General features: G+C 67.9%; 39 protein-coding genes and 10 pseudogenes. 24 read left to right on the top strand and 25 right to left on the bottom strand.

Annotated features, from left to right (window positions below; all coding sequences use genetic code 11):
• The first annotated feature begins 356 nt into the window (after nt 1-356).
• Nucleotides 357-2285, top strand: coding sequence for a pentapeptide repeat-containing protein (locus ACTWQR_RS46830; RefSeq protein WP_443233427.1), 1929 nt, complete (start codon nt 357-359; stop codon nt 2283-2285).
• Nucleotides 2286-2442: 157 nt separating this feature from the next.
• Nucleotides 2443-2700 (top strand): HNH endonuclease, encoded by a 258-nt coding sequence (locus ACTWQR_RS46825; protein ID WP_443233426.1) that lies wholly within the window; start codon nt 2443-2445, stop codon nt 2698-2700.
• Nucleotides 2701-3089: 389 nt separating this feature from the next.
• Here ACTWQR_RS46825 and ACTWQR_RS46820 read toward each other — a convergent pair whose 3' ends face one another.
• Nucleotides 3090-3536 carry an anthrone oxygenase family protein gene (locus ACTWQR_RS46820; protein WP_443233425.1) on the bottom strand — a complete coding sequence of 149 codons (447 nt, stop codon included), beginning with the start codon at nt 3534-3536 and terminating at the stop codon, nt 3090-3092.
• Between the two features lie 89 nt (nt 3537-3625).
• On the opposite strand from ACTWQR_RS46820, the gene ACTWQR_RS46815 reads away from it, so the two are divergent.
• On the top strand, nt 3626-4204 hold the full coding sequence (locus ACTWQR_RS46815) for a TetR/AcrR family transcriptional regulator (RefSeq protein WP_095749631.1): 579 nt from the start codon (nt 3626-3628) through the stop codon (nt 4202-4204).
• A gap of 178 nt (nt 4205-4382) precedes the next feature.
• Here ACTWQR_RS46815 and ACTWQR_RS46810 read toward each other — a convergent pair whose 3' ends face one another.
• A complete protein-coding gene (locus tag ACTWQR_RS46810; protein WP_443233424.1) occupies nt 4383-8387 on the bottom strand; it encodes a P-loop NTPase fold protein in 4005 nt (1334 codons plus the stop codon).
• Between the two features lie 357 nt (nt 8388-8744).
• Here ACTWQR_RS46810 and ACTWQR_RS46805 point away from each other — a divergent pair, with 357 nt between their 5' ends.
• A complete protein-coding gene (locus ACTWQR_RS46805) occupies nt 8745-8912 on the top strand; it encodes a hypothetical protein (protein ID WP_443233423.1) in 168 nt (55 codons plus the stop codon).
• A 515-nt stretch (nt 8913-9427) separates the two neighbouring features.
• Entirely contained in the window at nt 9428-9694 is a 267-nt protein-coding gene (locus ACTWQR_RS46800; RefSeq protein WP_443233422.1) for a transposase family protein, read from the top strand.
• 385 nt (nt 9695-10079) lie between these two features.
• On the opposite strand, the pseudogene ACTWQR_RS46795 reads toward ACTWQR_RS46800, so the two are convergent.
• Nucleotides 10080-10175: pseudogene (locus ACTWQR_RS46795) on the bottom strand (IS5/IS1182 family transposase); the annotation flags it as partial.
• A 228-nt stretch (nt 10176-10403) separates the two neighbouring features.
• Here ACTWQR_RS46795 and ACTWQR_RS46790 point away from each other — a divergent pair.
• Nucleotides 10404-10640 (top strand): hypothetical protein, encoded by a 237-nt coding sequence (locus tag ACTWQR_RS46790; RefSeq protein ID WP_443233421.1) that lies wholly within the window; start codon nt 10404-10406, stop codon nt 10638-10640.
• A gap of 547 nt (nt 10641-11187) precedes the next feature.
• Here ACTWQR_RS46790 and ACTWQR_RS46785 read toward each other — a convergent pair.
• The gene (locus tag ACTWQR_RS46785; protein WP_443233420.1) at nt 11188-11556 is read right to left on the bottom strand and encodes a VOC family protein; all 369 of its coding nucleotides are present in this window, start codon (nt 11554-11556) and stop codon (nt 11188-11190) included.
• Nucleotides 11557-11619: 63 nt separating this feature from the next.
• On the opposite strand from ACTWQR_RS46785, the gene ACTWQR_RS46780 reads away from it, so the two are divergent.
• Nucleotides 11620-12078: a MarR family winged helix-turn-helix transcriptional regulator gene (locus ACTWQR_RS46780; RefSeq protein ID WP_443233419.1), complete on the top strand. Its 459-nt coding sequence runs from the start codon at nt 11620-11622 to the stop codon at nt 12076-12078.
• Nucleotides 12079-12262: 184 nt separating this feature from the next.
• Here ACTWQR_RS46780 and ACTWQR_RS46775 read toward each other — a convergent pair whose 3' ends face one another.
• Entirely contained in the window at nt 12263-12697 is a 435-nt protein-coding gene (locus ACTWQR_RS46775) for an Rrf2 family transcriptional regulator (RefSeq protein ID WP_443233418.1), read from the bottom strand.
• A gap of 128 nt (nt 12698-12825) precedes the next feature.
• On the opposite strand from ACTWQR_RS46775, the gene ACTWQR_RS46770 reads away from it, so the two are divergent.
• Together ACTWQR_RS46770 and ACTWQR_RS46765 are read left to right on the top strand one after the other, a co-directional pair.
• Nucleotides 12826-13575, top strand: a complete 750-nt coding sequence (locus ACTWQR_RS46770) for an SDR family NAD(P)-dependent oxidoreductase (protein ID WP_443233417.1) — start codon at nt 12826-12828, stop codon at nt 13573-13575.
• Nucleotides 13576-13579: 4 nt separating this feature from the next.
• Nucleotides 13580-14150, top strand: a pseudogene (locus ACTWQR_RS46765) (RICIN domain-containing protein); the annotation flags it as partial.
• A gap of 200 nt (nt 14151-14350) precedes the next feature.
• Here ACTWQR_RS46765 and ACTWQR_RS46760 read toward each other — a convergent pair.
• Nucleotides 14351-14539, bottom strand: a pseudogene (locus ACTWQR_RS46760) (transposase); the annotation flags it as partial.
• A gap of 7 nt (nt 14540-14546) precedes the next feature.
• Between ACTWQR_RS46760 and ACTWQR_RS46755 the strand changes: the two are divergent.
• Nucleotides 14547-17864 carry a 3-hydroxyacyl-CoA dehydrogenase NAD-binding domain-containing protein gene (locus ACTWQR_RS46755; protein WP_443233416.1) on the top strand — a complete coding sequence of 1106 codons (3318 nt, stop codon included), beginning with the start codon at nt 14547-14549 and terminating at the stop codon, nt 17862-17864.
• 473 nt (nt 17865-18337) lie between these two features.
• On the opposite strand, the gene ACTWQR_RS46750 is transcribed toward ACTWQR_RS46755, so the two are convergent.
• Together ACTWQR_RS46750 and ACTWQR_RS46745 are read right to left on the bottom strand one after the other, a co-directional pair.
• Nucleotides 18338-18691, bottom strand: coding sequence for a hypothetical protein (locus ACTWQR_RS46750; protein ID WP_443233415.1), 354 nt, complete (start codon nt 18689-18691; stop codon nt 18338-18340).
• Nucleotides 18692-18998: 307 nt separating this feature from the next.
• Nucleotides 18999-19418: an ester cyclase gene (locus ACTWQR_RS46745; RefSeq protein WP_443233414.1), complete on the bottom strand. Its 420-nt coding sequence runs from the start codon at nt 19416-19418 to the stop codon at nt 18999-19001.
• 99 nt (nt 19419-19517) lie between these two features.
• On the opposite strand from ACTWQR_RS46745, the gene ACTWQR_RS46740 reads away from it, so the two are divergent.
• The 3 genes and pseudogenes from ACTWQR_RS46740 to ACTWQR_RS46730 all read left to right on the top strand — a co-directional run bounded on the left by ACTWQR_RS46740 (nt 19518) and on the right by ACTWQR_RS46730 (nt 21033).
• On the top strand, nt 19518-20096 hold the full coding sequence (locus ACTWQR_RS46740; RefSeq protein WP_443233413.1) for a PadR family transcriptional regulator: 579 nt from the start codon (nt 19518-19520) through the stop codon (nt 20094-20096).
• Between the two features lie 21 nt (nt 20097-20117).
• Nucleotides 20118-20463: pseudogene (locus tag ACTWQR_RS46735) on the top strand (alcohol dehydrogenase catalytic domain-containing protein); the annotation flags it as partial.
• A 294-nt stretch (nt 20464-20757) separates the two neighbouring features.
• Complete coding sequence (locus ACTWQR_RS46730) at nt 20758-21033, top strand: hypothetical protein (RefSeq protein ID WP_443233412.1); 276 nt, start codon at nt 20758-20760, stop codon at nt 21031-21033.
• A gap of 529 nt (nt 21034-21562) precedes the next feature.
• Here the strand turns inward: ACTWQR_RS46730 and ACTWQR_RS46725 are convergent.
• From ACTWQR_RS46725 to ACTWQR_RS46715, 3 genes and pseudogenes are all read right to left on the bottom strand, one after another.
• Nucleotides 21563-22012: pseudogene (locus ACTWQR_RS46725) on the bottom strand (DNA polymerase III subunit alpha); the annotation flags it as partial.
• Between the two features lie 188 nt (nt 22013-22200).
• The gene (locus ACTWQR_RS46720) at nt 22201-22878 is read right to left on the bottom strand and encodes a TetR/AcrR family transcriptional regulator (RefSeq protein WP_443233411.1); all 678 of its coding nucleotides are present in this window, start codon (nt 22876-22878) and stop codon (nt 22201-22203) included.
• Complete coding sequence (locus ACTWQR_RS46715; RefSeq protein WP_443233410.1) at nt 22871-23275, bottom strand: PaaI family thioesterase; 405 nt, start codon at nt 23273-23275, stop codon at nt 22871-22873. The genes ACTWQR_RS46720 and ACTWQR_RS46715 overlap by 8 nt, the downstream gene beginning before the upstream one ends.
• 413 nt (nt 23276-23688) lie before the next feature.
• Between ACTWQR_RS46715 and ACTWQR_RS46710 the strand changes: the two genes are divergently transcribed.
• Together ACTWQR_RS46710 and ACTWQR_RS46705 are read left to right on the top strand one after the other, a co-directional pair.
• The gene (locus ACTWQR_RS46710; protein WP_443233409.1) at nt 23689-25428 is read left to right on the top strand and encodes a hypothetical protein; all 1740 of its coding nucleotides are present in this window, start codon (nt 23689-23691) and stop codon (nt 25426-25428) included.
• Between the two features lie 151 nt (nt 25429-25579).
• The gene (locus ACTWQR_RS46705) at nt 25580-26449 is read left to right on the top strand and encodes a DUF817 domain-containing protein (protein WP_443233408.1); all 870 of its coding nucleotides are present in this window, start codon (nt 25580-25582) and stop codon (nt 26447-26449) included.
• Here ACTWQR_RS46705 and ACTWQR_RS46700 read toward each other — a convergent pair.
• The 6 genes and pseudogenes from ACTWQR_RS46700 to ACTWQR_RS46675 all read right to left on the bottom strand — a co-directional run.
• On the bottom strand, nt 26446-26994 hold the full coding sequence (locus ACTWQR_RS46700) for a hypothetical protein (protein WP_443233407.1): 549 nt from the start codon (nt 26992-26994) through the stop codon (nt 26446-26448). The two genes, ACTWQR_RS46705 and ACTWQR_RS46700, sit on opposite strands and share 4 nt — an antisense overlap.
• The gene (locus tag ACTWQR_RS46695) at nt 26991-27236 is read right to left on the bottom strand and encodes a hypothetical protein (RefSeq protein ID WP_443233406.1); all 246 of its coding nucleotides are present in this window, start codon (nt 27234-27236) and stop codon (nt 26991-26993) included. Before ACTWQR_RS46695 ends, ACTWQR_RS46700 begins: the two co-directional genes overlap by 4 nt.
• A gap of 394 nt (nt 27237-27630) precedes the next feature.
• Entirely contained in the window at nt 27631-28638 is a 1008-nt protein-coding gene (locus tag ACTWQR_RS46690; protein WP_443233405.1) for a transporter, read from the bottom strand.
• The gene (locus tag ACTWQR_RS46685; protein WP_443233404.1) at nt 28635-29531 is read right to left on the bottom strand and encodes an ABC transporter ATP-binding protein; all 897 of its coding nucleotides are present in this window, start codon (nt 29529-29531) and stop codon (nt 28635-28637) included. Before ACTWQR_RS46685 ends, ACTWQR_RS46690 begins: the two co-directional genes overlap by 4 nt.
• The gene (locus ACTWQR_RS46680; RefSeq protein ID WP_443233403.1) at nt 29528-29932 is read right to left on the bottom strand and encodes a GntR family transcriptional regulator; all 405 of its coding nucleotides are present in this window, start codon (nt 29930-29932) and stop codon (nt 29528-29530) included. Before ACTWQR_RS46680 ends, ACTWQR_RS46685 begins: the two co-directional genes overlap by 4 nt.
• Nucleotides 29933-30072: 140 nt before the next feature.
• Nucleotides 30073-30330: pseudogene (locus tag ACTWQR_RS46675) on the bottom strand (IS5-like element IS4811 family transposase); the annotation flags it as partial.
• Nucleotides 30331-30586: 256 nt separating this feature from the next.
• Between ACTWQR_RS46675 and ACTWQR_RS46670 the strand changes: the two are divergent.
• From ACTWQR_RS46670 to ACTWQR_RS46660, 3 genes and pseudogenes are all read left to right on the top strand, one after another.
• Nucleotides 30587-31168: a helix-hairpin-helix domain-containing protein gene (locus ACTWQR_RS46670; RefSeq protein WP_443233402.1), complete on the top strand. Its 582-nt coding sequence runs from the start codon at nt 30587-30589 to the stop codon at nt 31166-31168.
• Between the two features lie 273 nt (nt 31169-31441).
• Nucleotides 31442-32233 (top strand): hypothetical protein, encoded by a 792-nt coding sequence (locus ACTWQR_RS46665; RefSeq protein ID WP_443233401.1) that lies wholly within the window; start codon nt 31442-31444, stop codon nt 32231-32233.
• A 97-nt stretch (nt 32234-32330) separates the two neighbouring features.
• A pseudogene (locus ACTWQR_RS46660) lies at nt 32331-32663 on the top strand (LLM class flavin-dependent oxidoreductase); the annotation flags it as partial.
• Between the two features lie 62 nt (nt 32664-32725).
• Here the strand turns inward: ACTWQR_RS46660 and ACTWQR_RS46655 are convergent.
• A complete protein-coding gene (locus tag ACTWQR_RS46655) occupies nt 32726-33259 on the bottom strand; it encodes a helix-turn-helix domain-containing protein (protein WP_443233400.1) in 534 nt (177 codons plus the stop codon).
• A gap of 99 nt (nt 33260-33358) precedes the next feature.
• On the opposite strand from ACTWQR_RS46655, the gene ACTWQR_RS46650 reads away from it, so the two are divergent.
• Together ACTWQR_RS46650 and ACTWQR_RS46645 are read left to right on the top strand one after the other, a co-directional pair.
• Nucleotides 33359-33535, top strand: a complete 177-nt coding sequence (locus ACTWQR_RS46650) for a hypothetical protein (RefSeq protein WP_443233399.1) — start codon at nt 33359-33361, stop codon at nt 33533-33535.
• Between the two features lie 47 nt (nt 33536-33582).
• Nucleotides 33583-33939 (top strand): annotated as a pseudogene (locus ACTWQR_RS46645) (helix-turn-helix domain-containing protein); the annotation flags it as partial.
• 69 nt (nt 33940-34008) lie between these two features.
• On the opposite strand, the gene ACTWQR_RS46640 reads toward ACTWQR_RS46645, so the two are convergent.
• The gene (locus ACTWQR_RS46640; protein ID WP_443233398.1) at nt 34009-34836 is read right to left on the bottom strand and encodes an SDR family oxidoreductase; all 828 of its coding nucleotides are present in this window, start codon (nt 34834-34836) and stop codon (nt 34009-34011) included.
• A gap of 93 nt (nt 34837-34929) precedes the next feature.
• On the opposite strand from ACTWQR_RS46640, the pseudogene ACTWQR_RS46635 reads away from it, so the two are divergent.
• A pseudogene (locus ACTWQR_RS46635) lies at nt 34930-35217 on the top strand (ATP-binding protein); the annotation flags it as partial.
• Nucleotides 35218-35237: 20 nt separating this feature from the next.
• Here the strand turns inward: ACTWQR_RS46635 and ACTWQR_RS46630 are convergent.
• The 4 genes from ACTWQR_RS46630 to ACTWQR_RS46615 form a co-directional block, all read right to left on the bottom strand.
• On the bottom strand, nt 35238-36101 hold the full coding sequence (locus tag ACTWQR_RS46630) for an LLM class flavin-dependent oxidoreductase (protein WP_443233397.1): 864 nt from the start codon (nt 36099-36101) through the stop codon (nt 35238-35240).
• Nucleotides 36102-36527: 426 nt separating this feature from the next.
• Nucleotides 36528-36908 carry a RidA family protein gene (locus ACTWQR_RS46625; protein ID WP_443233396.1) on the bottom strand — a complete coding sequence of 127 codons (381 nt, stop codon included), beginning with the start codon at nt 36906-36908 and terminating at the stop codon, nt 36528-36530.
• Nucleotides 36909-37510: 602 nt separating this feature from the next.
• Nucleotides 37511-41275 carry a hypothetical protein gene (locus tag ACTWQR_RS46620; protein ID WP_443233395.1) on the bottom strand — a complete coding sequence of 1255 codons (3765 nt, stop codon included), beginning with the start codon at nt 41273-41275 and terminating at the stop codon, nt 37511-37513.
• 2 nt (nt 41276-41277) lie between these two features.
• Nucleotides 41278-42141, bottom strand: coding sequence for a hypothetical protein (locus ACTWQR_RS46615; protein ID WP_443233394.1), 864 nt, complete (start codon nt 42139-42141; stop codon nt 41278-41280).
• Nucleotides 42142-42377: 236 nt separating this feature from the next.
• Here ACTWQR_RS46615 and ACTWQR_RS46610 point away from each other — a divergent pair, with 236 nt between their 5' ends.
• Nucleotides 42378-42875 carry a pentapeptide repeat-containing protein gene (locus ACTWQR_RS46610; RefSeq protein ID WP_443233393.1) on the top strand — a complete coding sequence of 166 codons (498 nt, stop codon included), beginning with the start codon at nt 42378-42380 and terminating at the stop codon, nt 42873-42875.
• Between the two features lie 115 nt (nt 42876-42990).
• On the opposite strand, the gene ACTWQR_RS46605 is transcribed toward ACTWQR_RS46610, so the two are convergent.
• On the bottom strand, nt 42991-43356 hold the full coding sequence (locus tag ACTWQR_RS46605) for a hypothetical protein (protein ID WP_443233392.1): 366 nt from the start codon (nt 43354-43356) through the stop codon (nt 42991-42993).
• A gap of 436 nt (nt 43357-43792) precedes the next feature.
• Nucleotides 43793-44377 (bottom strand): tetratricopeptide repeat protein, encoded by a 585-nt coding sequence (locus ACTWQR_RS46600; RefSeq protein ID WP_443233391.1) that lies wholly within the window; start codon nt 44375-44377, stop codon nt 43793-43795.
• A gap of 147 nt (nt 44378-44524) precedes the next feature.
• On the opposite strand from ACTWQR_RS46600, the gene ACTWQR_RS46595 reads away from it, so the two are divergent.
• Together ACTWQR_RS46595 and ACTWQR_RS46590 are read left to right on the top strand one after the other, a co-directional pair.
• Nucleotides 44525-44965 carry a hypothetical protein gene (locus ACTWQR_RS46595; RefSeq protein ID WP_443233390.1) on the top strand — a complete coding sequence of 147 codons (441 nt, stop codon included), beginning with the start codon at nt 44525-44527 and terminating at the stop codon, nt 44963-44965.
• Nucleotides 44962-46649, top strand: a pseudogene (locus tag ACTWQR_RS46590) (hypothetical protein); the annotation flags it as partial. The gene ACTWQR_RS46595 and the pseudogene ACTWQR_RS46590, both read left to right, overlap by 4 nt.

Genomic DNA, 46649 nt, shown 5'->3' with positions numbered 1-46649 from the left:
CCCGATCCATCCTGGCGGGCGTGGCCGGGCACGACCGGGCCATCCGGAGCTCAAACCAGCAGCTTGAGCTAGCGCATCAACTCGGAGTGGTTCCCCCTTCTTGAACAGCCATCGCTGCCGGCTGCTCCTCTTGGCGGACACACGAGGAAAGCAGTGGCACAACCACGCTCGAGACTGCTTGGCGGGGCAAGCGCAACCAACCTGACATCCTGCGTGTCCTTCACAGCATGGTTCGACCACCCCGGCGTAACGCCTGTAACTACAGCCAGCCAGATCAGCCCGCTTGCCCCGGCCGTCGACTGACACCATTCGCTCTCTGCCTGGCACATCTATCTGAGCAGGACAGGCTTGATTACTTGGCTTCCCTCTCTTACGGCATGGACGTCGATTTTAGCGGTACTACATTCACCAGTGAGCTGCTGAGCCAGTTGCTGGATTCCGTGCGAGATCCCGGTACCGGAAGAGCTGGCTTCAATCTCGTCACATTCTCGGGGGCCAGTTTTATCGGTCCCGCTAATTTCAACTCCGTCGACTTCCTAAGAAACGCCACTTTCCTCAGAACTCACTTCCACGATGATGCGCGTTTCACGGGAGCGATGTTTCACGCAGGCGTCCTATTTGGAGACTCTGAGCTGGAAAAAGAGTGCCGATTCGAAGGGACAAATTTTCACGATGCCGCCATCTTTTCAAACACGTTATTCAAAGGAACCACCTCCTTTGCCGACTGCACTTTCACAAGACTTGCAGAGTTTCGATCAGGAAACTTCTCCACCGTTTCATTCATGCGAACAAAATTCCACGATCGGTGCATTTTCGTCGGGTCGACGTTCAACAGCAGGTCGCGATTCACGTCTGCCCAATTCTTTCGGAATGCAGATTTCACCTCCAGCACATTCAATTACAATGCACAGTTTCAATCGGCTCGATTTAACCTGGACGCCCTGTTCGCTGACTCATCGATCCACGCCGCTTCCTTCAATGAAGTCACTTTCGAACGCGAGGCAGATTTCCGTAATGTAGCCTTCGGTAGAGGTAGCTTCAATAAGGCCGCCTTCTCCGCCGATGCAAACTTCGATAAGGCAACTTTTGACGGGAAGTCTTACTTCACGGATGCAGTCTTTTCCAAGGCGGCCCTATTTCGGGAAACTCGCTTCAATCAAGATGCACACTTTGTCCGAACGACGTTCGAACGATCCAAGCGCATCGGGCCTATGATTTCCAGTGGAGACATCGTATTCAATGGAGCATCGTTCGAGAGTTCAATTATCATCGAAGCCTCCGCCGCGAATCTCACATTCAAGCAGGCAGAGTGGTCCTCCACAGGTGCATTGCGGGTTAGGCACGCGAAAGCAGACTTGAGCGGCGCCACTTTCGCTGCAGCCCTGATCGTCGCAACCACGTTGACACCTTTTCTAGGTGTAGATGGCAACACTCTGGATGACTCACACATCGGCGATTCCGCCCTAGCCAAGATCACTTCATTGCAGGGTGCAGACGTCTCAAAGCTTCTACTCGTAGACGTCGACCTTCGGGAATGCCGGTTCGCGGGAGCGATGCACTTGGATCAAATTCGCCTTGAAGGAGAATGTCAGTTTAGTAACTCTCCTCGCGGAATTCACTATTCTGGTTGGAGGATAACTCGATGGAGTCAGCGGCGAGTGCTGGCAGAAGAAGCTGAATGGCGAGCCAGTAGGCCATCACCTCGCGGTTGGAATGCGCCGTCTACGACAGCAAGCATCTCACCTGCGGCACTATCTGCTACTTACAGACATCTCAGGAAATCCTTTGAGGATTCGAAGAACGAGCCGGATGCAGCCGACTTCTACTACGGCGAAATGGAGATGCGCCGGAGTGACGAAAATCGGCCACGCTCAGAACGCTACCTACTCGCCCTCTACTGCCTCGTGTCCGGGTACGGTCTCCGTGCTGGCCGCGCACTGATTTGGCTGGGCGTATCAATCATTGCAACTCTGGCTTCCTTGGTCTTCTGGGGGCTGCCGTCCCAGGCACCGACGACCATTTCCAATGGTGTGATACGTGGTCACACCTTTCAGGAAGTAACAAGTACATCGAAGCCGATAAATCCGACTGGTCCGCTACAGGGCCGCGTAACTGCGCAGCGCTTCGAGAAGGGCTTCCGCGTAGTTGTCAACTCGGTCGTATTTAGGTCATCCGGCCAAGTTTTGACGACCTCTGGAACATATGTCGAGATGTCCTCCAGGATAGTTGAGCCAGTATTTCTAGGTTTGGCATTGCTGGCTATCCGAAGTCGTCTTAAGCGGTAGGTCGAGCAAGGTACCCGACCGTGTAGTCAGGTGCGCACGAGGACACCACCTGCAACCATTATGCTTCGAAGCCGGCGTCCCCCGTAGCGCAGGTAGGAAGCCACTGGTCGCACGGTTCGGCGGAATCTCACTGACGCGACAGAAGGCAGCGGTCCTTGTGGACCGTCAAGTGGCCAACCCCCGCTCCAGAAAAGAGCTGATTACCCGGCTCTTGAAGGGGAAGTGCGAGCTATGCGGGACGTCGGAAAACGTGCGAGTGCACCACATCCGAAAACTCGCAGATCTCGACCAGGGAAAGCTGCCTACTGATTGGCACAAGGTCATGATGAAGAAACGGCGCAAGACTCTGGTTGTCTGCACTGCCTGTCATGACATAATCCACTCAGGAAAGCCAACCAACAGCGTCACGAAATAGGTCACTGGAGAGCCCGTTACGGGGAAACTCGTACTCGGAGGGGGGCCGTGCGGAAAAGGGCCTGCGCTTAGCAGGCACCTCGTCGCGCGGCCTACCCAACCAATAAACTGAAGGCGTGGCGTGGCGGGGCATCGCGACGCGCTACGACATGACCCCGGAAAGCTACCTCGCCGGGCTTCACCTGCGTGCCTCGGTGATCTGGATCAAAGACCTCACCCGAACCAGAGCCGAGAGCCGCGCAGGTGATCGAGGGGCGTAGCTTGTCGGGATCGCAGGTGTGGACTCGCAGCGGCAGCTGCATGCCCGGACGTCGGGATTTCGGTGGCTGGCCCGCTGCCGCCCGGGGGAGTGGGGATTGTGCGCCACCGGCGCCGCGCCGGCCCGCGGGCTCAGGTGAGGGCGGCCGCCAGGCAGGCGAAGGCGGCGATGATGACGGCGACGCGGACGTAGTGCCAGCGGTCCCAGCGCTTCATCTGCTCCTTCCAGTCGGCCGGCCGACTGCCGGCGGTCCACGTCTTGACCCGGTTGTTGATCGGGACGAGCACCAGGATCGACATGAGCACGCTGGCGATCAGCAGTGCGGCGGCGGTCACGACGAGGCCGGTGCCGTCGTCGTCCCATCCGGCGACGGCCCAGGCCCCGACGAGGACGAGCGAGCCGATGTACCAGAACGGCATCACGGCGCCGCCCAGTCGGGCCCCGTGGACGCGGCCGCGCAGGCCGTTGTCGCCGGGGAGTGCGTTGAGGATCGGGTTGCTGAAGAAGGGGACGGAGAACTCCACCCCCACCATCACGCCGACGACCACGATGGTGACGACCTCGAGTGCATTGACCATGATGACCCTTCCAGATCTAGCGTTGCTAGCTGATGAGGCAACGCTAGTACTGCTGCCGCTCCGTTGTCTAGCGGTGCTAGGGTCGAGTCATGTCGGTACAGGAACGCAAGCAGCGCGAACGGGTCAGCCGCGAGCGCCTCATCGTGGCCACGGCCCGCGAACTCGCCGAGCAGCAGGGCTGGGACGCGGTCACCACCCGGCGGCTCGCCGAACGCATCGAATACAGCCAGCCCGTCCTCTACAGCCACTTCCGCGGCAAGCGCGAGATCATCGGCGCCGTCGCTCTGCAGGGCGCTTCCGAGATGGCCGTGGCGATGCGGGCCGCGACCGCCGCCGCCGATGGCCCCCGCGCCCGGGTCACCGCGCTGGCCCGTGCCTACCTCGCCTTCGCCGAACGCCATCCGGCGGTCTACGACGCCCTGTTCCAGCTCGACGGCGGCCTGGCGTACGCGCAGGAGGACACCCCCGAACCGTTGAAGGACGCCTTCGCCGCGCTGCTGGAGTGCCTCAGCGAGGTCGCCGGGGACGGCGTGCGCCCGGAGCTGTTCACCGAGACGTTCTGGGCGTCCCTGCACGGACTGGCCACCCTGACCCGAGCGGGACGGCTCCCGCCGGAGGACACCGAGCGCAGGACGGAGCTGCTGGTGGACCGGCTCGCCATGCTCTGACGCACCGTCCCGGATGGCACACGGCCGGGGTCCGCGGGCCCGCTGCCTGCCTGCGGCATCGCTTCCGGTCCCTCGTGCCCACACGGCGCAGCCGCAGATCGCCGGCCCCGTACCCCCGACGGGGCACCCGGCCCGGAAGCTGCGGTGCTCATTGATCACGCCTCGATACGCGCCCTAGCTAGCTGCGCTCCCCGCCGTCGGCTCTCGGCTGGAGGTGCCCCGTACGGAAAGAGAAGCGGGCGACGTAAGGAGCCCAGTGTTGATATTCGGACGCGGCGTCCGAAGCGCCGGTCTCCGCGACGACTCGCTCGGTGACCGATGCCAGGCGGCTCCAGTTGTACTGAGAGTGCTCGGACGACGGCGCCTGTCGCGCGGGCTGTTCGCGCGTGGGCACCCTCTGGAGCAGAGCCGTGAAGTCTCCCGGCATTGCCCTGGCCCCGGCATCGAGCAAGGTTTCCAGGACCACCGCGCCCTGAGCCGGATGGCCGATGAGGACCGCGAGCAGGAGGATCAGCGGTTTGTGGTCGCCCGCGCGGACGCGCTCGATGTCGGGTTCGTTGAGACAGGTGCGCAGGAGACGGTAGGTGTTCACCAGCTTTCTCGCCGTCCGCGGAGTGGCTATGAGCGGCCCGACGGACGTGATCATGTCGTGCTCGGCACGCGTCAGCCGAAGTGCTTCGAGCTTCAGCGCGGCCTCGGGGTCGGGATTCTCGATCGCCCAGACCTGCACGGTGCCGTCCTGCGCGCCCGTGGCGAGTCGACGGCCGCTGGGCGAGAAGGCCAGCGCCGTCACGGCCGAAGCCGCTTCCAGCTGTGCGCGGAGCGCTCCGGAGGTGACCTCCCACACTCGGACCCGGGTGTCCTCGGCGACGGCGATCAGACCGTCCGCACTCAGCGCGATCCGGGCGGTGGCCGGCACCGGTGGCAGTGCCTGTGAAGGCGTGATGGGCCCGGGCGTCCCCGCCGTGTCCCACAGTCCCAGGAGTGTCTCGGTACCGATGAGTGCCAGTCGGCGGCCCAACGGATCCATGACGGTTTGCTCGATCCGGTCGGGGGCGTGGGACACCTCGAAGGAGCCACCGGCGGTGCGGCTCAGCCGTACACCGTCGGCGTCCGCGAGCAGTCGCCATGAGCCGGTCCAGGCCAGCAACGCACCCGCCTGCGGGGCAGTGGTGTCCAGTTCGACGACCTCGCCCATGAGCCTGTCCTGAACATGGCCCGCGGGCGTTCCGCCAGCCTTGTGCCAGGTCAGCGCCACTTCGGAGCCGTCCTCGGAGAACAGCACGGAAGGGGTGGTGGGGAGGGGCGGATCCGGTGCGCTGACTCTGCTGAGGATGGTGCCGCGCTCGTCCGCCATCAGTGCCACGGCGTCTTCGAACTCGCCGGTGAGCAGCACATTCCCCTCAGGTGTGAACGTGGCGGTCATGAGTTCGCCGCCGGTGATCTTCTGTGTCAGGTGAGGAACGCCGTTCGCGCGAAGGTTCCGGTGGGTAAGGACGGCCGCGGAGTCGACGGACACGATCAGGGGACGGTCGTCGGTGAGGCCGAGGGCTGCGACGGGACCGGTGTCCTGGTACCGGTGCAGCTCGCGGGCGACGACTCGGGGCGTTCCGGGAGCGGCGACCGTCGCGGAGGGGCGTGCCGTCGGCGGCGGCTGTGAGGGTGGGGGAGCCTGGGGTGCCGTCTGCCGAGTGGTCACGGGCTGCTGCTCAGTGGCGATGGCGGCCGCCTCCTCAGGGGCGGAGGGCAGGGGCTCGTGCAGGTCGGCACCGACCAGACGCGTGTATCCCGCTGAGGACATGGGTGGCAGGCACAGCGGGATCTGGAAGATTTTTTCCAGGTAGTTCTGGGGCGTGGAGGCCCAGTGCTGGGTGTCCTCCACAGCTGTGGGCACGCTGTCGGAACCCAGAACGTCACGGTAGTGAGCGTGTACCGACCGCAGCAGCCATTGCGCGTCCACGCCGACCACCACGACGAATAGGGGGAAAGCGAGCAGCAGTTGGATCGCCTGCAGAACCTCGACCACGCGAGGGGGCGGGCATCTGTCGAGGTCGTCGATGTAGAGGACGATGCGTTCGAGGTCGGTGGTGGCGGAGAGGGGCGCGGTGTTCTGGGCGGTGAGCCGGCGACTGAGTTCTTGCAGGTCACGTCGGAGCAGGGCCATCAGGCCTTCGTGCCGCCGGTAGTCGTCATCGTCGAGGCGTTTGAGCGCGTAGGCGCGGATGCTGCTCTCCTGATCCAGGTCCCGGATACTGGCGTCGATCGCTGCGGTCTGCTCCTCGATCAGGGCGATACGGCGTTGCAGGGCCTCCTGGCGGGCTTGCATCGGTATGCGGCGCTGCCGGTCGACTTCGTTCACCGCGTCCTCGGCTACCTTGAGCGCCTGCTTCAGTCGGCGCAGATAGGGGGTGACGATCGCGGTCGCCAGGATGGCGGTGCCGAGCATGGACGAGATCGCGGCGATACTCGTGCCCAGGACGTTCCGCAACATGTAGATCAGCGCGGGCCCGAGCAGTACGAACACGGCAATGGCGGCCCCGAGTGCCAGGCGGACAGGCCAGTTGCCTCTGCTGAGTAGCAGCCACAGCCTCTGCAGGCTGTCGGCGGATTCCATCGCCTGAAGCTTCACCTTGCCGACCTGGGTAGCCGAGATTCCCGCATCGGTCAGTGCCTTGTCGGCCTGTTCGAGCACAGACGGCGCAACGGCGTCCTGCACCTGCTTGAGGCTGTCGACGGTGAGGAGGCTACGGAGGTCCACCGGTTCGTTCCGGGCCAGGTCCTCAGTCGTCTTGCCGAGCTGCGCCTCAAGACTCCTCTTCTTGTCCTTGAGTTCCTGGCCCAGCACCCGGGCGGAAGGCAGGTCCCGCAGGGTCGCGCGCGTATCGGTGCCGGTGAGGGCGAGCCGGTCGAAGATGGCGGAAGCCACGCTGGCCCACAGATTGGCGTCGAGATAGTGCCAGGCGTTGAACTCGACCTCGCACACTCCGCTGCACAAGCCCGAGCCGACCTGTTCCAGCTCGGCCTGCTTCGATCTGCGCGCCAACTCCTTGATGCGTTGCCGCATCTGGGCCATGAAAAACGATTTCCCGGTACCCCAGTCGCCGAAGAGCCCGATCGACATCGGCGGTCTCACTTCGCGGGCCATGATCAACTGGCAGAGCGTGTCCACCTCCCGGGATATGCCCAGGCGGTCCTCGCCTTCGGCGACATCGGCGGCGTATCCCGCGTGGAACGCGGCGGGTGCGTCCGTATGGGGAGCTGTCGGGGTCGGGGTCGGGGTCTGGGGCTGAGTCGCCGTCTGTGGAACGGAGTTGAAGTCCTCCAGAGGCCGGCGACGCACGCCCTGGGTGTCCCCGATGAGCAGAAGGTTCTGGCCGTTCATCACCGCGAAGGCCAGCGAGCAGACGTCCGGGCCGCTGCTGGTCACCTCCAGCAGCTTCGTGCCCGCCCCCACGTCCCAGATGTCCATGGTTCCCCCGGGACCACCGACTGCCACGAGCGGGCGTCCCGGCAGTACGGACAGGGCTCGGGTCGGCGTCGGCCGGGCCGAGAGGGTTCGGAGGAGAGTCCCGTCGGCCGTGTCCCAGACACGTAGGGTCCCGTCCTCGCCGGCGCTGACGACCACCTCGCGACTGCCGACAGCTGTCACGGCCAGCTTGTGGACAGGGCCGGTATGCATGGACTGACGCCACTTCTGCTCACCGGTGGCGTAGTCCCACGCCGCCACGTCTCCATCGGCACCCGCCGAGATGACCAGTGGACCGGCGACGACGACCGCATTGGCGAAACCCTGGTGTGCCATGGGGATGTCGATCTGGATGACGCCCTCGGTGTCCCCTCCCCGGATCGAGCCGTCATCGGAGGCGGAGCACACCACCCAGCGTCCCTCCACGGAGCCGACGGCCAGGTCGTTGACCTGCGCGGCATGTCTCCAGAGGACTCTCTCGACCGAGAGATCGACGCTTGACCGGACCTCTACGGCGTTGCTCTTTCCCGCACACGCCAGCGAGTCACCGCCCGGTACCGGCGCTACGGCGAAGACGCTGTCCGTGCGGACCGTGGCTCGCGGAAGCCCGGTTTGCAGGTCGAAGACGCGCAGTGAGTCGTCGCCGCCCAGGGCGACACTCGGTACTCCTTGCGTGTCGTAGACGGAGAGGCACCAGGCCCGGCCGGCATCCTCCATGGCCGGGATCGGTGAGGTCGTCGGCTGGTATCGAGGGTTGGGGAAGAAGGGGAATTCCGGCTGGTTCAGGGGGTTGATCAGGCTGGTGACCAGCGTTTGAGGCAGATCTTTCTGCAGGGTTCCGAGTTGGTGCTGGATCTCTCGGGCGACAAATGTCAGGGGTACGTATCTGACGCTCGGGTGCACATTATGGGCGTCTGTGAAAATGGATCTCAGGGTCCGTGCTGTCGCTTGTGTGAACAATCCGTCGAACGCCGTTTCGTCAGCATCGGACGCGCCTATGATCCAGACGTGCTCAATGTCCGCTTCGCCGGTTGCTCTCAGGAACTGCGTCGAGCGCCGCGTGACGCTTCCCGCGTGGCTGAGATCCAAGAGGAACAGGACCCGCGGGCCTGCGGCCCCGTTGGCCGCCTCCGCGATCCAGTCCTCGACTGCGGCCGCTTCTGCTTCGTCCCCCTCGGCACCTATGACAAGCAGGCGGCCTGTGCGATCCAAGGCGCTGTGGCTGATCACGTGCACGACTAGAACGTCTTCGGGCTCGGCATCACGAATCGCCTTCCGGACCGTTGTATCCATCTCGCGGGACGTTCTATCAGTCAATAGCGAACAGTCGAAATCGAATTCGCTGAGCCTGTCGGCGAGTTCCGCCGCACGCTTTGGAGCGAACGGCAACGGCGGATAACTGCCGGAGTTCTCTTCGCCCGAACCACCGAAATGTGAGCCGGCGATGAGAATGGCCCGCCGTGGCATCCGTTGCTCCATGGACATGCCCCCTGCCCTGCCGTCTACGCGGCGTCACAAACCTTCAGCGTCGCAGATCCGCTGTGCCTCCGCACCGGAGTCGGCAATGCTCGTCGTCAGCGCCGGGGCGACAGTCGCCGTCCGACAGCACGTCGGCAAGGTGCCGGGCCAGGGCTTGGCGTAGTCACGTGACGCCCGGTTCGTGGCGATCTGCCAGCTCAGCGGTGTTCTCGGATCGTGACAGGCACGGCTTCCAAGATCATGGAGTTCTCAACGCCCCATGATCCAAGTGGAAGACCGTGCCTGCCGACGCATCATCTCTGATCCCGCCTGCCCTTGACCAACTGCGCGAGAATCTGCAGGTCGGATCCGAGGAGGCCCCGGGCCTGCTGGAGCGGCTGGCCGAGGCACCGGACCCGCGTGACCCACGCGGAGTGCGCCACCGCCTGGTCGTCGTGCTCGCTCTCACCGCGTGCGCAGTGCTGGCCGGAGCGACCTTGCTGCTGGCGGTCGGCGAATGGATCGCCGATGCCCCGGGATATGTACTGGAAGCTTCACGTCCGTGATGCGGCCTTCATTGACTCCGGAGTTGTAGGTGGTGGCGATGCCCTGGGCGACCGCGCGCTGGTCTTCGCGTAGCGGTAGCGACGCTGGCGAGCGGAGCCAGTCCGCTGGTGCTGAGCTGGTCGAGCCAGTCCGGCAAGGGGGCGACAACGCGGGCGTCGAGCATCGTGGCGAACTGGCGAACCAGCCCGTGGGTTCGGCGGAGTTCGGGACAGTGGTCGAGCAGATGCCACAGGCGTTGTGCGGTCTGTGGGCCCGTGTCGGCCGGCAGCCATGGTGATCCAGCGTGCGGCTTCGCGCAGGGAGGGCGGCCGCTCGCGTGGCTCGTCCAGGGGCAGGCCACGCCGCAGGGGGCGACGGCCATCTTCACGCGCTGGTAGTGGCCCGCACCCGATGCAGTTCCTCCCACACCCCGGCCTCCTGCCACTCGGCCAGTCGACGCCAGCAGGTCGGACCGGACCCGAACCTGTGTTGTGTCGGCAGAGGCCGTGTCCCTCGCAGGTCGTGTCGCTTTACACCAGGTCTGGGCCTTCGACTCGTGTCGCGTTGCGGTGACCCATCGTGTCCCTTTTCCGTTGTGGGCTGCGTGACTGAGACGCCATCTACTCTCCGAACGTGATCGTTTAGTTCGGGTGGGTGGGAATGAACTCCCGCTCGTGACGGGAGAGATGGGTGTGGTTCTTCCGCTCACCTGGCTCGTGGAGGTCGCTGGTGGCGTCGGTGTTCGGCCTGCTGGAGGCCAGGGAGAGGGGGAGCCGGGAGGAGATCACGCGGTTGCGGGGGGAGGCCGAGCGTGTGCGGGCCACGCTGGGTGAGGCGGAACGCGAGCTTCAGCGGCTGGTGGATGGCCGGGTGGCAGTGACCGAGGTGCTGGCCGGGCCGTCTTTGGTGGTCATGGAGCCGACGGAAAGCGCGGTGGCGGACTCGACGGTGGCCCGGCGGGAGTAGGGCGTGGCGGCGAGAACCCTCGCGCCGGACTACCAGCGGATCTTGTCGGTGCTGGAGTCTGAAGCGGCCCGGGAGGGCATGCGCTGCCGGCAACTGGCTGTCGCGCTGGGACTGCTGGCCGTCCCGGCGAAGACTGGGCCGCCGCAGGTGGGCGATCGAACGCCCGGCCCTTCTGCCGTTTGCCGCACCGCTGTTGCCCGACCTCGGCGGCAGCTCACCGGTGGCGCGATGCAGTGCCTGCTCGGCTGGCTTCCCAAGGTACACCGGGCCCGCTGATGGCAGATCACAGACCGCCCGGGCCTCCCCTCGGCGGCCTGGGCTACGAGAAGAAGAGAAGCAAGGAAGTGTCACCTGCTGACCACCACCCGCCGGGCCCTTTGTCAGATCCCAGGAAACGATGGGAGACGTCACCGCTCGCAACTAGCCGCCGAAGCGCCGCGTGAACACCCGAACCGCGCTGGAAGGACGTGAAAATAAGTGTTTTTCAACCTTGCGCTGCAACCGGCGGTCTTCGGGGGAACGGTGCTCGTCGGTGGCGTTTGGCTCGTCAGGCGCGGTCGTGGAGAGTGATTTGGTAGCCGTCGGGGTCGGCGAAGGTGAATGTCCGGCCGAAGGGGCCGTCGATCGGTGTGGAGACGATGGTGTGACCGTCGGCGACGAGAGCATCGTGGATGGCCTGGACGTCGGTGGCGTGGAGCCAGATCGCGGCACCAATGCCGGGCTGGGCAACGGATGCGAGATCGGTGCCGGGGACGACGTCGCGGAGTGCGAACGCGATCGGCTTCGTCTCGAAGACGACGGCGTGCGGAGGCCCGGCCTGCGAGCGGACGAGGCCGAGGTACTGCTCGTAGAACGCCTGCGAAGCGTCGAGGTCGCGCGACTGGAGCGAGATGAAGTCGGGGCCGGTGGCGGGCATGATGATGCTCCTTCTCTTCGTGTCAGATTCCTGACACGGATCAAGGTATGTCAGAATCCTGACATGAGTCAAAACGGTGTCGGAGTCGACCTGGACAAATCACTGGGCTATCTGCTGAAAGAGGCCTCGAGCGCCCTGCGCGCAGCCATGGAGGAGGTGCTGCGGCCACTCGGGATGAGCGTGACGCACTACTCCTGCCTCGAACTGCTGGCTCAACGGCCGGGCTTGTCGAACTCCGAGCTCGCGCGTGGCGCGTTCGTGACACGGCAGACGATGAACGTGCTGCTTCAGACCCTGGAACGAGAGGGCTACGTGACCAGGCCCGCGGAGGCGCCCGTCGGGAAGGTTCTTCCTGCGCGGCTCACGCCGCGCGGCCGACGGAGCCTGGAGAAGGCGACCGTAGCGGTCCGGTCCGTCGAGGTCAGAATGCTGGCAGGCATGACCGAGACCGAGCAGTCAGCCGCGTTCCGGATCCTGCAGAACATGATTCATTCCCTGCGCGATGCCACCGGCGGTGCATAGTCCGTTCCTCGGCGCACGTCTCGCAGCGCCCGGACGGGAGTGCAGCCGAGCGTGGGAATCCGTGCAGGCGACTTCGAAAACCGACGGCCCCCGACTACACCCTCTTCTGCGATGAGCCCACATACCTCGTGTGACTCGCACGTCCGTAGCCGCCGCACCGGGTGCAAAGCTTGACAGCACTGGGCTAGCGAGGTGCCGCGAGTACGTCCCGGAGTACGTTCTCGAGCGTGACGCGGGCCAGCTCGTGTCTCAGGGTCTCCTCGATGCCCTCGTAGATGCTCCGCATTGCCGGCTGGATGCCGTGACCCACCACGCATCCCTGGTCCGGGGTGGTGCGGTGCATTGCGAACAGTGGGCCGGGTTCCACTGCCTCGTACACGTCGAGCAGGGTCATCGACTCCAGCTCGCGTGCCAGCGACCAGCCCGCGCCCACGCCCCGCCGGGACTCCACGAGCCCGGCCCTGCGCAGCTCGCCGAGCAGCCGTCTGATCACCACGGGGTTGGTGTTCGCGCTGGTCGCGATCTGTTCGGAGGTGGCGACCTCATGGCCCTGGCGCTGGTAGAGGCCGATCCAGGCCAGCGCGTGGGCGGCGATGGTCAGCCTGCTGTTGGCGCCCATGGACTCCTCCTCTCGGCCGCAACGCTTCATGTTACGACAGCTCAGTCGTAACAGCGAAGGTTGCAACAGCCTGTCGTAACAATTAACGTTGCGACTGCCGGGAAGGGTCAATCAACGAGGTGAGAAGAATGAGCAAGCCACTCACGGGCAAGGTCGCCCTGGTCACCGGGGGGTCGCGCGGACTGGGAGCCGCGACCGTACGGCTGCTGGCCGAACAGGGCGCCGACGTCGCTTTCACCTACGTCAGCTCCGAGAAGCAGGCGCAGGCCGTCGTCGACGAGGTGCACGGCAAGGGAGCCAAGGCCGTCGCCTTCCAGTCCGACCAGGCGGACACATGCCGGGCGCCGGCGCTGATCGACGACGTGGTCGCGCACTTCGGCGGCCTGGACGTCCTCGTCAACAACGCGGCGATCTCCGTGGCTGGCACGGTGGACGACCCGGACGCCGACACCGCCGCACTGGACCGGATGCACGCCACCAACTACCTCGGCGTGATCGCCGTCATCCGGGCCGCCTCCCGAGTGCTGCGCACGGGCGGCCGCATCATCACGGTGAGTTCCGGACTGGGCTCCCGGGTCGGCGCCCCCGGCCTTGCCGACTACTCGGCGACCAAGTCCGGGATCGAGAGGTACACCATGGGCGTCGCACGCGACCTCGGGCCCCGGAACATCACGGCCAACGTCGTGGAGGCCGGACTGATGGAGGGCGGCATGCAACCGCCGGACCCCGAGACCCTCAAGGCCCTGGTCAGCTCGCTGTCCCTGCAACGCACGGGGCACCCCGACGAAATCGCCGCGGCGATCGCCTTCCTGGCGAGCCCCGCCGCGTCGTACGTCACGGGCGCGGTGCTGGACGCCCACGGCGGCTACAACGCCTGAACCGGACCGCACCGGCACCACCAGCACGAGCCAGGTGCAGGTGTCCGTGTTCAACGCACAGGCACGGTACGTGCGGGTGACGGTGACCGGACTGCCCTCCGGTGCATGCCTCCATCCGCAGCCTCGAGGTCTACGATCGGCCCTTCGCCGCGGACCTGGGGAGCTACCGGCTGGTGAACCGCAAGAGCGGCAAGGTGCTGGAGGTCAGCGGCGCCTCCGGCGCCGACGGCGCGGCCGTCGTCCAGTGGCCGTGGTCCGGTGGTACCAACCAGCAGTGGAAGCTGGTGCCGAACACCGACGGCTCCTACCGGCTGTCCAACGTCCGCAGCGGCAAGGTCCTGGACAGCCCCAACGGATCCGCCCAGGGTGTGGGCCTCGACCAGTGGACCGACACCGACAGCAGCAACCAGTGGTGGAAACTGGTCCCCGCGACCAGCGGCTACTACCGGCTCGTCAGCGTCGGCAACGGATGGTGCGCCGACGTCAAGGACGCCTCCACCGCGGACGGAGCGAGGGTCATCCAGTGGCCCAGCACCGGCGGGACCAACCAGGAGTGGCAGGTGACCGCCCTGTAGTGGGCGACATGTGAAAGGGCCGGTGCCGTGGGCGGTTTTAGGGATCGTCGCACCACCTGGTCGGTTTGATCAGGCCGCGAGCAGTTTGTGCAGGCGCTCGGCTGGGGTGTCCCAGCCGAGCGTTCTGCGTGGGCGGCCGTTGAGAGGTCGTTTTCTCCTAATGTTTTATCCCGAATCTGCTGTTTGGCCTGCGGTGTCGGTTCGCGCCAGGAGATGGTGTTCTCGCCGGTGAGGCGGCGGGCCATGAGGCCGGTCATTGCGAGGTGGATCATGGCCTCGGAACGGGCGGGCAGGGTTGCGTAGTCGCGGGTCAGGCGGCGGTGGAACATGAGCCAGCCGTAAGTCCGCTCGACCGCCCACCGCTTCGGGATTGGGGTGAAGCCTCTGGTCCCGGCGGTGAGAGCGGCCGAGCGCGGCGCACTCGCAGAGCCTGCGGAGGAGGTGCTGGCCCGGGTGACGACGGTTCCGTCCGTCGACGCCCTGCCCTCGCACGCCGACCTGGTCGTCGAGGCCGTCCCCGAGGACGCCGCGCTCAAGGCCCGGCTCCTCGCCGCCGCTGAGCAGACGGTGAGCCCCGGAACGGTACTGGCCAGCAACACCAGTTCCCTGTCGGTCAGCGATCTCGCCGCCGCCCTCACCCGGCCCGATTTTGGACACCCCACGCCTGTATCGCGCTTCCGCGCGCGGGTTGCGGAACACCCTGCGCTCCGCGTGGCATATCGGCCAAGCGGAAACAGGGACGAGACACGAGCAATGTGGTGGGTTGGGGAAGCGCAGCGCGTGCGCAGGTTGTGGTGGGCAGCCGCATTGGCGGTAACCGGCCTGATCCAAGTGGCCGTGGTCGTCTTCGTCGACGGCAAGGCCGTGGCTGAGCGGTGGACGCCTGCTCTCGGAATCGTGGTTTCGGTGCTGGGACTGTTGTCCACCTTGGTACAGAGCCAGTCCGGCACCGGGGAGGGCTCCGGATCGGAGTGGCTGAAGGGCCGCGCGGACGCCCTGGCCGGAGCGGTGGAGGAGATGTGGGCGGCCGAGGCGCGGCTACGCCGACTGCAAGATCCCGAACCTCTGTCTGTCCGATGGCGGGCGGTTGAGGCCCCGCTCGCCGATCACGACGAAAACGTGCGGCAGGGCGCAGATCTCAACCCTGATTTGCGAGCGGGACAGTTGAGTGACATCCGCGCAGCCTTCCTTGCCGCGCCGTCCCGCCGCGTGGTGGTTCTTGGCCCGCCCGGGTCCGGGAAGACAGTCCTGGCGTTGAAGCTCGTCCTGGATTTGCTGGCGACCCGGGAACCGGGGCATGCCGTGCCAGTCATGCTGCCCGCCGGCACGTGGGACGCCGCTCGGGAACCCTTGCGTGCCTGGATGGCTGCCCGGCTCGCAGCCGACTTCCCCGCCCTGGCCGCCGGGCTGCCGGGTGGTGGCACCTTGGCCGACGCCTTGGTTGCCGCGCGTCTGGTGCTGCCGGTCCTCGATGGTTTCGACGAACTGCCTGCGGCACAGCGGGTACCGGCGATGCGTCGTCTCAACGCCGAGCTGGATGCAAATTCGGCGCTGTTGCTTACGAGCAGGACCGATGCCTACGCCGCCACTGTGGAAGCCTGCGACGTCCTCACCGCTGCTGTAGTCGTTGAACTCTCCCCGTTGTTCATGACGGATGCCGCCGAGTATCTGACCCGAACGTCGCGCCCCGTGCGTAGGGCGGACGGGGGGATCGGCACGGCCTGGAGCCCGACGCTCGAGCGCCTGGCCGCATCTGGCGGGCTGCCAGAACAGGCCCTGCGGATAGTGCTGAGCAGACCTCTCATGGTTGCTATGGCGCGTGCCGTGTACAACGACGGCCATCGCGACCCTGGAGAACTGCTGGGCGGCCGGTTCACTACGGCAGTTCAGATCGAGGAGCATCTGCTGAAGGCGTTCGTGCCAGCGGTGTTCGACGACATGAACGACCCGCGTCACACGTCCTCGGAGCCTCAAGGGTGGCTCGGATTCCTGGCCCGTCACCTGCGCCGACGGGGCACCGGGCAACTCGCCTGGTGGGAGTTGCAGAGTGCGATCCCCCGGGTGGTGCAGTTGTTGGCGCCGGGCGCTCTGGCGGCATGTCTGTCCACTGTCGTGACGGGCGCGGTCATGATGCTCGTGGCGCCTGAGAAGCTGCGCGACCTGTGGGCCAGCGGCGAGCTGATCGCATTGGCCAGCAACGGCGGAGGGGTCGTCACCGGATGCACGGTGGGGCTCGCTGTGTTCTCCAACCGCGCCGGCGCGACCCCGCTGCGCGGTTTGGTCACGAGGGCTGCACTGGCGGCCGCAGTTTTCGGCATCCTCATCGGTGTCACGGCCCAGCCGCTTTACGGAGCGTCCATCGCCAACCTGGGGGACGCATGGCTCTTCCGCTTCCTGTCAGGCGTCCTCTTCGGCACGGCGGTGTCGGCCGTGTTCGCGGTGGCGGGGGTCACGACGAATCCCGCCCCGCTGGGTCTACCCTGGGCCGGTCCCAGGGTCGCCCGCCAGATCGGTGCGGCCGCCGTCATCGTTCTGTTCGGCGCGGCGATTCTGGTCATGGCCCCGTCATCCCTGGCCGGCACGGTATGGCGGGCGAGCGCGCTGGCCGTTGTCATGGGCGCGGCAGGGCTGGCAGCCTTCCGCGCCCAGCGAGGCGGACCACGCAGGGCTCCATACCGCGGTCCGGGCCGACGGCAGATCCGGCATTTCTGTCAGGGCCTCATTCGTGGGACGGCCACGTGCCTGCTGATCGGCTTGGCACTCGGACCCGCCATCGGCGCCGTCATGGGCGCCATCATCGAATGGCGAGTCACTCGCTCAGGGACCGTACCCGCTGATGCCGACGATGTATGGAACACACCCGCCGGCATCCGGCGCGCGATCACCCCCGCATGGACCTTTGCCGTCTACCCCGACGGTACCAAGACAGCCGAACCCGCCAGGCCGGTCAGGCTGATCCTGATGGAGAACACCAGCAACCAGGCGGAGGCATGGGTCTACGCGCCACCCGGCCCCGGCGCGTCGGCCTGCCACGAACGCCATCGGCGGTGCACCACACACGTCGACCCGGTGCGGTTCACAACCCAGGACGGGATTTGGCACGTCCGGGTCGCTGGCCACAAAGCGCGGGACCTCACCCTGCTGTCCTCGCTGCGCCCACCGGCTGCCTGGTGGTTCTGGCAGATCGGCCACTGGGGCTTGGTGAAGAACTGCATCAAGGGCGGTATTGCCTCCGGCCTCGTACTGGGCCTCATCGGGGGTTGCGTCTGCGGCGTCTACCGCTGGCTCGACACACCTGCAGACCCGACCCGTGCTGCAAGCCCGTCCGCGAGCTTGCGGGGGGACCGGCTCGCCGTGGCGACCCGGGGCGCCGCTGCCACCATCGCAGGGTCCGCTGCCAGCGCGGTTCTGCTTCTGACCACGCAGGACCGGTACGGGATGCACGGCATGGCACTTCAAATGGCCCTTGTCATGGGTCCGTTGGCGCTGATCCTGAGCGCATACGGGCGACTGATCGTCGCGCGGCTCTGGCTCGGCGCCACGGGCCGACTGCCCTGGCGGCTCATGACCTTCTTGGAAGAGGCGCACACACGAGGTGCGCTTCGGCAGACTGGTGCAGGCTACGAGTTCCGGCACCTCCGGCTCCAGGAATGCCTTGAGGCGAGCAGCCCATCCAGTGAGCCGGAGACCACGGACACTTCCGCTGTACGCTGATGGAGGAGCATGTACGGCTGTCCCCACTCCCAGTACGACAGTCTCGCCGCCGAAGTTGGCCACGAGTACGAGACACGGCAGTTGTGCGTAAACAACCCCCGCCTTCGAGGATCTGGCTCCAGAACTCGTAATCCATCAGATGGGTCAGCGGCCAGCGCTCATTACGTCGACCCACGTCAAGGGCTCTTCGCGCGCCGGCCATTCTCCGGGCGGCACGGGAGCCAGCCCTGCCGCGCCCCGCACAGCCTCATCGATCCCACAGCGTCGGCAGATCCGCACGTCGCGGGTGAGGACGACCCGGGAGCCGGCGCCAAGGTCGCCGTCGAGCTCACTGAGCGGACCCCAACACTGCGGCCACGGGGGCGCGGTGGGGCTCTCATCCATGGGTGCGGGCCTCGCGGGGTAGTTGATCCGACTTCTTCGCCAAACCTACGATCAGCCCACCGGTCAGGCACGGGGACCGGAAGCAGCTTCTACTCCAGGAGCGGCAGGTCCTCGACGGTCAGGTCGGGGCGCAGGCGCACCAGCCGCACGGAGTGGCGCCATCGGTCTTGGTCGATGGCGGTGTCACCGGAGAACTCCGACACCAGGTGCGGGGCGATAGGTGTGAACTCCAGTGGATCCCGGCTGCCCCAGTGTGACGTCACGTGCATGCCGTGCCACGGGTGGCCGGGGCCGACGGGGGTGAGTCGGTTGGACAGGGCCGTTCGCACCGGCGCGGCCAGAGGTGTACTGCGGGCGACCAGCAGCAGGTCTCCGTCCGGTGTGTAGCGGCCCAGGAGAACGGTTGCCGGACGGGGCGTGCTGCCGGTGACGGCACCGATCACGGCCTCCGCGGTGTCCCGGGTGCACTGGTGGACTGTCGGTATTCGAGGGTTGCGGTATTCGCCGTAGAGCGAGCAGTTCCGTGCCCGGCTCGGTCACGTCAGCGGTGACGAGGTGTAAAGCGCTCGCCGAAACGGGCGCTGTCTGCGCGAGGACGCCGGATCAAGAAGAAGACCGGCCTCTTGCGGTGAACCCGCGCCGGCCGCCCGCGCTCCGGTGCGGCCCTTCGCCGTCTGCCACCGTGCCATACGGCCCCCTCCCGGCAGCGGCAATCCCGTGCGGCAGAAGGCTCACCCGGCGCTACGAGGTTCACGGCGCCGGTACAGCACCGATCTGCTGCAGCACCCCGAGGAGATCGGGCTGGCCCCGTTCGCCGGTGATCCGGCCGTCGGCCAGGTAGTAGAAGTTCATGGCCTGCACCGAGATCTTGTTGCCGCTCGCCGGGATCCCGAAGAATTCACCCTCGTGGGTTCCCCGCATGGTGAACCGCGCGGCCACGGTGTCGCCTTCGGTGACCGTCTCCTCCAGCGTCCACTGGACGTCGGGGAAGGCGCTGCGCATCATCCCGATGACTTCCAAGTACCCATCGGGCCCCCGCAGTGGTTCCGGGTGGCTTGGCGCGTGGAACACCGCGTCCGGGGAAATGACCTCGCGGGCGAGATCCTCGTTGCCCGTGTTGATGAACTCGACGAAACGGTTCATCACTGACTCGGTGGACTGCGATGGCATCTTGCTGTTCCTCTCCAGAGACGTTTGGGCGGGTACCTGAGAGCCTAACATCGAATCGATGTTTACATCGATTCGATGTTCTCGTGCGAAGATGGACTCATGCTGGAACTCGCGATACTCGGCTTCCTCGCCGAGGGACCCCTGCCTGGACACGAGCTGCGCCGCCGCGTCTCACAGCTGACCGGCTATACGCGGCCGGTCAGTGACGGCAGCCTGTATCCGGCGATCAATCGTCTGACCAGGGCGGGCTTGATCGAGCGGCGCGCAGACCCGGCCACGGGGGCGGCCCGGTACGTGCTCAGCCTGACCGCGGACGGGCGCGCCGAAATGCTTCAGCGCCTGCGCAAGCCCGCCGACCACGAGATCACCGACTTCACCCGGTTCTACATCGTCCTGGCCTTCCTCTCCCACCTGCCCGACGTGGCCGAACAGCACGCGGTGCTGCGCAGACGGCTGGAGTTCCTGGAAGAACCGGCAAGCTTCTTCTACGACAACGAGCGGCCCCTGCGTGCCGAGGAGATCGCCGACCCCTACCGGCGGGGCATGCTGCTCACCGCCCGCGCCACCAGCCGCGCCGAACGGACCTGGCTGCGCGAGACCCTCGGGGAGAAGCCGCCCGCATTCGACACCGGATGCATCGACAGCGATCCGCATGCGCCCGCCGCTCCCGCGAGCTGACTGCCCACGGAGGTACCCCCCATGCTTGCATCCTGGTACGACGCCCAGGGCCCCGCCGCCGATGTCCTGCACGTCGGTGAACTACCTGATCCCGTCCCCGGCCCCGGCGAGGTCCGCGTCCGTGTCACCGTCTCGGGCGTCAACCCCGGCGACACCAAGAAAACGGCGCGGCCGGCTCGGCTCGGCCATGCCCTATCCACGGGTGATCCCGCACAGCGACGCCGCCGGAGTCATCGACTCCGTGGGCGCCCAAGTCGACGCCCGCCGCGTCGGACAGCGGGTCTGGGTACACGGCGCCCAGTCCTACCGCCCCTTCGGCACCGCCGCCCAGTACACCGTCGTACCTGACCACCAAGCCGTACCTATGGGCGGGGCTGGGCGAACAGGCCGGGATCGAGCTCGGCGAGGATGCCTCGGCTGACGAGGCGTATGAGCTTGGAGCGGATGCCTTCGGTGTTCTTTGGTGCGATTGGCAGGTCGAGGGCCAGGCACAGGTCTCGGGCTCGCAATGCTCGTCTCGGTCGGCAAAGACGGTCATGATCTGTTGGTAGGCGGGGTGCTCAGGCAGCCCGGGGGCTGGTGAAGTGTCCTTGATCTGCCCGGTGTTGGATTCGTCGGCGATGGTGAGAAGCGTCGTGCGGGTGATCCGCAGGTGCTCCAGGTGCCAGTCGAGTTCTCCGAACTGCGCGGTGAGCTCGTCGATCTGTGCCTGCACCAGCGCGGCCTGGTCGGTCACGGCCTGCTCGCGGTCATCGATCCGTTCGAGGATCGGCTTCACGGAGTCCGTGCTCATGTATCCCGCCAGGTGAGCGCGGTGGCGGACGTGAGCCGACGTGTCATGACGTCGGTCATGGCCCAGTACACGCGGGACTCCGCGCTCTGGGGTCGGTGGTCGTATTCACGTACGAGGCGTCGGTACATCAACAAGATCCCGTAGGCGCGCTCCACGATCCACCGCTTGGCCTGCGGGACGAAGCCCTTATCGGCCGGATTGCGCTGGACGCCTTCGACGCCGATGCCCAGCCGTGTTTCGTGGTCGACGACTGCGGTCTTGAACCCCTGGCCCACCAGCGCCTTCTTGATCGTGCCGGTCTGATCGGCGACCTTGTCCAGTAAACGGATCCCGACCTGGTTGTCGTGGGCCGAGGCAGCGGTGACGTCGCCCCAATCACCAACCTCGACAGGTCAACGGCGAGTCCCAGCTTGCGGCCCGGCACTCGCTTCGCCGCGTCCTTCCCGGTCGTGGTGGCCGGCAGTCCCGCGGCCGCGCGTTTGCTCTGAGTGTCGAGCACGACAAGGCTCGGGTCGGCCAATCTGCGCCTGTGTTCACGCGAATACCAGCGAAGCAGATCGTGGATCTTCTGGTCGGTGCCGTCGTCACGCCAGGCGGCGAAGTAGTAGTACGCGGCCCCCTTCGGGGGCAGGTCGTGCGGCATGAAGTCCCACTGGCAGCCGGTGCGATTCCGCATCTCGTCGACGTAGTCGAAGACCTCGTCGTAGGACTCGATGCGTTCAGCGATCAGCAGGGTGTTATCGCAGGCTTCCGGGAGCTCCGAGAACAGCTCGCGCATGTCCGCGGCACTCTTGAGGTAGTAGCCGGAGTCGTTGAAACGGAAGCGGCCCGGATCGTCCTTATTCTTGCCGACACCGATGCAGAGCAGGCTGTCGTGGGCGTCGGCCTGGTCTTCGGTGACATAGTGAGCGTCGTTCGTGGCCAGGAGCGGGATCCGCAGGTCCCGCGCGAGTCGCAACAGGCCGTCGCGGACGTCGCGTTCGATGCCCAGGCCGTGGTCCATCAGCTCGAGGAAGTAGTTCTCGCGGCCGAAGATCTCCTGGTACGCAGCGGCCGCTTTCTTGGCCTCCTCGTACTGGTCGAGACGCAGCCGGGTCTGGATCTCGCCGGATGGCTCGCCGAGGCCCGCCACCGCCTGGCCCGGCGGATCTGCTTCGGCCAGAGCGGTGAACTGCGCCAGCACTACCGCAAGGGCATGGAGGACCAGCCCTTTGTCCGCCCCGCGCAGGCCGGCCGCCGCCCGTTGTGCCAACCGTCGGCCGATGAGGACGCCAGCGAGGCGTAGTGGAGCGTTGCCCAGGGCAGAAAAGGTCACGTTCCGTAGCGGCCATGGTGCGCGCGTGAGAGGGCGGTGGCGCCCTGGCAGGCGACGGTGGCGGCATCGTCTGCGTACTGGGGGATGTCGGCGGGCCATTTCGAGGTCGGCAGGAGGATCAGCAGCGAGACGGCACCGTGCAGGCACGCGCAGATGGCCCGGGTCAGCGCCGTCACATCGCCGTGGAGCACGCCGGCGTCGGCGCATCGCTGCACCGTTTCCCGTAGGAATCGGAAGCAGGCGTCGGCGACCTGCTCAGTGGCGGCTGTCGCGGGTCCGGTCGCGACCAGGCGGTAGCGCAGGGGATGGTCGAGCCCGAACCTGATGTAGGCGACACTGCGCTGGTGGAGTTCGGCGAACGGGTCGGTGGTCTGGGCGCTGATGCTCAGCATCCGTCGGCCGAGCTCGTCCCAGACCTCGAGGCACACGGTGTGCAGCAGTTCCAGTCGGTTGTCGAAGTGCAGATACACCGAGGGGGTGCTGACCCCGACAGCCTGTGCCACCGCGCGGATGGTCACGCCGTCCTCGCCGGCGTCGTCGAGCAGCGTGCCGGCCGCTTCGATGAGCTCGTCCCTCAGTCGGCCGCCGTGGCCTCGCTTGGCGCGGCTGCGCCGACGGCCTTCGGTTGTGCTGGCGCGGCCGTCGGCCGTGGTCTGGCCGGGTCCTTTAGGCATGGTGCCTCCGGAGGGCGACGAGTTGAGTGACGCGGGTACAGAGCCGGTCCTTGTCATCCCTGATGTCGATTTCCACGGCGACCGTTGCCTTGCCGACGTGCAGCGGGCGGGAGGTCGCGAAGGCGCCGGTGCCGTGTACGGGCCGCAGGAAGTGGGTGGTGGATTCCATGGTCGCGGGGACGGTGTCGGCGGTCCCGTTGAGCGTGGCGCACACGGCGCCGGCTACATCGGCCAGCCCCATCAGTGCCCCGCCGTGTATCGCGGCGCCGACGGTGGACTGCTCGGGCGTGTAGGCGAGTTGCGCGGTGACAGCGTCGGCGTTGAGGGCTCCGAAGCGTATCCCGAGCGTCCTGGCGAACGGCGCCAAGGTGTAGACGTCTTGCTCGGTGATGGTCATCGCGGCCCCTCAGGTTGTCGCCGTTAAGTTAACGGTGACATGTTATGTGGGCGTCACGGTTCATGTCCGCGCCTGTGGCGCGAGGCTGCAGGCTGTGCAGCCTTCCGGTGCGCGCGAGCGAAGCCGAGCGTGGGGGAGTGCTCGATCGGAGGCGTACTGAGAGACGCCGAGCTGTCACTCGGATGAGACAACTTCAAGCGTCTGGAGAACCGTCGTATTTCGGTTCGAACATGGTGCCCCCGGGAAGCGCGCGGGGTCCGGGCGGGCGGGGGACTGCCCGGGCCGGCATCGGCTCCACCGGAGACACCAGCACAAAACCATCCTCGGAACTGCGGGCAGTCGCTGACGAGACCGCTGATGGCAGGTACCGCGCGGCGGGAGGGAGAAACGGAGGGGCAGAAGGTGCAGGAGAAGTGAAGGCCGCAACCCTTCCCGCTGCCAGACCGCTCTACCTGAACATGCACAGGATCATGTACAACGCCGGAATGAACAGCCGGCAGACGGAGGGGGCGCCTGCCGTGCCCGGCGGATCCTCAGGCACCCCCCTGGCACAACGGGCGGTGCGGCATACTGCGGCGATGGTCACCCTGCGGGAGCGTCGGCACGCAGTCGTCGTCCGGTGTGTGTTGGCCGCCGTCCTGGTCTTGGTGGTCGCGCTCACCGGTGTGGGACAGCACGCTGCGGCGGCGGAGAACGGTCCTCGTGACACCACGCAGAAGTTTTTCTACATGCCGCTGCACTTGACGAAGAAGACGGGGCCCGACATGTGGCTGCCCCTGTCCTTCGCACACAACGGACCATCACGGGATGCCGAACTCACGGTGGACGCGTCGGGAATCGACAACGTCGCGGTCCTCGCACCGGACAGCCAACAGGTGAACCACTGCACGACAGGGACGCCGTCGTTCACCTGTTCCGTGCGGCTGAACTCCGACACCGAGGAGCTGCTGAATTTCCGCCCCGCAGAGGGGGCGCAGGCCGGGGACACCGGCATCCTGCACTACGCCCTCAAGCCGGAGGGCCTGCCCGCCGTCCGGGGCAGCGTGACGATGATCGCCGGGTGGCCCGAACTGCGGGTGAGCAAGAGCCCCATCTCCGGCGACCTGCCGGTCGGGCAGACGACGAACGTGCCCATCCTCATCCGCAACACCGGTGATGTTCCCGCCCGTGGCGTCGTCGTGCGCTTCGACGACACCGAGGATCTGTCCACGGCCGTCCAGCACAGCAACTGCCGATACCCCAGGGACGACGAGACCGGCCGCGCCGTCCAATGCATGCTGCCCGACGCCGTCATCGCTCCCGGTGAGACGTGGCGGGTGACCCCCGCACTGCGCGTGAAGCCCGGCCGCGACGCGTCGGGCGAATTCCTGTCCTATGGGGCATGGCCCTTCCACACCGCCGGGAGGGGATCGAGCGGCGCATGCTGCGTGGAAAACCCCGATCCCGGTCTCACGCCGGGGAATGCGGCGCCCCTGTCCCTCACCCGGGACCCGGCCGACGGCAAGGGCAGGACGTTCACCACGGACCGGGAGCCGACGATCACACGGGTGCCGGTCCGCACCACCGCCGATGTCGAGGTGTTCGGTGCATCGGTGCGCGGCGAGGTGGGCAGCAGGCACCGCATCCGCATCGGCTACCGCAACAACGGTCCGGCTCGGTTGGGATGGCCCTCCATCGAGTTCATCGCCCCGCCCGGTACCGAGGTGACCCAGGCACCGTACGATCCCGATGCCGAGGAGAACGTGTGCGTGCCGGGCCACAAAGGCCGCAGCTACACCTGCATCCAGCTCGCCGACTTCGCCGAAAGGATCGGCCAAAAAGTCTTCTACGAGTTCGAGTTGCGCATCACGAGCAAGGACAGCCGTTCCGGCTGTGTGGCGGTCTCGGGCACAAGGACTGTCAAGGACCCCCAGCCGGGCAACGACAAGGCTCGCGTCCGGGTGGCGGAAAACGGTGGCTTCTCCTGCGCTCTGCCCGAGCCCAAGGACGATGGCGTCAGCGGCTGGGCCACCGGCGCGGGAATCGCGGCCGTCGCCGGCGTAGTTTTGCTCGTCGTCAGACACCGGCGCAGGAAAGCAGCCGCTTCTGGCCGACCGCCCACCTCCTGGTGGACCCGCTTTGAACGTGAGCCGCGCCCCCCTCTCGGCGAATGAAACGTGGCCTCGGACCTGTACGCGCAGCCGGGGCTCCAGCTGCGATTTTTCCGTTGAGCTTCTCAAGGCCAACTGGGAGGTGTGGAAGGCAGAAGGTGCAGGAAAGGCAAAGGGCCGTAACCCTTCTCGCTACAGACCGCTCTACCTGAACATGCACACGATCATGTACGGCGCCGGAATGATCAGCCGGCAGATGGTCCGGTTCGCGTGGTTACAGGCGCGCTGCTGCGCGTTCGCGGTCGCGCTGTTGGGCGGGATGGCGGCCTCGAAACTGCTCCCGCCGTTGCCTGTGGCGCGCTATGACCTGCTGCTGGCGTACGGAGTGCTGCTCTCCGCCGTGGGCTTGCTGCTGGGGTGGGAGACCCGGCGGGAGGTGGCGGTCGTGGCCGTCTGCCACCTCCTGGGGCTCGCGTTCGAACTGGTGAAGGTGCATGTGGGCTCGTGGAGCTATCCCGAGCCGGGACTGGCCAAGATCGCGGGTGTGCCGCTGTACGGGGGGTTCCTGTATGCAGCGGTCGGCAGCTATGTCTGCCGGTCCTGGCGGTTGCTCGATCTGACGCTGAGCGGCTACCGGGCTCGTAGTACCGCCGCGCTGTCCGTCGGTCTGTACGTCAACTTCCTCAGTCATCACTGGCTGCCGGACCTGCGCTGGCCGCTCGGTGGGCTGCTGCTGGTGGTGACGACAGGGACGTGGGTGTCCTACACGATCGGTGAACGGCGGCACCGGATGCCACTGGCGCTGTCCTTCGCCCTGATCGGCTTCTTCCTGTGGCTGGCCGAGAACGTCGCCACCTATCTCGGGGCCTGGAGGTACCCGTCCCAGATTCATGGCTGGGAGCCGGTCTCGGTGTCCAAGTGGGTTTCCTGGGCCTTGCTGATCAGCGTCACGTTCGTCATCTGCGGGGCCGGTCGGGACGCCCCCAGGTCGAAAGAGTGCCCGCGCAGACGGAGTCAGTCCAGAGGACGGCCCTCGCGCGTCAGCGTTGTCCAGCGGGTTCGCCGGAACGGAGCTTCGCCTTAACGGCGCTGAACGGGTAGCACCCGGACGACGCCGTCGTGTCCAGCCGACTGTCTCAACTGCCGGTTCTCGACTTTCAGTACGTGGATCACCCGAACCAGCTGCTTGACGTCCGTGCGTAGTTGGTCGTGCTCGTCGCGCAGGTCCGAGAGCTTCTTCTTCAGCTCGTCGTTCTGCCGCTCGAGGCCGTCGAGGGCCTTCGGCCGGTAGTCCTGCATCCGCACCAGGGCATAGAACAGGTCCTTCAGGCCGGTGTGCTTGTGGGTGAGCTTGTTGCGTTTCAGGCCGGCTTCCTCGGCCAGGGACTTGATGGTCAACTGCCCGTCGGAGTGCAGCGGGGTTCCGATCAGGAGTCGGACCATGGCGTCGGTGATCGCCTGGATCTCGGCGGTGTCACCGGGACGCGTGGGGGATGCCGCATCGGCGGCCATCGCGAAGACGCGACCGACCGTTGCGGCGATTCCCGCGGCGGCCGGCACCGCTGTCTCCTCGAGACCGCCGACCTCCTGCGCACCGTCCCGTGTCGGCGGCTGTGCTCCCGCGGTCATGGGATGTCCCTGTCGTTCATAGCCGGGCCAGGCGCGGCCTCATGCTTCCGGATGGCCTCCTCCCTGCTGATATGGCACAGCTCGAGCCGTCGCCGCGGCGGGTACGGCGCGAGGGACGTGCCGGGCTTGCCGATGTAGCCGGGCAGGCTGCCGCCGGTCGCCTTCAGGTGCTCCAGATGGGCGCGGACGATGCCCTTGCCCACCGCGGACGCCGTGAGAGCGGACGTTTGAATGCAGCGCACGCCACGTCCGGTAGGCGCTGATGATGTCCGGCGCGAGGTCGAGTACGAGGCGCGTTGCCCACAGCAACAGAGGCGACATGGTGGCCGGGTGGATAACCACCTCCTTGTTCTCGCCGGACTCGGTGCGGAAGTCGTCGCCGAGGAAGTCGATGATGGTGGTGCCAGGGTCTTCCCACGGGGGCATCACCAGCCGGTCCCCGGGCAGGAGGAAGGGTGCATAGGCCCAGACCCGTGTCAGTGCCTGTGTCTGAACCAGTCATGCCAAGACTGGCGTCCTCGTCTGCGATGACACGCGACGCTGTGAAACACAGCGAGGGGCAGCCGGATCCGGATCCCGGCTACCCCTCGCCCCTGCTTCAGCGGTCCAGCGTCGCGCTCCGGACCTGCCGCCTGGTCAGGTCAGTCGGCGGCGGATCCACCAGGCGCAGAACCCGGTCAGGGCCAGGGCGAGGCCGAGGTAAAGCCCGGTCTCGGTCCATTGAAGGGCCCAGAAGTTACCGGCGGGATGGTAGGTCACCTGTTGTTTGTAGCCCAGGGCGCCGAGGTCGGCGAGGCAGCGGTCGAATTGCTGCAGGGTGGGCGGGCCCGAGTCGGTGCGCAGGCAGTCGGCGAAGGACGACGGCACGGGGACCGGCTGACCGTCGGCGTTCAACGTCTGTTGGGAGGTGACCCAAGCCCCGGGCACTTCGGGGTGCGTGACGATCTGTTTGGCGCCCTCCTGGATGCTGATGGGGGCGCCGTCGGGCTCGATCGGCACGGTGATCCGGTCCGTGGCAGCCAGATAGGGCCGAAGCCACAACGGCACGGAGATCTGGACGGCGGCGTAGACGACGAACGTGGTGGCCATCGCGGGCAGGGTGCGGCGGATGACCAAGCCGAGGGCGACGCCCAGGACGAAGGCGAAGGCCGCAAGGGCCATGGGGACGACACCCCGTGCGGCGAAGGCCACGGGATCGAGCCGCGGGAAGTACGTGTCCGTCGCGCCACCACCGTTGACAGCCCGGTCGATGGGGCTGCTCCACCAGCTCACCGCGAGGCTGGTCAGCCCGGCAGCGGTCATGGCGGCCGCCGCACCAAAGCCCAGCTTGATCGCCAGCCAGCGGGTGCGGGTGACGCCCTGGTTCCACGCGAGGTAGTGGCTGCCGGTCTCCAGTTCACGGGAGATCAGCGGAGCGCCCCAGAACATCCCGATGACTGCTGGTACGGCAAGCACGACCAGCAGTCCGGCGTAGTAGACGCTCTGGTCCGAGCTGGAGACCTGGTCCACCAGGCTGCTGCCGGCAGTTCGGTAGAGGTCGGCCAGCTGCGGGCCGGTGACCGCGAGGGCGGCGGCGAGGGCAGCCACGGCGGCGAACACCACGGCGGCCTGGGTGCGGAACTGGCGCCAGGTCAGCCAGATCATCGAAGGACCTCCAGTGCGGGCCGGGTGTCGCGTACCGCATCGGCGGGCCGGGTCATGTAGGCCAGAACGATGTCTTCCAGACCGAGCGGGCTGACGCTCCAGGACGGATCGTGGACCGCGGTGTCGGTGCGCACCAGCAGGGTGGTCTGCCGGTCGGTGTGGCTGGCGGTGATGACGTGCTGTCCGGCCGGGAGCGTGTCCGGGTCCCGGCGCGGTCCGGTGAGCCGGTGGTGGCAGGCGACCAGGTCGTCGATGTCGCCGGCCACCTGCACCCGGGAGTCGACCAGGACGATGACGTAGTCGCAGGCCCGCTCCACGTCGGAGACCAGGTGGGAGGAGAGCACGACGCTCAGCTCGTGCTCGGCTACGGCCTCCATCAGGTCCTGCATGAACTCCCGCCGGGCGAGCGGGTCCAGGGCCGCGACCGGCTCATCCAGGATGAGCAGCTCGGGCCGTTTGGCGATGCCCAGGGTGAGAGCGAGCTGCGCGCGCTGGCCGCCGGACAGCCTCCCGGCCCTTTGTTTGAGGTCCAGGCCGAGCCGCCGGATCCGCTCGTGGGCCAGGGCATCGTCCCAGCCGGGGTTGAGGCGGGCGCCCATCCGTAGATGGTCGGCGATGCTCAGGGCGGCATAGGTCGGGGTGTCCTGGGCGACGAAGCCGACCTTGGCCAGCTGCGCGGGGCCGGTGGCGGGACGGCCGCCGCACACCTCGATCGTTCCGGTGGTCGGCGTCAGCATGCCGGAGGCGAGGTTCAACAGGGTGGATTTGCCTGCCCCGTTGGGTCCGACCAGGCCGACGACCCGCCCGGCGGGCACGTCCAGGTCGCAGTTCTGCAGCGCCCAGCGCTGCTTGTATCTCTTACCCAGGGCCTGGGCCCGTAAGACGGCGCTCACGCTACGTCCTCTCCAGCGGCGGTCCGAAAGGTGGTCATGAACAGGGCCTCGATCGACTCCTCGTCGAGGCCGGCCAGGCGGGCCTTGGCCAGCCAGCGCCGCAGGTCCTTTTGGAGCGGGCCATGGGCGGCGAGTGAGGCGTCGGCCAGGGTCCGGGTCACGAACGTCCCCACCCCCGGCCGGGCGGCCACCAATCCCTCGTGCTCCAGCTCTCGGTACGCCTTGAGTACGGTATTCGGATTGACCGCCACCTGCCGGGCCACCTCCTTGACCGTGGGGAGCCGGTCCCCCTCCTCCAGCAGACCCAGCCGCAGCGCGTGGCGTACCTGCTGGACCAGTTGCTGGTACGGGGACGCGCCGGACCGGTCGCTCAGGTGGAACTCAATCACCAGTTCCTCCATTTATCTAGATGCCTAGTACTTTAGCCTCCTAGTGTGGTGTTCGGTCAACGAGCAAACCGAGGTCGGCCGGAACCGATGTAACGGCACGGGAGTGGATCGGAGCCCGGGACCGGCTGTCAGGCCGCCTGCGCCAGGTAGTCCGGGGTGACGTCGCGGCGGGCGGCGGGCTGGGCTTTGCGGCGGGTGAGGCGCCTGGTCATCAGCGTGATCGCGGCCCAGGTGATCAACGATTCGCTCATCTCGGGGAGCCGTTCGTGGTCCCGGCAGTGCCGTCTGGCCCGCATGATCCGCGACCAGGAGCGTTCGACCACCCACCTGCGCGGGAGGACGACGAAGCCCATCGCGTCCGGCGGGCGGCGGACGGTCTTGATGGTGATGTCGAGGTGGGTCTTGGCCCAGGGCGCTCGTGCAGCACGTCGGGGGTGGGAATGTTGATCAGCGCTCAGGCGATCCGCATGAAGGAGTCCCGCAGCGCCACCGGGAAGTTCGACCACAGGAACGCTTTGCTGACGGTGGTGTCCTTGTGTTCAAAGTGCGCCAACTCCCACCGCATATGACCGAAAAGGGAGACATCCTCCGGGCGTACGCCGGGCCTTAGCCGGTGCGGCGGCACCACAGGGGTGGTGGGCGCCGGGTTGACGAAGACCAAGGCGGTTGGGGCAGCCCGCCATTCGGCGCGGCCTGACCAGCGTCACCGGTCTCGGCCAGGACGCCGTCCGCGTGATCGTCGATGCCCGCACCGAGCGGCCGTTTAAGGACCTGGAGGACGTGGCCCGCCGCACGCGACTGCCCGCGCGGCTGATGGAACGCCTTGCCACGGCCGGGGCGTTCGACGGCTTCGGCGAACACCGCCGCACCGCTCTGTGGACGGCCTGCGCCTTCCCCCGCAGCCACCAGCCCTACCTGCCGGGGCTCGGCGCCCTCGCGCCCGCCCCCGACCTGCCCGCCATGACCCCGGCCGAACAGACCGTGGCAGACCTGGCCAGCACGGGGGCCAGCGCCACCACCCACCCAGTCGTACACATCCGCGCCCACCTGGAACACTGCGGCGCCCTGCCCGCGGCCGCGGTACGCGGCATGGCCGACCAGACCCGGGTCCGGGTCGGCGGACTCGCCAAGTACCTGCAGCGCCCGCCCACCGCACGCGGCGTCGCCTTCGGCGCGATCGAAGACGAAACCGGCATGGTCAACCTGGTCTTCGCGCCCCCGTCTGGGACCACTACGGACGCACCCTGATCGAGGCCCCCGCCGTGCTGCTCGACGGGCATGTTGAGCGCTCGCACGGCGCGACCAACCTCATCGTGCACAAGGCGGAGGCCATGACCATGCCTGCACCAACAGCTCGCCGCCACTTCGGCCGGTGAGCGGAATCTCTGCCACGTGCTCCCGGTGCCGCAGCACGGAGACTCGTTCGGTAGAGCGTCTTCGGGGCGTCCTGACGTCAGCAGGTCTGTTTGTGAGCCCGCAACGGGGGCGCGGGAGTGCGGGTACGGTCAGCATTGCCGTCCCGTGCTGCTTGCGCGATGGGGCGGGGACGGGGGCCGTATGCAGTTCATCGAGGTGACCGAGTTGGCGGGGGTGCGCTCGGCGGTCATACGGTTTCGCAAGCCGGGGACGGGGCTCGAGTTCCTGCTCTTCCCGATGATCCACCTCGGCGAGGCGGACTTCTACCAGGAGGTGACGGTCCGGCTGCGCCGCAGCTGCGATCTGATGATCGCGGAGGGCGTCGGCAAGGGTTCGGTCAGCGCGGACGCGCTCGTGGCCTCGTACGCCCGGTTGGACGGGCACGAGCGGCTGGGGCTCGTCGTGCAGGACATCGACTTCGACACGCTTGGCATCCCCGTGGTGTGCCCCGACATGGGCGGGGAGGAGTTCGAGGAGGGTTTCCGGCGGCTGCCGTTGAAGGAACGGGTGATGCTGGCCGCGATGGTGCCGGCCGTCACGGCGGGTATGCGGCTGTTCGGCACTCGCCGCTACCTCGCCCGGCATCTGGCCACCGAGGACCTGCTGAGTGAGGCCGAGGAGGCGACAGCGGACTTCTTGCCGGGCCTCGAGGATCTGGTGATGCGGCGCCGCGACCGGCTGCTCGTGCGGGCGCTGATGGATTTCCACCGCGGTTCTGCGGACAGGACCGGTTCCTTCACCATCGGCGTCGTCTATGGCGCCGAGCACATGCGCGCCGCGGCCGACGCCCTGGTCGGCCTGGGCTACCACGCGTCGGACGCCGACTGGCTGACGGTTTTCCTCTTGGACCTCCCGGACAGGTCGGGCCCGGAGGGCACCCGGGCCCGCTCGGAGTGAGCGTGCTGCGCGGCCACCGCACGCACGAGGAAACCGCCTGTGACGCGGTGCTGCTGTGCTCCGGACATGTCCGCCGCCCGGCAGGAACGCCCAGCTCATCGACGCGATGAGGAGCGTGATGACACGGGACGGCGCCGCCGTGCGCCGTCGCTACATGACGCAGATCGCGAGGGCCGGCGAAGAGGCCGGTTTCGACGCCGTGCTCACCCTGACCGGCACCTGGTGCGAGGACGCCTGGCTGACCTGCGCCGGGCTCGCGCAGGAGACCGAGCGGCTGAAGTTCCTGGTCGCCTTCCGGCCCGGCTTCATCTCCCCAACCCTCGCCGCGCAGCAGGCCAGCACCTTCCAGCGGCTGTCCGGCGGCCGGCTGCTCCTCAACGTGGTGACCGGCGGCGAACGTGACGAGCAGGCCCGCTTCGGCGACCACCTGGCCAAGGCCGTGCACGGCCGCGAACTGCGCGTTCGCACGTGGCGGGATGGTCCAGCACTTCTTCAGGTGAGGACGCAGTTCCGTTTTTTTAGGACCCGCCCGATGGTGGAGTGGTCCAGACTGGGGATGTCCTCGACCAGCGCGACGTGCTTCTCCAGCAGCCGCAGGGACCACCGTGCATAGCCCTGGGGTGGCTGTGAGCACGCCATTGCGATCAGTCGGGCTTCGACCTCACCGGTCACCGGCGAGGGCACCGGCGGGAGGTCGCGCTTCTTCCGCGTGATCGTGGCGTGGGCATCGCCGCCGGTCTCGGCGAAACGCTTGGCAACCAGTCGCAACGTCTCGCCGGAGACTCCGAGCCGGGCCGCGATCACCTCCTTGGAATCCACCTCACCCACCGAGGTATCCAGCGCAAGCAGCACCCGTGCACGCATGATCATCGAGGCCGGGCGGACACCCGTCGCGGTCACCCGCACCAACTCCTCGCGATCCTGCGAGGTCAACCTCACCGGCCGCTTCTTCTGCGAACCCATGACAACAATCCCGTCTGACAGAGGGGAAGGAATCTGCCAGACACCAACCTCCCAACCAGACATGCCACAACTAAGCAGCGACACGCTACTAGCCGCTCGAAACGGACGCGGTGGCGGAATGAGTCGAGGGCGGCTGTGGGGACCTGGCAGGTATGGGTGGCTGTGACGGGCGGCATCACGGGCCTGTCGGGAGGGACCGCGGGGCTGCTCGCCGCGCTGCATTCCCGTCGTGAACGAGCAGGCCGCGCCCGCATGTACCCAGAGCTTCGCGCGGTGCTGGCGGAGCTGGGGCCAGAGATCTACGACCTCGGTGCCCCGGAGCTGTTCCAGCGTCTCTGAGCTTGGCGCGGTTGGCATCTTCCGGAGACGGCGGTAGACCGGGAGGTATGAGGTACGCAGACGGCGGCGGGATGAACGCCGAGGTACGCGCGCGGCGCGAGGCACTGCGTGTGCAGGCGGCCGAGATGTTTGCGGCCGGGGTCAGTGCGCCCGAGGTGGCTCGGCGGTTGCGGGCGACATCGAAGTCGGCCTACCGGTGGCGGCGGAAGTGGATCGTCGGCGGCACTGCGGCCCTGGCCTCCACCGGGCGGGGCGGACAGCGGTGCGAGCTGGGTCTGGCTCCGCGCGAGAAGCTGGCCGCCACGCTGGAGCAGGGCCCGGCTGCACACGGCTGGGACCGGGACCAGGTATGGACCGGCGCCCGGGTCGCGACCCTGATCGGCCGCCGGTTCCACATCTCCTGGCCGAACGCCGCCCCAAGCCCACCACGGTCCTTTCGTGTCCCCGTGCGGTCAACGCCTCGACGGCATGGGTCACGCTCTCTTGGCGGCCCTGGCGATCGACCTCACTCTGCGGTCGAACTCACGGTTGAGCAGCGGCATCAGGACACTGCCGAACCGCGCCAGCGCCCGTGTGCCCGTGTCTGGGCAGATCACGAACCGCCGGCGGTCGATGCCTGTCACGATCGCCGCCGCGACCTTCTCCGCGGTCAGCGGTTTGATCGTGCCGCCGACTGCCCGGGTCTCCGCCGGCTTCCACTGGTTCTCCTCGGCAAGCTGCGGGGTGTCCACGTCCGGCGGGAAGACGACACCGACGTGCACTCCGCGCGGCGTCAGCTCGGCCCGTACCGACTCCATCAGCCCGCGTACGGCGAACTTGGCCGGCCCGTACGCGCTGTAGCCGAAGATCCCGATCAGCCCGGCGGCCGACGACACCGCGACGACGCTGCCCCGCCCGCGCTCCACCATGCCGGGCACCACGGCCCGCAGGGCGTACAGCGTCCCGAAGTAGTCGACCTCGATCATCTCTCGGAAGACCTCGTCCGCCAGCTCCAGGAAGTACCCCGGGCGAGCGAGCCCCGCCGAGGTGATCAGGATGTCGCAGGGCTGTCTCCGTTCCTCCTCGAGTTCGGCGATGGCACGGGTGAGCGCCGCCTGATCGGCGACGTCGGCCGCCCGCGCGGCGGCCGACAGCTCCTTCCCCGCTGCCTCCAGACGCTCCCGTCCCCGCGCGATCAGGGACACCTTCGCGCCCCGCTCGGTCAGCAGCCGGGCCGTGGCCAGGCCGATGCCGCTCGATCCGCCGGTCACGATCACATGGGCCGAACCGACGTCCAGGGGACGTGCACTCCTCAAGGCCATGCGCTGGACAGTAGCGGCTGCCGACCGGAGGACGCCGTCCGGCCTGGGAGAATGCATCGATGCGCGCACGGCCTCACAGTCTGCGGCGTGCCGAGGCGATGCGAACTCATCCGTCCCGACGTGCTCATCCTCGACGACTTCGCGATGCGCCAGCTGACCGCACCCCAGGCCGACGACCTCTACGAACTCGTCGGCGAGCGACAGGGCCGGTCCCTGATCACCACCAGCAACCGGGCACCCGGCGACTGGTATCCCCTCTTCCTCAACCCCGTCGTCGCCGAGTCGCTGCTGGACCGGCTGATCAACGCCAGCCACCAGGTCATCATGAACGGCCCCAGCTACCGGCCCAACAAGCGACCGAAGAATCCCAACGACAAACCCGGCACACCCTCGAAAGCTGATCAGATCACCGGCGGCCCCGCCTCGATCCGGCGCATTACCGGGGGCAGGCGGTCCAGATCGGGGCCGGTCTGGACCTGCCGCTCGTCCCACCAAGTGGCGCCGGCGTCACGCAGCGGACCGATCACGTCCTTGGCCTTCACGGCATCCGAGGGTGTGGCACCGCCGAGCACGAGCTCGAAAGGCCGCTCGGCCCCGCCCATACGGTGCTGGCGCACATAACCGGCAAGATCCCGAACCTCTGCCACATCGGGCACATGCCCATGCCGGGCCGTCTCGAAGAGAGGCACCGCCCCGTCCCACCGCGCTGCCCGCCGCATCGGCGGGCGACGCGGCCAGAACCCGCCGATCCACACCGGCGGACCAGGCCGCTGCACGGTTGCGGGCAGCAGCGTCACGTCCCGGACCTCATAGTGGCGGCCATGGTGGTCCACCGGCTCGCCGGACCACCAGCGCCTCAACAGCTCCAGCCCCTCGTCCAGCCGCTCGGCGAGGAGCTGTGGCTCAGCGGTGTCGCCGAAGCTGCGGTACTCGTCCTCGACCGGCCCGCCCAGGCCGGCTGCGAAGATCACCCGGCCGCCGCTGAGATTGTCCAGAGTGGCCACTTGGCGGGCAAGTTGCTGCGGACGATAACGGGGGACCGGCGTCAGTAAGGTGCCCAGCCGGATCCGCGAGGTCGCCAGCGCGGCCGCGATCAGCAGCATCCAGGGGTCTCCGAAGGGGCGCCCCTGGTGTTGTCGGTGCAGTACGTGGTCCCAGACGAAGAGTCCGTCCCAGCCGGCCTGTTCGGCGGCAGCCGCCACAGTCGCGACGTTACGAGGGTCGGCGAAGTCACCGAAGTTGGGGATGTTGATGGAGAAGCGCATCCCAGCAGGATGCGCAACTGGCCGCGAAGGAGCAATCGGATTCGGATCCAGGCTCACGAGAGGGACCCGAAGACGCAGCACTACACGCACTCCACCGGGATGCCGACCCGAGGCCCGACCGACAGCAGGGCCGCCCCATCGGGCTCCGCTGTCCCTGCAGGTGGGACCGTCGAGCCCACGGAGGTGGGAAGCTCAACCCGGGTGTGTGAGCCCGTGAGGGTCGAGATTCGTGTACACGCCCGTGCCGACGGTGCCGCCTGGAGCGGGTGGTCTACCGCCGGCACGGCGCAGTGCCAGACCTGAGCGGCCAAACTGCGACCGCTCCATTGCGTACGGCAACTCCTCAGCTAGAGAGGGGAGATGGACAGATCGTCGGTCCTGAGCACGATCGACGGACACCTGGGGATCGAGGCTTCTGACAGGGACTCAGTCTGTGACGGCCACCATGGCAATCGACACCAGGATCCCTGGCCGGTCGACACCTAGCTTGCTCACGCAGCGCGGCGGCCGCACGTCGGGGAAGAACTCGTCGAAGACCTCGATGATGCCGTCGGCGTCTTCGGGTCGCATGAGCAGGGTGTGAACCATGACGGCGTCGCTCAGCTCGGCGCCGCCGGCGCGCAGGATCGCCTGGCAGTTGAGCAACGACTGGCGGGTCTGCTCCCGGATCGTGGGTCCTGCGAGCTCACCGGTCGCCACGTCGACTCCGACTGTTCCAGCGACGTAGATCGTGTTGCCGACCTTGACCGCCTGGCTGTAGCTGGGGTACTGCGGCGCCTCGGGGGTGGAGATGATTTCTCGGGGCATCGAATGGGCTCCTGTCTGGAAGGTTTCTGCTCGCCGCGTACAGATCGACCTTGGACTTCGGTGGCGCCATCGCACCCTCATCCCGCAGGGCGCCCTCAGCCTCCCACCGCAAGGCCTCGAGTGCTGTCAGAACTCGGCTCCGGCACAGATCTTGGGGAGCAGTCGCGGAGCGTCACCCCGGTGTTCGATTGCGAGGGAGTGGGCTCGCGTGAGGGCGCGTACGCCTTGCCGTCTGACAGGCGAAAATGACGCTCCGCGAAACTCTTACGGCCGCATTCGCCTATGCCGCCGAGCCGGTCGAACACCTCAACCCAATAACGGCCGCCAAACATGTCTCCGAGCACTACGAAACGGCCCGCGCAGCAAACGCCGATGGCGCGTCCTTCGCCGACTGTCCCGGCGCGTCCCGCCGCATACGATCCGGCCATGGCCATGGCCATGGCCGTGGGCGCCCTCGTGGCGCTCATCTTGTGCACGCTCTCCGTCGCCTGCGCCATCGCACGAAGGCGCCCCGGACGCGCAACGGGATCGAGCCGTGCCCGGATCCCCCGAGGTACGCCTTTTGATCCATACGATCACTTCATCTGGTGAAACCGTCGCCGTCAGGGGAGCACAGCTGGGCGGCCGCAGACGCCGCGCGGGGGCAGGCTCTTGCCGAGCGCGGCCGCCGGACCCGGCTGTTCGGGGGCGAGGGCCGTCTTGTACTTCATGTGGTACGTGCAGTCGTAGATGCCCTCGCCCGCCGCGCGCGGATAGATCCGGTGGTAGTTGGCCTCAAAGAACTTCAGGGTGTTGGGGAAACCGTGTACCTCCGCGTTCGGGTCGGTCTCGACGCAGAAACGCCGTCCGCGCTCTCCGGCGCCCTGCAGATAGCTGCACCGCATCAGGGCCGCAGCGCCCAGCGGGGCCGCCCAGACCGGCACCCCCGTGACCGCGGCGAGCGTCGCCGCGTAGGAGTCCTTGATGAGGCTGCGGAGGCCGCCGAGGATCTTCAGGGCACCGCTCGCCGTGCCGCCCCGGGCGAAGGCGCCGATCCACTCGGCGACCTCCTCGTCCCGCGCGCAACCGTGCACCTTGATGACCGAGTCGGCGTCGAAGGCCGCGGCAAAGTCCGGGGGCGCCGCACGCAGATCCTCCACCCGCGTCGCGAGAGCCACGCCCTTCCCGGAGTAGGTCAGTCCGACGCCCTTCGTCCAGGAGTGGGCGATGAGATGCAGGTGGCGGATCGTGGCGAAGGAGGCCATGCGCGCGATCTCGTCGTAGAGGATGAACTCTGTCAGGGGGTAGGACTCGTCTCGTGTCCCGGCCTGCTCGGAAGCCTTCCAGGTCTTGCGCAGCGTGCCCTGCTTGTAGTCGTGGGTGACGTTCACCCAGGGCGTCACGAACCGGGTCTCGGCCGTGAGCTTGCGGGCCATCACGTTGAAGTCGGACTTCTCATCCTCTTTGTCGGATCCCACGACGTAGATGTACGCGTTCCAGTGCAGACGGCTGCCCGCGTCCGGCACGAACCCCGCGTCGGTGGAGGCGATGGCCCCGCCCAGCAGGTTCTTCGCTGCCGTGCGGGCGGCCTCATCGTCGATGAGGTTCTTCTCCTTGGCGTAGTCGAGGGCGTCGAGCCGGTCGATCTGGCGCTCGGCGTCCGGCTCGAAGGCCGGGTCACGGCCGCCCGCGGCGGAGGAGCCTCCGCCGGATCCGCCGCCCTTGGCCTGCGCCTGGGACACCTTGGCGCCCAGCGCCTGCGCCTTGGCCAGATCGATCGCGCCGCTCGCCAGCCCCTGCAGCAGCTCGGAGAGTTCGGACAGGCCCGACATGTCGCGGAAGGCGTCGCCCTTGCCGAGCAGGGTGAGCGCGGTGGCGAGCCCGGTGGGGTCGGGGGCGGACGGCGGCTGGGTGATCTGGACTACGGCGCTGGGCAGTTGGGGCTGGCCGACCTGGGGGGCCTGTCCGCGGAAGCCTGGGCTGACGCCCTCGATGGCGGGCGGTTCGCCGCACGGCGACTGCTGCCACTTCCAGTAGCGGCCGGGGTCCCGCTTCTCGCAGGAGTTGCAGGTGCCGAGCTGGGCCTCGGCGAACACCCCCCGGGTGGGCAGACTGACCACGTCGGTGCTGACGGGGGCCGTGGTGGAGCCGAGACCCGAATCCGCCTGCTGCGGATCGGAGTTGAGCGGAAAGACGAGGTACTGACCGCTGACCGCCACCGGTACGCCGTCGATGCGCTCGCGCAGAATGGTGTTCGCACCGCACGCGTCGTCGAGGGCCTCCGCGAACCAGGCGGGGTCCTTCGTGGCGATGAGCCCACGGCTGTAGTGGTCCCGGTGGTCATGCAGATGCGTGAGCAGCTCCCAGGCCAGGGCCTCGTCCTGGGCACGCTGCGTCTGCCGCCGCTCGACCGCCTTGCCCGCCGCGTCCTTCTCGGCGTCGGGCGGCGGCGCCGGCGGTGCCGCGACCGTGAACGGCTGGAAACCCTCCTGCTGGAAGTACTTCTCGACGTCCTCCTGTACGAGGACCTCCTCGCCCTGCTGCACCGAGGCGCGGATGTCGAGGCCGCGGAGCGAGAAGTCCGCGGTGAGGTCCCCGGAGGGCTTGGTCCAGTGCAACTCGGCCTCGGCGAGCATCTTGCGCGTGTACCCGCGGACCGGCAGCGTCCAGGGGCCGAGCCACTCGCTGTCGTCGTCATCGGCGAGCTCTCCCTCGAAGCCCCCGGCGACCAGGATCACCTCGTTCGGATTCTTCAGAACCACCCCCGAAGTGGCGGAAAACGCAAGGTAGTTGGAGCCGCCCGCCGACTGGTTCAGCCTGATCTTCAGGGAGACGGACCGCGGGCCCGTGCCCCACTGGCCCCGCTTCACCTTCACCGAGAGCGACTGGACCTCGTGGTCACCCGGTGTGAGCGCGGGCGGCTGGGGCGGGAGAACCTGGGAGAAGAAGAGCAACCGGCGTACGGCGTCGAAGTTCGTGTCAAGGGCCGGGGAGAGCAACGAGCCCTGCAGCTGCGGGCGGAGCCGGTTGATCAGGAGCAGATCGACCGTCGGCGGCGGGTCGACCTTGTCGATCTTGTGTCCGATCTGGTCGTCGATCTGTTCCACCGTCGGCGCCGACTTGGTGAAGCGCAGCAGGCTGTACGGGACCAGCGCACCCGGCCTGGTCCGCCGCAGCCGCGTCTCCAGGCGGACCTGGCGGAGCACCTCGTAGTACTGCACGGTCAGCGCATGGCAATGGTTGTGGTTGGTGATTTTCCGGGTCTCCGCACGGTGCTGCTCGTCCTGGCTGGCCTGTACGACGACGGTGCTGTTCAGGGAACGTACGACATCGGTGGCCTGAACCGTGCTGTCGTGCAGCTCCTGAGTGGTCTCCGCGGTGACGGAGCGCTTGCCCCAGGAGTGGCTGACGGCGCCGCCGAGGCTGTGCACCGCGGAGAAGGTGCCCACATTGGCCCAGGAACCGCTGTAGCTTCCGGCGTGCCCGCCCATCAACGACCAGCCGCCCTGCTTCTCCTTCAGGACGCCCTCCACGGACTCGTCGATCGTCCGGTCCCGGTAGAGCGAGTGGTCCAGCTCCTCCTTGCTCTCCACCTCGTCGACGCGGCGGGCGAGGTCCTGCCGGGACGCTTCGATCACCGCCACGTTGATGGACTCGCAGGGCGCGAGGGGCAGGCTGGACAGGATGCTGCCGAGGGTCTCGCCGATGTCCTGCCAGGACTGCTCGTACTCATAGATGTCGCACGGCAGCCAGCGCGGCCTGGGGCGGTCGGTGACCGGGGCGAACGGCGCGATGACCAGGGACGGTTCGCCGCCGCCGTCGATCGGGGAGAGCCCGCCCTTGGGGCTGTCCCCGTACGGCCGCATGCCGTCGTCCCCGGTCACCGGGCGACGTGCGATCTGTACGAAGCCGATCCGCCGCACGGGCAGCACGGAGCGCACCGGAACCGCGCAGTCGCCCTCGCCGAGCCGCGTCGCGGAGCGCGGGGTGACCAGGGAGCCTGGCGACAGGGTCCAGTCCAGGGCGTCCGGGTTCTGTACCGCGGGCAGCCGGGAGTCCTGGGCCCCGCACCCGGTGCACGGCCCGTGCGCTGCGGGGACCTGGACGGTGAACGGCCCCGGTTCCGCGCCCTGTTCGGGAATCGCCAGCGTGACGGGCGGCGCGGCGCCGCCCAGGGGCTCGATCAGGACGCGGGCGGGCCTCTCGAGGCGGAACGCCTCCGCGAGGTCGAAGGAGACATAGCCCGCGCTGTCCGAGGCGAGCGCCCCCAGCCGCACCCGGCGACCGTCCGTCAGCTCCACGGACGCGGTGAGGGCGATCCCCGGTGCCGGGCGGCCCGAGCTGTCGACGACGAAGCCACGCGCCTTGTGGGCCTGTTGACCGGGCATCCTCACTCCGTGAAGGGGGCGCGGGCGGCCGGCGGGTCCAGCAGGGCGTTCAGGGATGAACCCCACGTGTAGCACTTGGTGATGAGGACGTTCTGGTCCTTGTCGCCGTGCTCCTCCTCGTTGTAGTCGAGGATGGTGGCCAGAGCCTCGGCACCGCGCAGGGCCAGGCGCTGACGGCTGCTGAACCGTTCACGGGTGATGCCGCCCGGCCTGCCCTCGGCGGTGCGCAGCTGCCTGGTGATCTGTTCGACGAGCTTGTCGCCGTTGGCGTCCTCGCGAAACGGCCACTCCGCCTGTGGGGGGCGGGAGATGCCGAACACCGCGCAGACGCCACTGTTGCGCAGGATGGGGTAGGCGAGTTGAAGTGCCTCGCCGCGCAGGGCCTCCCTGGTGCTCCACTCAAGGGATGCGCCCTGGAGTCCCTGCAGATATGCCTTGAACGGCCGGTGGGCAAGGACGATCCGGTCGCGCAGCATGACGAGGCCGGTGTCGTACACCCGCTCCGCGAAAGCCGTGCAGGCGTCGAGCAGTTCCTTGCGTACGCGCTCGAAGTTCTCCCCCGCCCCGGCGCGGCCCGCGGTGGGCGGTCCGAACACAGCGGTGTACATCTGCTCGCGCTGCGGCGCCGAGGGCACCTGTTCATTGGTGCCGTACTGGGCGCGCAGCCTGGCGAGTTGCTTGTCGACGGTGGAGTCGCCGAGTCCTACGTAGAGCTCGGGGCGGGCGAAGAAGTCACCGGCCACCTCGTGGGCCAGGTCCACCAGGCAGTCGAGCTGCTGATGGAAGTAGAGGGCCGCCGCCTCGCGCCCTTGAGTGCTGCTGACGAAGGATCCCTCGTCGCGTATGGAGTGCTGGGCGATCGACACGGAACGCCTCCGTCCGCGGACTCTGACGGCGGCACGCGGCCGCCCGGACGCATGCCCCGTCCCGGCGGCCCGGGCTGTCCCGGGGCCGGTACCGGCAACGCGGTCAGGCCAACATGCCCGTCCCTGGAAGGCGGGGTCAATACGCAGATCGCCCCATTCATAGACCTCGTCGCCGGTCACCCAGCCGATGCGGCCCGTTCCCGTACCTGCCCTGCCCTGCCCTGTGTGATCGGCTCATGGGCGGCGAACTGCCGGAAATCCGGGCGACGGCCACCGACCCGGCTGACACGCTGGTGCACATGACCACGCCACTGACCGCGAGACAACGACTTGCCGCGCTTCACCGCTATGCGGCCGTCAACGGTGAGGACTTCACCGGCCAGAACCTTGCCTCTGCTCGCACGTCGCAGCTGCGGTTCACCCGCTCCTCGTTCATCGGGGCCGATCTACGCCACGCCACCCTGGACGGGTGCTGGTTCAAGTTCTGCGACCTCAGCGGCGCAGACCTGCGCGGGGCTTCACTGCGCGAGGTCAGCCTGGACGGATGCGATCTACGGGGTGCTGACCTGCGCGACACCGATCTGACCGGCGCCAGGTTCGGAAGCGTGAACACCGGCATACCCCCGCTCGGGCTCACCGACGTCACCGCGGCCCGGTTTGAGGGAGCGTCCCTACACAATGTTCAAGCGGAAGGCGTCATCGGGTGGCCACCCGGGCATGGCGGGAGCGAGTAGGACCTGTCTGGCGGCGCACCGATCACAACCCCGATCAGGCCGAGGTTGAACACCATCCCTCGGCCCCCGAAATGCTCAGCGACACCCAGCAAGATCACGATCTGCAGCTGGAGTACTAATCGTCGAGGTACCGGTGTCTGATGTCGGCCCGTGTGATGAAGAGTTGGCCATCGCGGACCTGCCATTCGGTTGTCCCGTCAGCCTCGTGGCTGGCCAGGAACAGACCCTGGACGAGGGCTCCGTCGTCGTCGGAAGCGGGGATCCGAGCGATCTCTCGGATCTGGTCGGTGAACCGGTCCACGGCCGACTCACGGATGTCGGCGCCGTAGAAGATGTAGTGGGTCCAGTTGATGTGCTGGCGCGGTGAGCCCCATCCGTTGGTGTAGTGGTTGTCTTCGTGTGAGGAGATGATCTCTTGGATGGCGGCGAGTTGTGTCTCGTCGCACTCCAGCCACCCCCTGATCGACACGTAAACGCCCATTGGGATGTCCTCTCTCGTCGTCGGTTCTGACATGACAGCCTTCGGCTCACTTCGGCTGCGTAGGCGTCCCAGTCTCCGGCGGCGACCCGCTGCCACGTGACGGCGACGGTGATGTCGATACCGAGAGTGCGGGCGAGGACCGCGGCCGGCAGCTCGGTGGCGAGCTGGAACAGCGCGGTCGAGCGGGTCTCCGCGAGCCGGATGCCGGGTTTGCGGAGCCGTTCACCCATGGCGCAGGCACTGATCGGGCGGCCGGGCTGGCCGCCGGGGAAGAGCCAGGATGTCTCTGTCCGGCCAAGGACGGCGTGGCTGCGGCTACGGCGTGTTGAAGGCGTACGGCGTCGGGGAACCTTTTGGCGTATCCGGGAGGCGGTCGCCGGACAGTTCGGCTGAGGGGATCGGGCGGCCTGCCGGGGCGTCCCCGTTCCGCCGCCGGTCAGCCGCCTGCGTTCCGTTCCGCGATCCGCAGATTATCGGCGATGTCCTCACGCACCGGATGTCCGGCCGGCAGGCCTGCGCTCTGGGCGTGGGCGCGGCGCAGGACTGTGAGGCCGTCGTGGCGGAGGCCTGCGGCGAAGAGGGTCGCGCCGAGGGTGTTGGCGGTGGTGAGGGTGGATTCGTGGGCGGCTCCGAGGCGGCGGGCGCGGCGCTGCCAGGTGTCGTCGAGAACCGCGACGGACGCGGAGACGTGGCCCTGGATGGCCAGGGCCGCGCCGAGGTTGTGGGCGCAGTCGAGGGTGGCGGGGTCGTCGGGGCCCCAGGCGCGGGCCGCACGGTCGGTGGCCTCGCGGGCGATCTGTGCGGAGGCAGCCGCCTTGCGTTGCTGGTAGAGGGTGGAGCCGAGCAGGTTGAGCAGGCTGATGGTCTCCTCGTGGTTCGCTCCCAGTTCCGTCTCGCAGTCGGGCAGCAGGCGGCGCAGGAGCACCTCCGCCGCGGCGAAGTCGCCGGTGTCGAACAGGACGCGTGCCGTGCGGAGCTGCCGGCGCAGGCCGGTGCGGTTCGGGCCCTTGCGACGCCACACGACGCCCCCTCGCCCACGGCGTCGTCGCCGTGTCGTTGTTCCGGTGGTGCGGCCGATCACCATATAACCGCGGCACGTTGATCGGGGAGGGCGCGGGCGCGGGCCGCGGTGGCACGATGGGGCGGGCACGGCAACGGGAGGACACCCATGATCGAATCCCTGGCGGCGGTCGCGGCGGCCGCTTCGACGACGCTCGTCGCCGCGATGGCGACGGACGCCTGGGGCGCCGCGCGCTCCGGGTTGCTGCGGCTGTTCGGGCGGGATGACGCACCCGGACAGGATGCGCTGGTCGCGCTGTTGGAGAGCGAGGCCGCGCTGGTATCGGAAGCGGAGGATCCGGAGGCGGCGCGCCGGCAGTTGGCGCCGGCGTGGCAGTTGCGGCTCGAGCAGTTCCTTCGCGCGCACCCGGAGGTGGCCGACGAGGTGCGGGAGCTGACCCGGCGGCTGCAGGACGAACTGCCCGCCCAGCAGCGCCACTGGGTGCAGCACGTCGAGGCGCGCGACCACGGGCAGGCGTTCGGCGCGCAGGGCGGGAACGTGATCGTCCATCAGGAGCCCGGCGCCGGCCGCGGTGACCGCGCGACGTGAGCGAGCAGCACGTCAGCGCGACGGGCGGGTTCGCCTACGGTGTCGTCGGCGCGGACATCCATGTGTTCGGCGACGGCACGCCGTTGTACGTGCTGCGGCGGTGGGCGCCGGCACCCGAGGCGGATCCGCAGTGGCTGCGGCAGCAGCCCAGCCGGATGCTCCACGCGCGGTTCGCCGTGGCGCCGTTCACCGGGCGCCAGGACGAGCTGGGAGCGCTGCGCACCTGGTGCGCCGGCGGTCCGCAGCGGGCGGCGCGCTGGCTGCACGCGCCGGGCGGACAGGGCAAGACCCGGCTGGCCCAGCAGCTGGCCGCCGAGTTGTCCGGGCAGGGCTGGAAGGTGGTCACCGCGGTCGAGGGGCCCGGGACCGTGCTGCCGCCGCCCGGCAGCCAGGACCTGACGCCGGACAGTGCGGCCGGGCTGCTGCTCTTGGTCGACTACGCGGATCGCTGGCCGCTGACCACCCTCACCTGGCTGTTCAGCAACGCCCTGCTGCACCGGCCGGACGTGCGCGCCCGCGTCCTGCTGCTGGCGCGCGGCACCGATCCGTGGCCGGCGCTGCGCGGGGCGCTCGCCAGTGAGCAGATCGACGTGTCGACACATGCCCTGGGGCCTTTGGACGAGCCGAGCGGCCCGGCGGCCGGGCAGGGCGAGCGGGGGGCGATGTTCCGTGCGGCACGCGCCGCCTTCGCCGAGCGGTACGGGATCGTAGCGCCGGCGGGCGAACCCGACCTCGCCGACGACGACTTCAGGCTGGTGCTCGCCGTGCACATGGCCGCCCTGGTCGCCATCGACGCCGCGGCCTCGGGCCGGCGCGCCCCGCCCGATCTGGCGGGGCTCACCCTCTACCTCCTCGACCGCGAGCACCTGGGCTGGGTGCTGCTGCACGACCGGCGGGGCGCGGGAGGGATCACCCTGTCCCCGGCGGTCATGAACCGGGTGGTCTTCGCCGCATCCCTGAGCGGCGCGCAGCCGCAAGAGCAGGGAGCATTGCTGGTGGACGCGCTGGAGGTCGGGCAGCCGACGCCTACCGTGCTGGCGGACCACGGCGTCTGCTATCCGCCGCCCGAGGGCGTGGACGGCACAGTCCTGGAGCCGCTCTATCCGGACCGGTTGGCGGAGGACTTCATCGCGCTGACCGTGCCGGGCCACGCGGCCGACTACCCGGCGCAGTCGTGGGCGGCGGACACCGCGGGCGCCGTGCTGCGGCACGGCTCCGGCCCCGCCCGGGGGGTGTCGACGCTGATCGCGGCGGCGGGCCGCTGGCCGCACCTCGGGCCCGCCTGCCTGTATCCCCTGCTGGCCGCCGATCCCGGCCTCGGCGTGGCCGCCGGGGGCGCTGCCCTCACCGCTCTGGCCGAGCTGCCCGACATCACGACGGCGCTCTTGGAGGACGTGGTGGACGCCGTGCCGGACCCGACCCCCGCGAACCTCGTGGTGGGAGAGGCCGCCGTCAACGTCCGGCTGTTCGCGTCCCGGATCGCGACGGCACCGGACCGGCACGAACGCGCCTGGCTGTACGCCGGGCACGGCAACGACCTGCACGAACTGGGGCGCACGGAGGAGGCGCTGCGGGCGGCGCGGCGCGGGGCCGAGCTTTTCCAGGAGCTGGCCGCCGACGATCCGCAGACGTACGAGGAGCACGTCGGCCGCACCCTGACCAACGTCGCCGGTCTGCTGCACCG

The sequence above is a fragment of the Streptomyces sp. 2A115 genome (genome assembly GCF_052245575.1).
In the GTDB taxonomy this organism is placed as follows: domain Bacteria; phylum Actinomycetota; class Actinomycetes; order Streptomycetales; family Streptomycetaceae; genus Streptomyces.
This window is presented reverse-complemented; position numbering and strand designations above follow the sequence as displayed.

What these genes read in the sequence shown, in the direction of transcription:
- ACTWQR_RS46810 (WP_443233424.1), bottom strand. Translation starts at nt 8,387, where the DNA reads ATGGAGGATGCCGGCCGGGCCTGGTGCCTCTCCGTCTACGACACGCAA.
- ACTWQR_RS46740 (WP_443233413.1), top strand. Translation starts at nt 19,518, where the DNA reads ATGCTGGAACTCGCGATACTCGGCTTCCTCGCCGAGGGACCCCTGCCT.
- ACTWQR_RS46715 (WP_443233410.1), bottom strand. Translation starts at nt 23,275, where the DNA reads ATGACCATCACCGAGCAAGACGTCTACACCTTGGCGCCGTTCGCCAGG.
- ACTWQR_RS46745 (WP_443233414.1), bottom strand. Translation starts at nt 19,418, where the DNA reads ATGCCATCGCAGTCCACCGAGTCAGTGATGAACCGTTTCGTCGAGTTC.
- ACTWQR_RS46690 (WP_443233405.1), bottom strand. Translation starts at nt 28,638, where the DNA reads ATGATCTGGCTGACCTGGCGCCAGTTCCGCACCCAGGCCGCCGTGGTG.
- ACTWQR_RS46655 (WP_443233400.1), bottom strand. Translation starts at nt 33,259, where the DNA reads ATGTCTGGTTGGGAGGTTGGTGTCTGGCAGATTCCTTCCCCTCTGTCA.
- ACTWQR_RS46705 (WP_443233408.1), top strand. Translation starts at nt 25,580, where the DNA reads ATGCACACGATCATGTACGGCGCCGGAATGATCAGCCGGCAGATGGTC.
- ACTWQR_RS46700 (WP_443233407.1), bottom strand. Translation starts at nt 26,994, where the DNA reads ATGACCGCGGGAGCACAGCCGCCGACACGGGACGGTGCGCAGGAGGTC.
- ACTWQR_RS46770 (WP_443233417.1), top strand. Translation starts at nt 12,826, where the DNA reads ATGAGCAAGCCACTCACGGGCAAGGTCGCCCTGGTCACCGGGGGGTCG.
- ACTWQR_RS46820 (WP_443233425.1), bottom strand. Translation starts at nt 3,536, where the DNA reads ATGGTCAATGCACTCGAGGTCGTCACCATCGTGGTCGTCGGCGTGATG.
- ACTWQR_RS46595 (WP_443233390.1), top strand. Translation starts at nt 44,525, where the DNA reads ATGATCGAATCCCTGGCGGCGGTCGCGGCGGCCGCTTCGACGACGCTC.
- ACTWQR_RS46815 (WP_095749631.1), top strand. Translation starts at nt 3,626, where the DNA reads ATGTCGGTACAGGAACGCAAGCAGCGCGAACGGGTCAGCCGCGAGCGC.
- ACTWQR_RS46785 (WP_443233420.1), bottom strand. Translation starts at nt 11,556, where the DNA reads ATGCCCGCCACCGGCCCCGACTTCATCTCGCTCCAGTCGCGCGACCTC.
- ACTWQR_RS46605 (WP_443233392.1), bottom strand. Translation starts at nt 43,356, where the DNA reads ATGGGCGTTTACGTGTCGATCAGGGGGTGGCTGGAGTGCGACGAGACA.
- ACTWQR_RS46680 (WP_443233403.1), bottom strand. Translation starts at nt 29,932, where the DNA reads ATGGAGGAACTGGTGATTGAGTTCCACCTGAGCGACCGGTCCGGCGCG.
- ACTWQR_RS46775 (WP_443233418.1), bottom strand. Translation starts at nt 12,697, where the DNA reads ATGGGCGCCAACAGCAGGCTGACCATCGCCGCCCACGCGCTGGCCTGG.
- ACTWQR_RS46640 (WP_443233398.1), bottom strand. Translation starts at nt 34,836, where the DNA reads ATGGCCTTGAGGAGTGCACGTCCCCTGGACGTCGGTTCGGCCCATGTG.
- ACTWQR_RS46630 (WP_443233397.1), bottom strand. Translation starts at nt 36,101, where the DNA reads ATGCGCTTCTCCATCAACATCCCCAACTTCGGTGACTTCGCCGACCCT.
- ACTWQR_RS46620 (WP_443233395.1), bottom strand. Translation starts at nt 41,275, where the DNA reads ATGCCCGGTCAACAGGCCCACAAGGCGCGTGGCTTCGTCGTCGACAGC.
- ACTWQR_RS46625 (WP_443233396.1), bottom strand. Translation starts at nt 36,908, where the DNA reads ATGCCCCGAGAAATCATCTCCACCCCCGAGGCGCCGCAGTACCCCAGC.
- ACTWQR_RS46720 (WP_443233411.1), bottom strand. Translation starts at nt 22,878, where the DNA reads ATGCCTAAAGGACCCGGCCAGACCACGGCCGACGGCCGCGCCAGCACA.
- ACTWQR_RS46780 (WP_443233419.1), top strand. Translation starts at nt 11,620, where the DNA reads ATGAGTCAAAACGGTGTCGGAGTCGACCTGGACAAATCACTGGGCTAT.
- ACTWQR_RS46610 (WP_443233393.1), top strand. Translation starts at nt 42,378, where the DNA reads ATGGGCGGCGAACTGCCGGAAATCCGGGCGACGGCCACCGACCCGGCT.